Annotated in this window: 59 protein-coding genes (2 of these 59 running past the window's edge); 23 read left to right on the top strand and 36 right to left on the bottom strand. The window is 47.8% G+C overall.

The genetic code is table 11. From position 1 onward, the window contains the following. Nucleotides 1-628, bottom strand: partial view of a TolC family protein gene (locus B2739_RS02060; protein ID WP_331344208.1) — the beginning only. It extends 692 nt beyond the left edge of the window; the window shows 628 of its 1,320 coding nt (coding positions 1-628); it begins with the start codon at nt 626-628; the stop codon falls past the left edge of the window. A gap of 141 nt (nt 629-769) precedes the next feature. Then, the gene (locus B2739_RS02055; protein WP_331344207.1) at nt 770-1,141 is read right to left on the bottom strand and encodes a hypothetical protein; all 372 of its coding nucleotides are present in this window, start codon (nt 1,139-1,141) and stop codon (nt 770-772) included. A 180-nt stretch (nt 1,142-1,321) separates the two neighbouring features. Between B2739_RS02055 and B2739_RS02050 the strand changes: the two genes are divergently transcribed. From B2739_RS02050 to B2739_RS02035, 4 genes are all read left to right on the top strand, one after another. After that, a complete protein-coding gene (locus B2739_RS02050) occupies nt 1,322-2,836 on the top strand; it encodes a methyl-accepting chemotaxis protein (protein WP_331344206.1) in 1,515 nt (504 codons plus the stop codon). A gap of 222 nt (nt 2,837-3,058) precedes the next feature. Further along, nucleotides 3,059-3,469, top strand: coding sequence for an MbcA/ParS/Xre antitoxin family protein (locus B2739_RS02045; RefSeq protein ID WP_049631306.1), 411 nt, complete (start codon nt 3,059-3,061; stop codon nt 3,467-3,469). Further along, nucleotides 3,469-4,140 carry an RES family NAD+ phosphorylase gene (locus tag B2739_RS02040; RefSeq protein WP_331344205.1) on the top strand — a complete coding sequence of 224 codons (672 nt, stop codon included), beginning with the start codon at nt 3,469-3,471 and terminating at the stop codon, nt 4,138-4,140. The genes B2739_RS02045 and B2739_RS02040 overlap by 1 nt, the downstream gene beginning before the upstream one ends. A gap of 310 nt (nt 4,141-4,450) precedes the next feature. Next, nucleotides 4,451-4,834, top strand: coding sequence for a GreA/GreB family elongation factor (locus tag B2739_RS02035; RefSeq protein ID WP_331344204.1), 384 nt, complete (start codon nt 4,451-4,453; stop codon nt 4,832-4,834). Between the two features lie 342 nt (nt 4,835-5,176). Here B2739_RS02035 and B2739_RS02030 read toward each other — a convergent pair whose 3' ends face one another. From B2739_RS02030 to B2739_RS01995, 8 genes are all read right to left on the bottom strand, one after another. Beyond that, nucleotides 5,177-6,445: a hypothetical protein gene (locus B2739_RS02030; protein ID WP_331344203.1), complete on the bottom strand. Its 1,269-nt coding sequence runs from the start codon at nt 6,443-6,445 to the stop codon at nt 5,177-5,179. A gap of 33 nt (nt 6,446-6,478) precedes the next feature. After that, nucleotides 6,479-7,693: an organoarsenical effux MFS transporter ArsJ gene (arsJ, locus tag B2739_RS02025; protein ID WP_331344202.1), complete on the bottom strand. Its 1,215-nt coding sequence runs from the start codon at nt 7,691-7,693 to the stop codon at nt 6,479-6,481. A 103-nt stretch (nt 7,694-7,796) separates the two neighbouring features. Next, complete coding sequence (locus B2739_RS02020; RefSeq protein ID WP_331344201.1) at nt 7,797-8,819, bottom strand: ArsJ-associated glyceraldehyde-3-phosphate dehydrogenase; 1,023 nt, start codon at nt 8,817-8,819, stop codon at nt 7,797-7,799. Between the two features lie 26 nt (nt 8,820-8,845). After that, nucleotides 8,846-9,259 carry an OsmC family protein gene (locus B2739_RS02015; RefSeq protein WP_331344200.1) on the bottom strand — a complete coding sequence of 138 codons (414 nt, stop codon included), beginning with the start codon at nt 9,257-9,259 and terminating at the stop codon, nt 8,846-8,848. Nucleotides 9,260-9,261: 2 nt separating this feature from the next. Further along, nucleotides 9,262-10,293 (bottom strand): ACR3 family arsenite efflux transporter, encoded by a 1,032-nt coding sequence (gene arsB, locus B2739_RS02010; protein WP_331344199.1) that lies wholly within the window; start codon nt 10,291-10,293, stop codon nt 9,262-9,264. Between the two features lie 24 nt (nt 10,294-10,317). Continuing rightward, nucleotides 10,318-11,034: an arsenical resistance protein ArsH gene (arsH, locus tag B2739_RS02005; RefSeq protein WP_331344198.1), complete on the bottom strand. Its 717-nt coding sequence runs from the start codon at nt 11,032-11,034 to the stop codon at nt 10,318-10,320. A gap of 45 nt (nt 11,035-11,079) precedes the next feature. Further along, nucleotides 11,080-11,226 (bottom strand): hypothetical protein, encoded by a 147-nt coding sequence (locus B2739_RS02000; protein ID WP_331344197.1) that lies wholly within the window; start codon nt 11,224-11,226, stop codon nt 11,080-11,082. Between the two features lie 19 nt (nt 11,227-11,245). Beyond that, nucleotides 11,246-11,590 (bottom strand): metalloregulator ArsR/SmtB family transcription factor, encoded by a 345-nt coding sequence (locus tag B2739_RS01995; protein WP_331344196.1) that lies wholly within the window; start codon nt 11,588-11,590, stop codon nt 11,246-11,248. A 163-nt stretch (nt 11,591-11,753) separates the two neighbouring features. Here B2739_RS01995 and B2739_RS01990 point away from each other — a divergent pair, with 163 nt between their 5' ends. From B2739_RS01990 to B2739_RS01980, 3 genes are all read left to right on the top strand, one after another. Next, a complete protein-coding gene (locus B2739_RS01990) occupies nt 11,754-12,080 on the top strand; it encodes a YnfA family protein (protein ID WP_331344195.1) in 327 nt (108 codons plus the stop codon). Nucleotides 12,081-12,125: 45 nt separating this feature from the next. Next, a complete protein-coding gene (locus tag B2739_RS01985; protein WP_331344194.1) occupies nt 12,126-13,613 on the top strand; it encodes a SulP family inorganic anion transporter in 1,488 nt (495 codons plus the stop codon). Nucleotides 13,614-13,713: 100 nt separating this feature from the next. Continuing rightward, complete coding sequence (locus tag B2739_RS01980) at nt 13,714-14,853, top strand: AraC family transcriptional regulator (protein WP_331344193.1); 1,140 nt, start codon at nt 13,714-13,716, stop codon at nt 14,851-14,853. Nucleotides 14,854-14,931: 78 nt separating this feature from the next. Here the strand turns inward: B2739_RS01980 and B2739_RS01975 are convergent, their stop codons facing one another. Further along, nucleotides 14,932-15,924, bottom strand: coding sequence for a family 16 glycosylhydrolase (locus tag B2739_RS01975; RefSeq protein WP_331344192.1), 993 nt, complete (start codon nt 15,922-15,924; stop codon nt 14,932-14,934). A gap of 101 nt (nt 15,925-16,025) precedes the next feature. Beyond that, nucleotides 16,026-17,225 carry a carbohydrate-binding protein gene (locus tag B2739_RS01970; protein ID WP_331344191.1) on the bottom strand — a complete coding sequence of 400 codons (1,200 nt, stop codon included), beginning with the start codon at nt 17,223-17,225 and terminating at the stop codon, nt 16,026-16,028. A gap of 298 nt (nt 17,226-17,523) precedes the next feature. On the opposite strand from B2739_RS01970, the gene B2739_RS01965 reads away from it, so the two are divergent. The 3 genes from B2739_RS01965 to B2739_RS01955 are packed head-to-tail and all read left to right on the top strand — an operon-like array spanning nt 17,524 to nt 19,307. Beyond that, nucleotides 17,524-18,705: a PA0069 family radical SAM protein gene (locus tag B2739_RS01965; protein ID WP_331344190.1), complete on the top strand. Its 1,182-nt coding sequence runs from the start codon at nt 17,524-17,526 to the stop codon at nt 18,703-18,705. Nucleotides 18,706-18,762: 57 nt separating this feature from the next. Beyond that, a complete protein-coding gene (locus B2739_RS01960) occupies nt 18,763-19,032 on the top strand; it encodes a CopG family ribbon-helix-helix protein (RefSeq protein WP_049631292.1) in 270 nt (89 codons plus the stop codon). After that, nucleotides 19,029-19,307: a type II toxin-antitoxin system RelE/ParE family toxin gene (locus B2739_RS01955; protein ID WP_414633201.1), complete on the top strand. Its 279-nt coding sequence runs from the start codon at nt 19,029-19,031 to the stop codon at nt 19,305-19,307. Before B2739_RS01960 ends, B2739_RS01955 begins: the two co-directional genes overlap by 4 nt. A 47-nt stretch (nt 19,308-19,354) precedes the next feature. Here B2739_RS01955 and B2739_RS01950 read toward each other — a convergent pair whose 3' ends face one another. Continuing rightward, on the bottom strand, nt 19,355-20,383 hold the full coding sequence (locus B2739_RS01950; RefSeq protein ID WP_331344189.1) for a hypothetical protein: 1,029 nt from the start codon (nt 20,381-20,383) through the stop codon (nt 19,355-19,357). A gap of 478 nt (nt 20,384-20,861) precedes the next feature. Here B2739_RS01950 and B2739_RS01945 point away from each other — a divergent pair, with 478 nt between their 5' ends. Then, nucleotides 20,862-21,812 (top strand): LysR family transcriptional regulator, encoded by a 951-nt coding sequence (locus B2739_RS01945; protein ID WP_049631289.1) that lies wholly within the window; start codon nt 20,862-20,864, stop codon nt 21,810-21,812. A gap of 90 nt (nt 21,813-21,902) precedes the next feature. Then, nucleotides 21,903-22,595, top strand: a complete 693-nt coding sequence (locus B2739_RS01940; RefSeq protein WP_331344188.1) for a glycosyltransferase family 32 protein — start codon at nt 21,903-21,905, stop codon at nt 22,593-22,595. Between the two features lie 72 nt (nt 22,596-22,667). Here B2739_RS01940 and mapR read toward each other — a convergent pair whose 3' ends face one another. The 3 genes from mapR to B2739_RS01925 form a co-directional block, all read right to left on the bottom strand. Next, nucleotides 22,668-24,077, bottom strand: a complete 1,410-nt coding sequence (gene mapR, locus B2739_RS01935) for a GntR family transcriptional regulator MpaR (protein WP_331344187.1) — start codon at nt 24,075-24,077, stop codon at nt 22,668-22,670. A gap of 5 nt (nt 24,078-24,082) precedes the next feature. Then, complete coding sequence (ccoG, locus tag B2739_RS01930) at nt 24,083-25,465, bottom strand: cytochrome c oxidase accessory protein CcoG (RefSeq protein ID WP_331344186.1); 1,383 nt, start codon at nt 25,463-25,465, stop codon at nt 24,083-24,085. A gap of 89 nt (nt 25,466-25,554) precedes the next feature. Continuing rightward, nucleotides 25,555-26,022 (bottom strand): PACE efflux transporter, encoded by a 468-nt coding sequence (locus tag B2739_RS01925; protein WP_331344185.1) that lies wholly within the window; start codon nt 26,020-26,022, stop codon nt 25,555-25,557. Nucleotides 26,023-26,121: 99 nt separating this feature from the next. Here B2739_RS01925 and B2739_RS01920 point away from each other — a divergent pair, with 99 nt between their 5' ends. After that, nucleotides 26,122-27,051 carry a LysR family transcriptional regulator gene (locus tag B2739_RS01920; protein ID WP_331344184.1) on the top strand — a complete coding sequence of 310 codons (930 nt, stop codon included), beginning with the start codon at nt 26,122-26,124 and terminating at the stop codon, nt 27,049-27,051. Nucleotides 27,052-27,123: 72 nt separating this feature from the next. Here B2739_RS01920 and B2739_RS01915 read toward each other — a convergent pair whose 3' ends face one another. From B2739_RS01915 to B2739_RS01880, 8 genes are all read right to left on the bottom strand, one after another. Continuing rightward, nucleotides 27,124-27,723, bottom strand: a complete 600-nt coding sequence (locus B2739_RS01915; protein ID WP_414633200.1) for a YceI family protein — start codon at nt 27,721-27,723, stop codon at nt 27,124-27,126. Nucleotides 27,724-27,836: 113 nt separating this feature from the next. Further along, a complete protein-coding gene (locus B2739_RS01910) occupies nt 27,837-28,394 on the bottom strand; it encodes a cytochrome b (protein ID WP_331344183.1) in 558 nt (185 codons plus the stop codon). Nucleotides 28,395-28,665: 271 nt separating this feature from the next. After that, a complete protein-coding gene (locus B2739_RS01905) occupies nt 28,666-29,061 on the bottom strand; it encodes an acyl-CoA thioesterase (protein ID WP_331344182.1) in 396 nt (131 codons plus the stop codon). A 115-nt stretch (nt 29,062-29,176) separates the two neighbouring features. Continuing rightward, nucleotides 29,177-30,097, bottom strand: a complete 921-nt coding sequence (locus tag B2739_RS01900; protein WP_331344181.1) for a PD-(D/E)XK nuclease family protein — start codon at nt 30,095-30,097, stop codon at nt 29,177-29,179. A gap of 387 nt (nt 30,098-30,484) precedes the next feature. Continuing rightward, a complete protein-coding gene (locus tag B2739_RS01895; RefSeq protein WP_331344180.1) occupies nt 30,485-30,796 on the bottom strand; it encodes a hypothetical protein in 312 nt (103 codons plus the stop codon). A 3-nt stretch (nt 30,797-30,799) separates the two neighbouring features. Further along, nucleotides 30,800-32,173: a TRAP transporter large permease subunit gene (locus tag B2739_RS01890; protein ID WP_331344179.1), complete on the bottom strand. Its 1,374-nt coding sequence runs from the start codon at nt 32,171-32,173 to the stop codon at nt 30,800-30,802. After that, nucleotides 32,167-32,718 (bottom strand): TRAP transporter small permease subunit, encoded by a 552-nt coding sequence (locus B2739_RS01885; RefSeq protein ID WP_331344178.1) that lies wholly within the window; start codon nt 32,716-32,718, stop codon nt 32,167-32,169. The genes B2739_RS01890 and B2739_RS01885 overlap by 7 nt, the downstream gene beginning before the upstream one ends. A 115-nt stretch (nt 32,719-32,833) precedes the next feature. Further along, the gene (locus B2739_RS01880) at nt 32,834-34,111 is read right to left on the bottom strand and encodes a M48 family metalloprotease (protein WP_414633204.1); all 1,278 of its coding nucleotides are present in this window, start codon (nt 34,109-34,111) and stop codon (nt 32,834-32,836) included. A 100-nt stretch (nt 34,112-34,211) separates the two neighbouring features. Here B2739_RS01880 and B2739_RS01875 point away from each other — a divergent pair, with 100 nt between their 5' ends. Next, nucleotides 34,212-34,694 (top strand): DUF4265 domain-containing protein, encoded by a 483-nt coding sequence (locus B2739_RS01875; protein ID WP_331344176.1) that lies wholly within the window; start codon nt 34,212-34,214, stop codon nt 34,692-34,694. A gap of 169 nt (nt 34,695-34,863) precedes the next feature. Next, nucleotides 34,864-35,649, top strand: a complete 786-nt coding sequence (gene yaaA, locus B2739_RS01870; RefSeq protein WP_331344175.1) for a peroxide stress protein YaaA — start codon at nt 34,864-34,866, stop codon at nt 35,647-35,649. 38 nt (nt 35,650-35,687) lie between these two features. Here yaaA and B2739_RS01865 read toward each other — a convergent pair whose 3' ends face one another. The 10 genes from B2739_RS01865 to B2739_RS01820 form a co-directional block, all read right to left on the bottom strand. Further along, complete coding sequence (locus B2739_RS01865; RefSeq protein WP_331344174.1) at nt 35,688-36,530, bottom strand: hypothetical protein; 843 nt, start codon at nt 36,528-36,530, stop codon at nt 35,688-35,690. A 1-nt stretch (nt 36,531) separates the two neighbouring features. After that, complete coding sequence (locus B2739_RS01860; protein ID WP_331344173.1) at nt 36,532-38,067, bottom strand: hypothetical protein; 1,536 nt, start codon at nt 38,065-38,067, stop codon at nt 36,532-36,534. Nucleotides 38,068-38,090: 23 nt separating this feature from the next. Continuing rightward, nucleotides 38,091-39,665, bottom strand: coding sequence for an OmpA family protein (locus B2739_RS01855; protein ID WP_331344172.1), 1,575 nt, complete (start codon nt 39,663-39,665; stop codon nt 38,091-38,093). 533 nt (nt 39,666-40,198) lie between these two features. Beyond that, complete coding sequence (locus tag B2739_RS01850) at nt 40,199-40,387, bottom strand: DUF4177 domain-containing protein (protein ID WP_331344171.1); 189 nt, start codon at nt 40,385-40,387, stop codon at nt 40,199-40,201. Continuing rightward, entirely contained in the window at nt 40,387-40,617 is a 231-nt protein-coding gene (locus tag B2739_RS01845; RefSeq protein WP_331344170.1) for a hypothetical protein, read from the bottom strand. The genes B2739_RS01850 and B2739_RS01845 overlap by 1 nt, the downstream gene beginning before the upstream one ends. Nucleotides 40,618-40,640: 23 nt before the next feature. After that, nucleotides 40,641-41,501, bottom strand: coding sequence for an SPFH domain-containing protein (locus B2739_RS01840; RefSeq protein WP_331344169.1), 861 nt, complete (start codon nt 41,499-41,501; stop codon nt 40,641-40,643). Nucleotides 41,502-41,777: 276 nt separating this feature from the next. Then, nucleotides 41,778-42,029, bottom strand: coding sequence for a DUF2442 domain-containing protein (locus B2739_RS01835; protein WP_331344168.1), 252 nt, complete (start codon nt 42,027-42,029; stop codon nt 41,778-41,780). Beyond that, nucleotides 42,010-42,327: a DUF4160 domain-containing protein gene (locus tag B2739_RS01830; protein WP_331344167.1), complete on the bottom strand. Its 318-nt coding sequence runs from the start codon at nt 42,325-42,327 to the stop codon at nt 42,010-42,012. The genes B2739_RS01835 and B2739_RS01830 overlap by 20 nt, the downstream gene beginning before the upstream one ends. 274 nt (nt 42,328-42,601) lie before the next feature. Then, nucleotides 42,602-44,680, bottom strand: a complete 2,079-nt coding sequence (gene ppk1 / locus B2739_RS01825; RefSeq protein ID WP_331344166.1) for a polyphosphate kinase 1 — start codon at nt 44,678-44,680, stop codon at nt 42,602-42,604. 342 nt (nt 44,681-45,022) lie between these two features. Next, entirely contained in the window at nt 45,023-45,340 is a 318-nt protein-coding gene (locus tag B2739_RS01820) for a DUF4156 domain-containing protein (protein WP_331344165.1), read from the bottom strand. A 235-nt stretch (nt 45,341-45,575) separates the two neighbouring features. On the opposite strand from B2739_RS01820, the gene B2739_RS01815 reads away from it, so the two are divergent. From B2739_RS01815 to uvrD, 5 genes are all read left to right on the top strand, one after another. Then, nucleotides 45,576-47,759, top strand: coding sequence for a di-heme-cytochrome C peroxidase (locus B2739_RS01815; protein WP_331344164.1), 2,184 nt, complete (start codon nt 45,576-45,578; stop codon nt 47,757-47,759). A 156-nt stretch (nt 47,760-47,915) separates the two neighbouring features. After that, nucleotides 47,916-49,562, top strand: a complete 1,647-nt coding sequence (locus B2739_RS01810) for a serine hydrolase domain-containing protein (protein ID WP_331344163.1) — start codon at nt 47,916-47,918, stop codon at nt 49,560-49,562. A 16-nt stretch (nt 49,563-49,578) separates the two neighbouring features. Further along, nucleotides 49,579-50,418 (top strand): CPBP family intramembrane glutamic endopeptidase, encoded by an 840-nt coding sequence (locus B2739_RS01805; protein WP_331344162.1) that lies wholly within the window; start codon nt 49,579-49,581, stop codon nt 50,416-50,418. Between the two features lie 200 nt (nt 50,419-50,618). Continuing rightward, entirely contained in the window at nt 50,619-50,960 is a 342-nt protein-coding gene (locus tag B2739_RS01800) for a hypothetical protein (protein ID WP_331344161.1), read from the top strand. An 89-nt stretch (nt 50,961-51,049) separates the two neighbouring features. Then, nucleotides 51,050-53,278, top strand: a complete 2,229-nt coding sequence (gene uvrD, locus B2739_RS01795; protein WP_331344160.1) for a DNA helicase II — start codon at nt 51,050-51,052, stop codon at nt 53,276-53,278. A 13-nt stretch (nt 53,279-53,291) separates the two neighbouring features. Here the strand turns inward: uvrD and B2739_RS01790 are convergent, their stop codons facing one another. Then, nucleotides 53,292-54,236, bottom strand: a complete 945-nt coding sequence (locus tag B2739_RS01790) for a hypothetical protein (protein WP_331344159.1) — start codon at nt 54,234-54,236, stop codon at nt 53,292-53,294. Nucleotides 54,237-54,408: 172 nt separating this feature from the next. Between B2739_RS01790 and B2739_RS01785 the strand changes: the two genes are divergently transcribed. Genes B2739_RS01785 through B2739_RS01775 form a run of 3 tightly spaced genes read left to right on the top strand, consistent with a single transcriptional unit; the run spans nt 54,409 to nt 56,595 of the window. Beyond that, a complete protein-coding gene (locus B2739_RS01785; protein ID WP_331344158.1) occupies nt 54,409-55,002 on the top strand; it encodes a nucleotidyltransferase domain-containing protein in 594 nt (197 codons plus the stop codon). After that, complete coding sequence (locus tag B2739_RS01780) at nt 54,999-55,430, top strand: hypothetical protein (RefSeq protein WP_331344157.1); 432 nt, start codon at nt 54,999-55,001, stop codon at nt 55,428-55,430. Before B2739_RS01785 ends, B2739_RS01780 begins: the two co-directional genes overlap by 4 nt. 4 nt (nt 55,431-55,434) lie before the next feature. Beyond that, nucleotides 55,435-56,595: a TRAP transporter substrate-binding protein gene (locus tag B2739_RS01775; protein ID WP_331344156.1), complete on the top strand. Its 1,161-nt coding sequence runs from the start codon at nt 55,435-55,437 to the stop codon at nt 56,593-56,595. 37 nt (nt 56,596-56,632) lie between these two features. On the opposite strand, the gene B2739_RS01770 is transcribed toward B2739_RS01775, so the two are convergent. After that, nucleotides 56,633-57,073, bottom strand: the 3' end of a protein-coding gene (locus B2739_RS01770) for an LTA synthase family protein (RefSeq protein ID WP_331344155.1). It continues 2,337 nt past the right edge of the window; only the last 441 of its 2,778 coding nucleotides appear in the window; its start codon lies off the right edge, out of view — the gene reads right to left on this strand; its stop codon occupies nt 56,633-56,635.

Below are 57,073 nucleotides of genomic sequence, written 5' to 3'. Positions count from 1 at the left end.
ATTTTTCCAGCGCGATCCTGGTGCGTGCCAGTGCCGCGCGGGCGCGCATTAACTTGGCCTGGGGCGTACTGCCTGCCTTGACGCGCTTGGTCAGGCTATCGACTAACTGCTCCGCCAGCCGCTGCGCCTCTTCCTCCAAACGCACCTGTTCCTGCGCGGCGAGCAGGGCGATAAAGCGGTAATTCACTGCTGCGACCAGATCCAGCACCGCCACGCGCTGTTGTGTTGCCAGCTGTTGCTGGCGCGCAGTTACCACGCCAAGGCGCGCATCGCGCTGCTTGCCCAGTTCAATGATGGAGGTGAACGACAGCGTAAATTCAGCGCCATCCATACCCGATAACTCACCCGAACCCGCGACGTTCTCCAGCTCGCCCTGCAGGCGCAGCTCTGGTCGCAAGGCCGCAGTGGTGTGCTCGCCGGCCAGAGCCGCGCGGCGAAATTGATAGCCCGCCAAGTGCGGGTTGTGCTGCAAGCTCGCGCTCAGTGCTTGCTGCAGGCTGAGCGTGTCCTGAGAGCTAATAGTGTTCTGAGCGTTAATAGTGTCCTGAAAACTAATAGGGTCTTGAGCCTGCACAGGTGCACAGACAGCACTGGCGACAAATGCCAGTGCAGATAAACGGATTTTCATTACATTTCCTGCCGTGAGTCGATCACGCAAAACCAAACCGGGAGTCGTCATCCTCGCGAAGCGGGGATCCATAGGTTTAACGAAACATCGAAAAACTGGACTCCCGCAAACGGGAGCGACGGATGAATTTCAGGTTAAAACTCAGGCAGCGAAAGGTGGCGCGCGCAGCGGCGGCCGTGTGTAGAGCGGGAAGGAAAAATGGAATGGTTGATAGAAACCTATCCCAAAACGTGCGGGCAACACCAGCAAGCCCAGTGCCACCGCCGCGAGCAGAATCAAGCCTAAATCGATCTTGCCCAGCTTGGCCAACACCGACGTACCCAGTTCTATATCGGCATCCTGATGGACTTCATCCGGATGATGATCGTGCGCCTCATGGCCATCCAAATGCATATGCACCGAAATCGGTGGCTCCTGCCCATCAAAACAAAAATGCCCATGCGCCCCCGCCCAGCTGCTAAGCAGCCAGAAAGTAAAGGCCAAAAAGGCAAGATGATAGGAGCGTTTGGGCATAGGTTACAGGCGCTATCGGGCTGCTGAACAGATGCGCAAGCATAGCCAAGGCGGCCAGCCCTGACTAGGCTGGATGAACCCTAAACTGGAAGAAGCACTGTTTTGGAGCTAGGGTAAAAGTCTATCTACCATGATAACAATCGACCTGCTATTAGCCGATCGCAAGAATGGAGGCAATCTATGCTAGTAAATATTTCAGTGTCCAAACGTTTAGGTGGCGGTTTTGCCTTGGTGACACTCACCTTTGTGGCACTGCTGGTTTTTGTCGCCTATGCCTTCCATCAGGAACATAGCACTACCAAGCTCATCCTCAGTAATTTCGTGCCGGGTACCAGCACCCTTTACTCATCGGATCGGGATCTCCAGCAAGCCTTGGTGGCTGAGCGCACCCTTATCGCGACAGACCCGGCAAGTGACAAAATCAAAACCTTGCTGGAAGAACACGCGGAAAATAAACAGCAGGCGCGCGACCGTGTCGATCAGTTTTTCAGCCTGATGGATGACGACAAATTACGCGAGCAAATGAAACTCTATGCCAGCCTTCGCGATATATGGGAGACATCTACCGATGAAGTGATTGCGCTGGTAAAACAGGGCGACCAGGCATCGCGTGCGGCGGCCTTGCAGTTGAGCACGGGTAAAGCCGCTGAAGATTTTGAAGCCATGCGTAACCAATTGGATTTAATGCAAGAGCGTCTGGAGCAAATCCTTACCGAGAAACACGAATCCGCAGTCGCCAATTTCCGTAGTACTTCAATCGCGATGATTATTACCGGTGCCATAGGCATTCTCCTGGCCATAGTGCTCTCGGTTGTCTTGTTCCGCAGTATCACTACACCATTACAAACTGTCGCTGCTGCGGTGCGCCAACTGGCGGAGGGCGATCTCAGCTTCCGCAACCAGGATCAGCGCCGCGATGAATTTGGCCAGCTACTGACGGCTATGAATGACTCCATGGAGCGTTTGTCGCAAACCGTGACCGATATTCTCAACACCTCGGATGCACTCTCCAGCGCTTCAGCGCAAGTATCGGCAACCACCCAAAGCTTGAGCCAGTCTACGACGGAACAAGCCAGCAGCGTGGAGCAAATTTCTGCCACGCTTGAGCAAATTTCCAGTTCAGTGGCGCAAAATTCCGACAATTCAAAAGTAACCAATGGCATAGCATCCAAAGCCGCACTACAAGCAAAAGAAGGCGGCACCATAGTGACCCAAACCGTCGAGGCTATGCGCCTGGTCGCTGAAAAAGTAGCGATCATTGATGACATTGCCTACCAGACCAATTTGCTCGCGTTGAACGCGGCTATTGAAGCAGGGCGTGCGGGTGAACATGGGCGTGGTTTTGCCGTAGTGGCGAGCGAAGTGCGCAAGCTGGCCGAACGCAGTCGCGTAGCAGCGCAGGAAATTGACGCACTGACCAACAGTAATGTGGAGCTGGTAGAACACGCAGGCCAACTCTTGGGCGATATGGTTCCGGCAATTACCAAGACCTCGGATTTGGTACAGGAAATTTCCGCCAGCTCAACCGAACAGTCCAGCGGTTTATCGGAGGTAAATGTGGCCATGAGCCAAATCAATGCCGCCACCCAACAAAACGCCGCCGCCGCTGAAGAACTTGCGGCTACTGCCGAACAGACCAATGACCAATCGCAACACCTGCAACAATTAATGTCTTTCTTCAAAGTGGCGAGTTAATCGCTCGCTGCTTTTCGCTTCTTCCTGCAAGCCTTTCTAACCTTCCCAGCGATAAATCCCCAGCGATACATGTGTCGCTGGGGTGGTTATTGTTGTGTATGACGTTCCCGGATGTAGACAACAAGAAGATTTTAAATTGTTCATTTTGAAATCTATTGTTTGATATTGTTCACTTTTGAACATATAGTGAAAGAGGCCGTAGAAAATCAGGAGCTAACAGCAATGAGCAAATCCCAACCGCTACCGGCGGTAGATGAGGCACAGATGAGCCGTGTAGCCGTGAAATTGTTTTTTGGCATTGCCGAAGAATGGAGCCTCACCGACGAGCAACGCTGCACCCTCGCCGGGCTTGGTACCCGCACGACGCTGCACAATTGGCGACAAAAGCTGGCAACGGGCGAGCCTATCAAGCTGGGCAAAGATACCTTGGAACGCCTGTCTTATCTTGCCGGTATCTACAAGGCGGTACAGCTACTCTTTGCTGACCCCGCACAGTGGAAAAACTGGGTGCGCAAACCCAACCGCGATTTCGGCGGTGCCTCAGCACTGGAGCGCATGCTGGCTGGCCGTGTGGTGGATTTGGTTGATGTGCGCCGCTATTTGGATGGCTGGCGCGGTGAGGTTTATGTTTGATGGCAAAATCGACAACCCACAAGGAAGTTCACAGCAATACCTATCGCCTGATCCCCAGCCACTTCCCACCCATCGCCCTGTTTGAAAACCTGCTCGATCCCACCGAGCTTGAAGCGGCTTATGCACTCGAAAGCCTGACCAATGATCGCCTGCAAGATCAAGCGGGCAACATTAGCTTGGTCGTCCCCGAAGACCGGGTGACCGGCCCAGGCACCACCGCGATTATGGCGGCCTTCACCCACACCGGAATTCCCAGCCGTTTTACCGATGGCCGCTTCGGCATTTACTACGCCGGTTTAAATTTGGAAACCGCGCTGGCGGAATCGCGCTTCAGCCGCGCGCGCTTTTTACAAGCGACCAATGAGCCCCCGCAAATGCTCACCCTGCGCTGTTATACCTGCGAAGTGCATACAGAATTAGTCGATCTTCGCGCAGATGCACAGGTGCACAATCCCGATAGTTTTATTTATGCCCAAGCCATAGGGCGACAATTAAAAGCGCAAAACGAAATGGGGATCTTGTATCAATCAGTTCGCCATGCCGGTGGTGAATGCATTGCGGCTTTGCGCCCAAAAGCGTTAACACCACCGGCGATTCAAGCGGGGCATTACCAGTTTTATTGGGATGGGAATTTAATAACGCATGTTTTGGCGGTGGAAGCAATTTTTTAGTTTGAAAAATAAATCCTGGACATTACTTTAATGAACATTATTTGATGTTTTATCAGTCATCAAGCAATGGCTGGAAACGCGGTTGACTTAAATTTTATTGGGGTTATGATTGGGGTTGTCGAATTAATTTTTGCTGATTCAATTATGTTTTCCTTACTGCGTTTTATCCTTAAAAGAGTTTCTCTCGCCTTTCCCCTCTAATCGAGCGGTAAATACGCTCGGCTATTTTTTCGTTTTTATTTCTGGTTGATTAAATCCACTTAAAACAGTTTTGTTTTGAGCCGTTATTTTATTGTGCTGGAGAAATAAATTGTCACCCCAATACTTCAATCGTTTGAAAAAACGACTGGGCGATTGTGCTCGTCAACACTTTTTGCACCTGCCTTGGAGCATGAGTTTGAATGCAGCTGAATTATCAACACTGTTTACTACGTTAGAACAAAGCTCTTCATATACAGGAACGCCTACGAGTCGCATTACTATTGGAAATAAAGTGACATTATTCGATGTGCAGGAAAAAGAGATCATCACCTTGGTGCTCACTAATCCACGCGACAGTGACCCCGACAGAGGCTTTGTTTCTTGTTTTTCACCCTTGGGCCGGCAACTGATTGGCCGCATGCCGGGTGATGTTGTAGAAATAAAAATATTTTGTCGGACGGCATTATTTCGCATCATCCGCATCGAAAGCTAAATCTATTTATTAGTAAAAATGAGCAGAGGAGTAATCGCCCATGCATGTTGAAAACTGCCGCTCGCTGTAGTTAATGCTACGGTGAAATAGCACTCGACTAGCTTCTGTAAATAATCCGGCGGCAATAGGCGCAGAAGTACTATTGATCAGGAGTACACAGTATGTCTAAAGAGAAAACTAAAAAAGAACCACAAAGATCATTGAAAGATAAACGACGCGATAAAAAAGATAAGCGCGCTAACAAATCAGTACTGAGCAATTAACTGATTCTATTTGGTGTTTAAGTCCGTAGCCATTTGCGCACTCATTCCGGAGTGCGCCTTTTTTTATAATCGATAAGCCCTAACCCGCCACAAAAACGGGTGCAAAACCGCCGCCCTGGGTGCGGAAATTTGTCGTTTGTCCCTGATATAAACGTGCGGCTAATAATTGAATGTTGCTGGCGTAAACATAGGCGCGAATATCCATTTTGAGTGAGGTTTTTTCATCGTCCACTAAAATGCCGCGCTCGCTGGGTGGTACTTGTTGTTGGGCGACATAATCGCCCTGCAAAATTTCTTGCCACACCCGCTGGGTAACTTTGTCACCGCGATAAGCCGCTTTACTGCCATAGCCAGTGGCAGGTTTAAAAAATAATTGTTTGCGCTTATTCCACAATTCACTAGCGTTATCGGCGCTGAGTAATTGGGTGTGGGGAATGCCCGCGACCAGTGTGTTTATATCCTCAAGAGTTGCACCAAGGTCACTCAATGTTTTGTCATCGCTCAGCAATACCAAATTGCGTTTATCCGCATAAAGCGCGTGGTGATATGGATTGGGTGTGAGCACTGCGGCATCTTGTTCGTATGCGGCACGCAGCATTTGGTTGTGTGCTTGCGCGAGGGAAAAATCGGTTAGGCGGTTGTACACCAAATCAATGATTTGTTCCTGGAAAAACAATTGCCCATTCTGCAATTGCAATTCACGCGGATCGACAATCAGGGTTTTGATACCGGCGCGCTCAAATAGGCTTTGCGCCAATAAAAATTCCGGATACAAAAATTGCGCGCTGGGGTTTTCATCCACTATGGCAATGCAGCGCAATGGTTGCGTGCCGCGCGCGAGTTGCCACTCCTGTTTAAACATGGCAACAAATTCTGTATCCAACTGTGGTTGCAATAATACTGGCAAGGCACCAGCGGCATTGCAGCAGGCAGTTTGCGCGCTCAGTAGCGCCGCATTTAAAAACGCACCACCGGCGTTGGTATTGATTTCAATAATCTGCGGGCCGGCATCACTCATGTGAAAATCAAAACCCATAAATACACCCGCCGTGGGCGATGGCCGCTGTGCAAGAGCGGGCGCATTGTTTAATACCCGCTGCCGATACGCTGGCAGCGCAGTCACACGCATCACAGCTTGCACCAGATTTTGTAACTGTTGCCATTGCGCGGGTGAAATAAAGGTTGCGGTATTGGAAAACAATTGTGCTTCGTACTGCAGGACCTCCGCGGGTAATGCCTGTGCCTGCAGGCTCGCCAGTAATTGCTCGCGCTTGAGGGTTTTACAAAAACAGGCGCGATTTAATAGATCCGCCGCTGAACTGCAATCACAAGGATTATCACGATTCATAGCGCACCCGAATGAATTGAGAGGAAAAAAGCGTTATTGAGTATTGCGCGGCAGTGCGATGGAAATCAATGTGGTTATGCCGATAAACACTGCTGCTACCCACAAACAGGCAACCAGACCCGCCGCTTGATAGACCCAGCCCGACAAAATTGTGCCGAGTAAACGCCCCAGTGCATTTGCCATGTAATAAAAACCCACATCCAGCGATACACCGTCGCTATTGGCGTAACGCACAATCAAATAAGAATGCACCGAAGAATTAATCGCAAACACAATGCCAAATACAATCAAACCAGCAATTAAAACTGCTGTAACCGAAAAACTCGCTCTGGTAGATAAAGCGTTGCCGAATAACCACGCCAATCCTGCAGTAACCAGGGTAAGTAGAAGCGCCCAGATAAATGCGCTATGCCCAGTGGGTGTAGTGCCGGTTTTAGTGCGCAGTAAAAAAGGCGCGGCGGATTGCACTATGCCGTAACCAATTATCCAACTCGCTAAAAACCCGCCGGTCTGCCAAAAATTCCATTGCAATTGGCTGGATAAAAAAACCGGTAATGCCACCACAAACCAGACATCGCGTGCGCCAAATAAAAACAATCGCGCAGCCGATAAAATATTGATCGCGCGGCTCTTGGAAAAAAGTTCAGAAAATTTCGGCTTGTTTTTGGCTTTACCTAAATCCTGTTTGAGTACGAACACACTGGCGGTCCAGACTAATGCCAGTGCTGCGGCCATCGCTAACACCGCGCCTTTAAAACCCAAGAGTGCAAGCAGCGCGCCGCCCAGAAAAAATCCCACGCCTTTTAACGCATTTTTAGAACCGGTGAGTAGCGCCACCCACTTAAACAATCGCCCCTGTTGCTCGCCCGGCAACAATTGTTTGATTGCACTTTTCGCGCTCATTTTATTTAAATCTTTCGCGATTCCCGATAACGCTTGCGCTGCCATCACCAGCGGCACACTGAGCCACGGTGTTGGTACGGCAAGCATAGCCAAGGCAATCACTTGCAAACCAAGGCCGATATTCATAGTGCGGTTCAAACCAATACGCGCCCCCAAATAACCGCCCAATAAATTCGTTATCACTCCAAATATTTCATAAAACAAAAACAGCGCCGCAATTTGCAGCGGGCTATAACCGAGTTGATGGAAATGCAACACCACCAACATGCGCAGCGCACCGTCGGTAAGGGTAAACGCCCAATAATTGCCGGTGACAATTGTGTATTGGCGAATGGCTGTATTCATAAAATGCCTATAAATTTGTCGCCCAATACGAGCCGTTAATTCCCACTTTGAAAAAGGGGGCTAGGGGGATTATTAAATTAAAATCTCCCCTAACCCCTCTTTGCTAAAGAGGGGGACTTGAAGGTGCTAACCCCACCAACCGCGCCAATTCCGCCGTGCGATTGGCATAACCCCATTCGTTGTCATACCAAGCGTAAATTTTTACCAGTGTGTCATTCACCACCATAGTGGAGAGCGCATCCACAATGGATGACAGCGGATTGCCACAAAAATCGCTCGATACTAATGGCCTCGTTTCATAACCCAAAATATCTTTCAAATAAGTTTCGCTCGCCGTTTTTAATAGCGCATTCACTTCTTCCACGCTGGTTGCACGGCTAACTTCAAATACGCAATCAGTGAGTGAGCCAGTAGCGAGCGGAACACGCACCGCGTGGCCATTTAATTTGCCGCGCAACTCGGGGAATATTTCTGCAATTGCCGTAGCTGAGCCGGTACTGGTGGGAATTAAATTGGAATGGGATGCACGGGCGCGGCGTAAATCTTTATGGGGCTGATCCAAAATCGATTGGGTATTGGTTAAATCGTGAATGGTGGTGATAGCGCCGTGTTTAATACCTAGTTGTTCATGAATCACTTTTACCAGCGGCGCTAAACAATTAGTGGTGCAAGATGCGGCCGTCACTATGCGATGTATCGCCGGGTCAAATAAATGCTGATTCACACCCATCACCACATTTAATACACCCGGTTCTTTTACCGGCGCACTCACCACAACACGTTTTACACCTTGATCAAGATACGCCTGCAGCAATTTTACGTCGCGCATTTTGCCACTGGCTTCAATCACAACATCGCAATCACTCCAGTCGGTTTCAGCGATGCTTTTGTTGCGCGTAAATTGAATTTTTTTACCATCAATATCAATAGTATTTTCATCGCCACTGGTTTCATGAATCCACTGACCTTGCACTGAATCGAATTTTAATAAATGCGCGAACGTAGCAGCATCCCCCGCCGAATCATTAATTTTCACAAATTCAAATTCCGGCCAGTGCCAACTCGCACGCAATGCCAAACGGCCGATGCGACCAAAACCATTAATACCGATTTTGATTTTTTTCATCCTATATGCCCTTCATTAAACCAATGTTATTTACGAACTAACTCGCCAGATAACTCCGTACCAGGAGAAACAGTATTAAATACAGTGCCAAATTTTTTTACATTATCGTGCAACAACGCAAGGCGATGATCGCTCTCATCAGTATCCACGCGAATAATGTAATGAATGGATTCCATTTTGGGCGGCGAGTCTTGTCGGACACCGTTTAATTCGACTTCAACACCACGCAATTGAAATTTTAAAATCGGCGTCACTCGCTCAATACCTTTAATCATGCAGGCCGAAAGCGCAGCAAGTAATAATTCTGCGGGATTAAAAGCATCTATACGGCCTGCCAAATCAGTATCGATTAACAGGCTCGCCTCTTTGCAATAAGCATTGCTGCTGTGTGCATCATTGCGTTTGGCATTTACATGAAAAGTCATTTTGGTTGCTGACATGATTAATCCTTCGAAAAGTAATGTTGGGTGCGATTGCAAAACGCCACAAGCGATAACATCACCGGCACTTCAACCAAAACGCCTACCACGGTTGCCAGTGCTGCGCCGGAATGTAGGCCAAACAGTGAAATTGCTACTGCTACCGCCAATTCAAAAAAATTGGATGTACCGATCATGCACGCAGGTGCGGCAATGTTGTACGGCAGCTTCATCATTTTTGCGGCGATAAAACTGATCGCAAAAATTCCATAGGTTTGAATCAGAAGCGGAATAGCAATCAATAAAATGGCTTGGGGTTTGGTCAGGATAGTTTGCGCTTGAAAGGCAAATAACAGCACAACCGTAGCTAGCAAACCAATCACCGACCAAGGTTTGCAGGCTGCAAGAAATTGTTGCAGTTGTTGGTTAGTGTTTGCGCCCGATTTGGATTCCAGCCAGCGACGGGTAATAACGCCCGCGATCAATGGCAATAACACATAAAGCACAACCGAAATAATCAATGTATTCCAGGGCACATGAATATCGCTAACACCCAATAAAAAAGCACAGATGGGTGCAAATGCAAAAATCATAATCACATCATTAACGGAAACCTGCACCAGTGTGTAGTTAGGGTCGCCTTTGGTGAGTTGGCTCCACACAAATACCATGGCGGTGCAAGGCGCAACGCCGAGTAAAATCATACCGGCGATGTATTCTTGCGCCGTTTGTGGATCAACCCAGTCAACAAATAAGACTTTAAAAAATAGCCAGCCCAGCGCGGCCATGGTGAAAGGTTTTATCAGCCAGTTCACCACCAGTGTGAGTATTAATCCTTGTGGCCGCTGGCCGATATTTTTTATTGCACTGAAATCAATTTGCACCATCATGGGGTAAATCATTACCCAAATTAAAACCGCAACCACCAAGTTGACATGGGCAAATTCCAGTGCGGCAATTTGGGCAAAAGCAGCGGGAAAATAATTTCCCAAAACCACACCCGCAGCAATTGCCAGTGCAACCCAGAGCGATAAATAACGTTCGAAGAAGCCCATTTTTATACCTGCTTGGTTACTACATTAAATAACGGATTGGTTCACACGTTTGCTCAAAGCTTCTGCTGATTCAACCCGCTCTGAATAACGGTCTACCAAATAATCGCTGCTATCGCGTAACAGCAAAGTAAATTTCATTAACTCTTCCATCACATCTACTAGACGGTCGTAATAAGCCGATGGTTTCATACGATCTTGTTCATCAAATTCCTGAAATGCTTTGGCAACAGATGATTGATTGGGGATAGTGAACATCCGCATCCAGCGTCCGAGAACGCGCAATTGATTTACTACATTAAAAGATTGCGATCCCCCGCAAACTTGCATGACCGCTAATGTTTTCCCTTGTGTAGGTCGAACAGCCCCCATATTTAACGGAATCCAATCTATTTGTGCTTTAAATACTGAACTCATTGCGCCGTGACGTTCGGGTGAGCACCAGACTTGTCCTTCTGACCAGAGTACCAGCTCGCGTAATTCCTGGACTTTGGGGTGCGTGTCTGGCTCATCATCCGGCAGTGGTAAACCACTTGGATTAAATATTCGTGTTTCGGCACCAAGGTGTAGTAATAAACGTTCAGCCTCTTCAACTAATAAACGGCTAAATGAGCGCGCGCGGTTAGAACCGTAAAGCAATAAAATACGCGGTTTGTGTGTTGATCTTCTTTCAGTGATTAATACATCTGCATGGGCGCTGGTGAGTAACGCATTGTTGATATTCGGTAGGTTTTGATTGTTCATTTTTTACTTCCCAAAATACGTTATAAGTCATTCAGTTAAGAAAAATTACAAATCGCCAGTCCCGTCTAGTGCAGCTTGTAATTGGTTTTTTTCCAGTGCTAGCGTATCCAGTGGCAAGGTGAGGTGATTAAAGATAGCCTCGTGCAAAATACTGTGGCAGCTATCGTGCGTGCATAAAAATAAAATTTTCATGATATTTAGTCTTTCATCATTAACAGCAGCGGTTCGGCCGGTCTTCCATCGCGCACAAGCGTTGGTGATTTTCCTCAAGCCATTCCTGGTTGGCATCCAGCAGCGTTTTCAAGGTTTTGGTAACCCATGCCGGTAGTTCCGGGTGCAAACGGTAATACACCCATTGCCCTTTACGGCGATCAGCAAGCAAACCGGATTCGCGCAACAGCGCCAGGTGGCGGGAAATTTTTGGTTGGATTTCATCAAGCGCGCAGGTGAGCTCACAAACACACAGCTCTTTTTCGCGCGCAACCAACAACGCAATACGGGCGCGAGTGGGGTCAGCAAGAGTTTTACAGAGCGAATCGGGGGTAAAAAGAGGCATAATCACCAAGTCTGAATATATGTTTAATCGAATATATGAAAAAGCGTATATTTAGGCAAGTGATTGTTTCTGGCAAATAGGTGATTGTGTCCTGATGAGGGTAAAATTCGCTGATAGTGCCGCTGAGATACTTAATGCGCCCACACATGCACAGGAAATAGTCATGCTCAAAACAACCTTGTTATTTGTCGCCACTGCATTGGCTGAAATTATCGGCTGCTTTTTACCTTACCTGTGGTTGCGAAAAGGCGGTTCTATTTTGTTGCTATTGCCTGCCGCAGCAAGCCTCGCGCTATTTGTGTGGCTGCTTACTTTGCACCCCGCCGCAAGTGGCCGCGTTTATGCGGCCTATGGCGGTGTGTATGTCGCCGTCGCATTGTTGTGGTTGTATTTTGTCGATGGGATAAAGCTTTCAGTTTACGACTGGGTAGGTGCCAGTGTTGCACTGCTGGGCATGATGATTATTGTGTTGGGTTGGCGCGGGCAGTAATCGTTATTGTTGTACAAATGATTTTTAATGTGTGGATAAGTAGCTATGTTAACGGCAGTAAAAGACCAGTGGTTTTCCAATATTCGCGGCGATTTTTTATCGGGGTTGGTAGTTGCACTCGCGTTGATACCAGAGGCTATTGCCTTCTCGATCATCGCGGGTGTCGATCCTAAAATTGGATTGTATGCCTCATTTTCTATGGCCGTTGTGATTGCCTTTGCCGGTGGTCGCCCGGCGATGATTTCTGCTGCAACCGGCGCTATGGCACTGCTGATGGTAACGCTGGTAAAAGAACATGGTTTGCAATATTTACTGGCGGCTACTTTATTAACCGGTGTGATTCAAATTATTGCAGGCTATTTACGCTTGGGTGATTTGATGGGATTTGTGTCGCGCTCAGTGGTAACGGGTTTTGTAAATGCGTTAGCGATTTTAATTTTTATGGCGCAATTACCAGAGCTCACCGATGTCACCTGGCATGTGTATGCGATGACTGCTGCTGGCTTGGGTATTATCTATTTATTTCCCTATGTGCCGAAAATAGGAAAAATTATTCCATCGCCACTCGTGTGTATTTTAGTACTCACTGCCATCGCGTTAATTTTTAAGATTGATATTCGCACCGTGGGCGATATGGGTGAACTGCCGGATACCCTGCCGATTTTTCTCTGGCCCGATGTGCCGCTTAATTTGGAAACCCTGTTAATTATTTTGCCCTACTCAATTCCACTGGCCGCCGTCGGTTTATTAGAGTCGATGATGACGGCCACTATTGTGGATGATATGACCGACACCACCAGTGATAAAAACCGTGAGTGTAAAGGTCAGGGTGTTGCCAATATTGCTACCGGTTTACTTGGCGGTATGGCGGGTTGTGCAATGATCGGACAATCGGTGATTAACGTAAAATCCGGTGGCCGCACACGTTTATCCACCTTTCTTGCTGGCGCGCTCCTATTAATTATGGTGGTGTTTTTAAGTGATTGGATTTCCGTTATCCCTATGGCTGCATTAGTGGCTGTGATGATTATGGTTTCCATCGGGACTTTTAGTTGGGCTTCTATCCGCAACCTGAAAAAACACCCGCTCTCTTCCAACATTGTGATGCTCACCACCGTGGGTGTGGTAGTTGCCACCCACAATTTAGCTTACGGTGTATTTATTGGCGTGCTTATGGCAGCGATGTTTTTTGCCAACAAAATTGGGCACTACATGGCAGTGACTTCAGCGTTAAATGAAGATGGCAGTGAGCGCAGGTATCATGTTTTTGGCGAAGTTTTTTTCCGTTCGGCAGATATGTTTGTGCGCGGTTTTGATCTGAAGGAAAAGTTGCCTAAAGTCACCATCGATTTAACGCACGCGCATTTTTGGGATATCACATCGGTCGCAGCACTGGATAAAGTTGTGCTGAAATTCCGCCGCGAAGGTGTTGAGGTAGATGTGATCGGAATGAACGAAGCCACCAAAACCATTGTGGATGATTTTGGTGTGCACCATAAACCGGAAGAAATTACCCAAGTGATGGGGCATTGAGATCGCGTCCAGGTGAAGTTGCTCTATTGGCCACTTCACCTGCTAGACTTGCTACATCGCAATAAAAGCTGCCTCTACTATAAGAAAGACCAAACCAACCATGAAAACCCCTATTTTCAATATCCATGATCTGATCCTCCTGCTCACACTTGCAGTTTGTGTGTTGCTGGTGATTTTCCAGTGGTTGCTCTCCAAACAAAAGGCGATTGCCTCGCGCCTGTTATCGGGATTTTTTGTGTGCGTGGGTGCAAGTGCGCTGTGTAATTTATGGCTGTGGAATGATTACATCGGGTTAGATAGCGGATTGGCAAAGATGATGTTGTCGCTGGGTTTGGTCGCAGCGGTTGTGGGCAAAAGTATTTTTTTATATTTGTATGTGGTGTCTATTACCCGCGCTAATTTTTCCCTGCGCTTAAAAGACAGCATTCATTTGTTGCATTTATTGGTGTTGTTCGGCTGGGTTTTATTGGGTGGTTTGGACAGCGACAGGCTGCGCTATTTACCCAATAGCCACACAGACCATTCTGTAAGGCTTACCAGTTATGTGTGGCACTATCTGAAATTTTTGCCAGTGGTATACGCTTTTGCAGCAGCACTGGAAATTTATCGTTACAAACAACAATTAAAAGAATTTTATTCCAGCTTGAGTTTGCAGGGGCCTTATTGGTTGTTATTGCTGAGCTTGGGTTTTGCATTAAATTGGTTGTGGTCGCTGGTGGTTCATCTGCTGGGGCAAACCGTGAGTTTTTCCATCGCCGATAGCTTTGGCATTTTTGATAATTACATTACCTTTTTGTTGGTTAACGCACTCTTTGTTTACAGCTTATTGTATGCACACCAACTATTAGAGACCAAAGACAAGCCCAAAGAAAAAGAAGTTGCAGTAGCGGTAGAAATATCGCCGGAGGCAATTGCGCGTATCCGCAACACTATGGAAAAGCATCAGCTGTATTTAAAACAGAATTTGAATATTGAAGATTTTGCGCGGCAGGTGGGTATTCATTACCGCGAGGTATCGAACATTATAAATAAAGAGTTCAACACCAATTTCTTTGAATTTGTGAATGAGTACAGGGTAAATAAGGCCAAGCAAATGTTGCTTGACCCCCAATGTTCCACTATGACGATTCTGGATATTTTGTTGGAGTCAGGATTTAACAGTAAATCGTCATTTCACCGGTTTTTTAAACGTTACACAGGAATGTCGGCAGCGGAGTTTAGAAAACAACATCCGCTGTAATCCCCCTTCCGTCGTCAAGACTTTTTAACTCCCTCTCCCCCTCTCTTTTCCGTAAATAGGAGAGGGTTGGGGTGAGGGTTATTTTTTTCCGCGACGAACCAACAACAATCCGCACAGCGCAATTAAGCCGAGCAAGTTAAATGCACCACCGCCACCGCCCGATCCGCCCGAGGTTTTTGATGTGGCGACAGACGATGCAGCGGCTGAAGCTGCAATAGAACTTGCAGTGGAACTGGCAGCTGCAGAGCTTGAAACGGCAATGGAACTTGCAGCGGAGCTGCTGGCGTTTGCAGGTTCATCAGCTGGTGGTGTACCGGTGTAACCTGTTGCGTTTTCTTTGGTGAGTGCGAGCACCAGAATGCCGTCTTTGATCACCACATTTTCTGGTGCGAAATACACGCGGTTGCCTTCAAATGTCCAATTGGCTGTGCCCCAGCGCGCGCTATCCAATGTGGTGAAATCATCGCGCCATCCACCTTCAAATGTTTTGGTGGTGGTGTTGTAAGCTTTGTAGTCGATGTAATTCACAAATTGATACACGGGCAACACACTGTCATCCCACTCGCCTGCCCAGAGTATTGAATCCGATGCCCACAAATTAAAACGTAAACTTTGCGGATTGGTGAGACTGGTGACGGTGCTGGTGCCGGTGATGCGGCGCACTTCTACGCCATCCAAATACCAGGCGACATAATCCGGTGTCCACTCCAGTACATAAGTGTGATACGTATTGGCGAGCGATGTATTGGCATTATGAACTTGTTCGGTGTGAAGTGTGGGGCGGGAGCTGCCGAGAATAATGTTGCTCTGCCATTCGGTTGCGTTATTTTTTCCGAATACTTCGATATCAATTTCTTCCCAAAAAGTATTGCCAACTTCCGAACCATTTTTGTAAGTAAAAAAAGTGGATAACACGCCGCTGGCATTGGCCACACGCATACGGATTTCGTAGCGGCCGTACAAGAAACTGTCGTTGGAATAAATTTCTGCGCCCTTGTAAGCCTTGGCATGAACGAGATGACTAACCAATCCGGTGGTGACGATTAACAACACACACAACAAACGACGCATAACGTTTACCTCATCAACAAACAATTAAAAATCGACAGCAAAAACAGTATTAAAAAATGGGAGTGCGAGCAGAGCCCGACACTCCCAAGGGCTAAAACAAATTATATTTTGGTGAGCTTGAACCAATCGATATTGAAGCCGCCGGTGTTAGCGTAGATCGCCAGACTTTGCACGCCTGCATTCAAATACACATTGTGTGAGATCGTCTGGTAAGTGCCCCAGCCACCGGTGTTGGGCACGCTGATGGTGCCTAAACCTACGCCGTTGCGATCCAAAGTGAATTGCGCGGTGGTGAGTGCCGATGCGACACGGTATTCAACCTTGTAAGTCCCGGTTTGCGGAATATTCACATTGTTGTATTTCATCCACTCGCCTGCATCGATGTAACCCACCGTGCCGCCCGATACAGTCACACTGCCGCCGACTTCGTTAAAGTTTTCCGCCTGAATAGTGATAGCGGTAGCGGGCGCACTGCTACTGCTGCCGCCACTTCCACCGCCGCTGCCAGTATCAGCAGGTGGTGTGCCGGTATAACCGGTTTGGCCTTCACGGGTCAGTGCCAATACCAAAATGCCATTTTTTACGACGACGTTATTGGGGTCGAAATCCGCCAAGTTTTCACCAAAGGTCCAGTTGGCTTTGTTCCAGCGATTGGTATCGAAGCTATTGAAGTCATCGCGCCAACCCGTGCCAAAACTGTTGGTAGAGGCATTCCAGGGTTTGTACTCGATGTAATTTACGAATTGATAAACCGGCAGAATATTGGGGTTAAACGCCCCGACCCACTCGGCGATATTCGCCGCCCACAGATTGAAGCGCAGATCTTGCGGGCTGGTCAGGCTGGTGACGAACTGGCCGCCGTTAATGCGACGCACTTGCGTGCCGTTCACAAACCAGGCGATGTAACTGGGTGTCCACTCCAGCACATAGGTGTTGTAACCATCGCCCAATGAATAAGGCATGGTATGCAAACCTTCGGTTTTGGTGGTCGGGCGATTGGTACCGATAATCACATTGCTCTGCCATTGGGTGGCGTTGTTCTTACCGAAGATCTCGATGTCGATCTCTTCCCAGAAAACACCTGGCTGTTCCGATCCATTTTTGTAGGTGAAGAATGTGGACAACACCCCGCTCCCCTTGGCGACGCGCATACGCATTTCATAGCGGCCATATTTGTAGGTTTGCTTGGAGTAGATTTCCGCTGCCTTATAAGGCTTGGCATTGGCGGCGCTGGTGATGCTAACGCCGATCAGGGTGGCGAGCGCAAAGAGCACGCCGGTATAGCGATTGAGAGTGAACATAGCGAGTACCTTTTATCTTTATTAGAAAACGCTTGAGTTTGTCGTTGGGTGGCAACCACTGAATGCCACAAGCGTATCTTGTGTGTAGGCACAGGGCGCGTCGCACCAGTTTGAGCACTAAACGTAAAATGATGCGCTGCAAACCGGAAATGGTGACTGGCAAACCTACATCGGCATCCAACAAACACAAAATCCTGCTCACAGATAAAAGTCGTACCTTGCCAAGCAGCCGCTATTGAGCGCAAAATACTGTTTTTATATACAGTAAGTTGCACTGCAATAATTCGGGAGTGGTGATATGGCGGCTGATGATCATGACTACAGAGACCCGGAATCGATAGGCTCAGAATCGATAGACCCGGAATTGTGGATCGCCGCCAAACCCCAAGCGCAAAAGGGGCGCGGTGCAGCGAGTAATATTGCCGGCCGTTTTGAAACCCAGCTGATTGAAACCGTGGACGATGGCTGGCAACACCATGAGGATGACACTGACATCCGCCCCGCGTTAAAAACCCATGTCACACCCGAGCTGGCCAAGAGTGTTTTGAGCCGCAACCAGTCGCCGGATATTCCCTTCAGCGTCTCCATCAATCCCTATCGCGGCTGCGAACATGGTTGCGTCTATTGTTTTGCGCGCCCGACCCACGCGTATTTGGGGCTATCGCCGGGGTTGGATTTTGAAACCCGGCTGTACGCCAAAACCAATGCCGCGGATGTGCTGCGCCGCGAACTCGCGCAGCAGAATTACCAGCCGAGCCCTATCGCCTTCGGGGTGAACACCGATGCCTACCAGCCGTGCGAGCGCGAGCTGAATATCACCCGCCAATGTCTGGAGGTGTTTCATGAGTGCGACCATCCGGTGGGGATGATTACCAAATCGGCCTTGATTGAACGGGATATTGATTTGCTGCAACCGATGGCGCAGAAAAATCTCGCGGCAGTCGCAATCACAATTACGACTTTGGATCACAGCATTTCCCGCATTCTGGAGCCGCGCGCCGCATCGCCCACCCGCCGCTTGCAAACTATCGAGCGTTTGGCAAATGCGGGCATTCCCACCATGGTGAGTGTTGCGCCAATTATTCCGTTTATCACCGAGCAGGAAATCGAGCGCGTATTAAAAGCCGCCGCCGATGCAGGCGCGACCGCCGCCGGTTACACCGTGCTGCGCTTGCCGTGGGAGATCAATCCGCTGTTTCAGGAATGGCTGCAAATCCACTTTCCCGAGCGCGCCGCGCGGGTGATGAACCGCATCCGCGATATGCGCGGCGGTAAAGACTACGATGCAAATTTTGCAACGCGCATGCGCGGTGAAGGGCTGTGGGCCGATATGATCCGCCAGCGATTTTTAAAAGGCCTAAAACGCTACGGCCTCGATAAAAGCCGCCGCTACGGCGAACTGGATTGCACCCAATTCCGCAAACCCTTACACATCCCCGCCACCCAAAAGTCCGATGGGCAGATGGATATTTTTGGTTGAATCCAACATTGGTAATCACTATGATTAATTTCTAATCACTGTGATTAAGAGACTGTTATGGCTACCGCAGACACCAAAGTAATAACTGCCCATGTATCCCTGCCAATGGCTGAAAAGATTGATGAATTGGCTACGCGCCTTGAGCGTTCACGTGGTTGGATTATCAAACAGGCGCTAGCAGCCTGGATTGATCAGGAAGAAGAGCGCAGCCGCTTGACCCGGGAGGCACTTGACGATGTAGATCAGGGGCGAGTTATTGATCACCACTCTGTGCAGGCGTGGGCTGAAAGTCTGGGTACAGACAAACCCTTACCGGTACCCAAATGATGCAAATCGAATGGACAAGTAAAGCGCTCATGGATTTGGCGCGGCTCTACGATTTTCTCGCTCCCCTCAATCCACCTGCCGCTGCGCGGGTTATCCAGAACCTCACCCAATCACCTGTCAAATTGCTCGCTAATCCGCGTATTGGTGAAAAGTTGGATGAATTTTTACCGCGCGAAGTTCGTCGTATCCTGATTGGCGCTTATGAGCTGCGCTATGAAATCCATGCTGACACTCTTTATGTATTACGAGTGTGGCATACCCGCGAGCAGCGCTGACTCCCGCGCACAGTTTGTCGCATTTAATGCTGGTAAATTGCCACAGGTCAATCCGGCAACAATTGCGAATCCAATTGTGCTTCAGGTGCGGCAAAACCGGGGAGCGGTGTGAGCAGTAAGACCAGCGCCATCGCAATAATTGGTACATGGCCAAGTAATTCTTCTGGCCCCAGCACAATTCCGGTCAGGGTAAAAATAATCACAATCAATAGCGATGCAATGCGCGGTGCAATATTGGCCACGAGCAATACACCAAAGCACAGCTCGGCCATGCCTGCACCAAAAACAAAATGGGTATTGGTAAAACTGTGCCAGCCAAAATAGTGTGGGAAATTAAACACCGGATATTCATGCAAAAATGCCAGGCCATAACCGGGGTGCAATAATTTGTCATGGAAGGTGAGAATAATTAATTGCAAACCCAACCCAAATTGCACAATGCCGACAGCCAATGAGCGATGTTGAATGCGATATTGTTTGCCGAAAAATTTCGTGTTTAACCGCCCCTCGGCATACCGTGGGCTGGTAAAAAACAGTGCGATGCTCAACGCAATTAATTCCGGTGCGTAATCAATCGCACTGGTGATGGGAAATAATAAAAATAGCGAAAGTGAAAATACAAAGAGCGCCAATGCAAACAGGCTGACATCCACAATTAATAACAATATCAACAGCGCCTGAACCAGTGCGTATTCAAATGATCCGCCATCGCGCACGAAATTGGGTGCAATAAAATGCCCCTGCAGTAAATTCGCGAGTAACAGTATTCCCAGTGAAAATTTTAATAAGGTGTTGATGTGGCGCGATGGATTTTTCATCCAGAGTTTACTGACAGGCGCATAAAGAAAATCATAGCTGCGTATATTTTGCCGTGCGTGCCGTTGCAAGAGGCTGGCGGCTGCCACAAATAAAAATGCACCGGCGAGGATAAATGCAAAAAGACTATCAAAGAAATAACCGGCTTCGGTAAATGCGTGACTGTCATCGACAAACCATTTGACATGCGCGTGCGCCACCAGCGGAAACAGTGTTGGGGCAAGGCATAAGACAAGCCATAAAGAGAGGCGGCATTTCATATCAAGGCTCCTTTTATTCGTTATTCAATAGCAGGGCGAAGATGCTATTCGTCAACAACCTATTTGCAGAGTGAAATTATCGGGACACTGAGTTGCAACTTTGATACGCGCGCGGCGGTTATTTGGGCTGTTATTTGGAGGGAAGCTGTGTTAAATAAGCCGCGGTAGTTTGTAGTCACCGTTTATTGTTCACATCAGCAAACGGTTTAGCGCTATGGAGATAAAAAATAAAACGGAATTGCGCGACCAAACCCAAAAAAGCCTCGCGGGAATACGGTTAACAGAAATAAAAAAGCAATGACGATACATTGCAAACCATACTAAGACCAATACACCTCATCAGGAAATTTGATTGGCCTGAATGATAATTTAAGTGCCACTCAATCCAACCTAGCGATTTGCCCCAGCAAACAGAGGTTCTACAGAACTCAGTAGAGCAGTACCTTTATTTTCTGCGTCAACTTTTGTTGAGGGGTTTATGGTATCCAATGTTAATTTAAACGACATTTATATTTTTCATGCCGTGTCAGAATTAAACAGCATCACCGCCGCGAGCAAGCAATTAAACAGCAGCAAACAAACCATCAGCCGCAAATTGGCACAGTTGGAGGCTGCATTGGGTGTGACGCTGATTGCGCGCAATAGTCGCTATTTCCAATTGACCAGTGCGGGGCAGGCTTACTACCAACACTGCTGCCAGATTATCCAGCAGATTGAATTGGCCAATGCGCAAGTACAGGCGCACCAGACGGCACTGGAGGGCAATATCAAAATCAGTCTGCCGCACGATTGCAACAGCAAAGCCATTTGTAATTACCTGATGACGTTTATGGAAAAACATCCGCGTATCAAATTGGATATCAATGTCTGTGACCGCAACAGTTTTGCATTAGGCGACGGTTTTGATTTGGCGATCCGGTTGGGCGAGTTGGAGGATTCATCGCTGGTCGCGCGTCGTTTGGGCACGATTAATTACGGTTTGGTGGCGAGCCCTTGTTACCTGAAAAAAATCAGCCCGCCGCAAACAGCCGATGATCTCGCGCGTCACACTTACATTATGGTGAGCAAAAGTTCGGGCAATACGGGCCGCGATTCGCCGCTGCAACAGTGTCGGCAATTAGTGGTTAATGAATTTATCCTTGCCAAACAATTTGCCAGCCAAGGCTTCGGATTGGTGCATTTGCCCTTATTTATGTGCTACGACGAACTGCAAAGTGGCGAATTAGCGACGCTGCCGCTCGCGGAATGCCGGGAGACAAAAACCCTCAGTCTGGTGTTTCCCAAAGATAAATACATGCCTGGCTATGTGCGGCGTTTTATCGATTATCTCGTGGATATGTGCCGCGACCGCGAGCTGTGGCTGGTGGATCACGACCAATATCTTTATCAATCACCCACGCTCAAACAGCGAAGAACCGGTCAGGGTTGAGCGGCTCCTTTTTTACTGGCATAGCAATTGCAAATATTAAAACCAAGCGCTGTATTCCGGTTTTAATCGCCAGATGAAAAGGAAAACGCCATGATCCCGAAAATTCTGCACCAATGTTCCAAATCGTACGTTTGGGAAGAGCGTCAGCTGACGCGTCGCGCGCGTGCATTAATGCCCGATTTTGAATATCACGCCTGGACCGATGAAACCAATCTCCAGCTTGTACAAGAGAAAGCACCGCAATTTTTGCAAGATTATTTACGTATTCCGGTGGGAGTGATCCGGGTGGATATTGCGCGCTGCCTGTATTTGTATGTGTACGGTGGAATTTATTTCGATACTGATTATGTTTTTTACAAACCGATTAACCAAAAATTCCTTAATAACAAATGTGTGCTCGCCGTTGAAGAACCGGAATGCAAAAGTATTGGCGGAGGCCCCAAACTGGGCAATGCGTTTATGGCATCGGAGCCGGGGTTTGATATGTGGCTTAAATTTATCGAACAGATTTTTGCCAAGCATCGCGCAGGTGAAACCAATATTGTGTTTCTCAGCGGCCCGCATGCGCTGACATTATTTTTGCAGGAACATCCGCATTATAAAAAGGATATTACCGTGATGCCCAGCCATGTTGTCTATCCGGAATTTACAATGGCCAAACTGACCGCAAAAAAAACTGCGCATACCATCGGTGCGCATTTGTGTTGGGGGTCATGGCGCGGCAAGCCGATGATGCAATATCTGCGCAGCCGTTTGCGGCGCTGGATTTCAGCGGTGGTGTAATGTTTCTGTGAACAATCAATAGCAGTAAAACTGATCCACTGCTAATCCCTTTTATCGAAGGGGCAAGATGGGTTAAAACCCGCTAATTAATTTCCCTAGAGTTGCCAGGGCTTCATCCATTTCTTTATTCCACGCATAACCGTAATTCAAACGGATGCAATTGCGGAATCGCCGCGTTGCGGAAAAAATTGGCCCGGGAGCGATGCTGATTCCCTGTGCCAGTGCCATGGAAAATAATTGCAAGCTGTCCACGTGTTCCGGCAATTCCACCCACAAAAAATAGCCCCCGGTTGGCCGGGTAACGCGTGTGTCTTTAGGAAAATAAGTGGCAATCGCATTCAACATAGATTGTTGCTGCTGTTCCAGAGCGCTGCGCAATTTGCGTAAGTGTCGATCATAACCGCCATGTTGTAAGTAGTCGGCCAAGGCGGCCTGTGCAGGCACCGAGGGCGATATAGTGGTCATTAATTTCAGGCGCTGTATCGGTTCCGTATAGCGGCCGGCAGACACCCAACCTACGCGATACCCGGGTGCAAGATTTTTGGAAAAAGAACCGCAGTGCATCACCAAACCGGAGCGGTCAAATTGTTTGATAGGTTTGGGTGGCGTTACACCAAAATACAATTCAGCGTAAACATCATCCTCAATCAAAGGCACTTGATAACGGTGCAACAATTCACACAGGGTTTGTTTTTTTTCATCGCTCATGGATGCGCCGAGCGGATTGTGAAAATGGCTCATCAGCCAACAGGCTTTAATCGGCAAACGCTGCAAGCTGTCTTCCAGTGTTTGCAAATGAATACCGTCGCGCGGGTGTACAGGAATTTCTACCGCTTTTAATTGCAAGCGCTCAAGAATTTGCAGTGCAGCATAAAAAGTAGGTGTTTCAATTGCGACCAAATCACCCGGTTGGGTAACAACTTGCAAACATAAATTCAATGCTTCCAATGCGCCATTGGTAATCACCAGTTCTTCTGGCGCATGCATCACACCATTCACGCGATAACGCAATGCAATTTGCCTGCGCAATTGCGGATTGCCGCTGGTGATATCGGTGAGGATGCGGTTGGCAGGCATTTGCTGCAGGCTTTTGTTCATGGAGCGCGCCAGGCGCGCCAGTGGAAATAAATCCGGGCTGGGAAAGGCAGAGCCGAGCGGAATAATATCCGGATCTTTTATTGAACCTAACACGGAAAAAACCAGTTCGCTGACATCCACCGGCGTGGTCTCTGCCAATTGCGGACACATCTCCGGCTCGGCTAAATGCTTGTTGGCCTGCACGCACACAAAATATCCGGAACGTGGCCGCGCTTGTATTAACCCGCGGCTCTCCAATAAATAGTAAGCCTCAAAAACGGTTGCAGGGCTCACATCATAGGTGCGACTGGCACTGCGCACCGAGGGCACTTTTTCATTTGCAGTGAGCACGCCGGTGCGAATCAATGCAGCAATTTCATCGGCGAGCTTTTCGTATAATTTCATAAAAATTATTGCGCAGGATACATAAAATTGGCGGCTTCCCGATTGGGCAGATGCGGTGTGGAATCGTTTACCAATTCAAAATCAAAATGAATCATACCGGCTGCTTGATGGAGTGATGACGGCATTTTTACCGTGACAGGAAAATCATAAATTTCACCTGCCTTGAGTGTAAATTGATGCGCGCGCGATAACGATAGGCTCTGCGCATTGTGCAACTGCAATGTGTAACGCGCAGGGTGTTGGGTTTTATTCGTCACTTTTAAACGATACACGTTGAGAATATTGCCATCACTCGTGTGACGATAAATCACACTGCGGTCTTTCACAACGCTCAAATCGACTAATTCACGCGCGTTTAATGACATGAATAACGCCGCAAGCATAACGGCGATGATGGCACCATAACCCAATAACCGCGGGCGCAGGATTTTCTGCGGCTCGCCAGCTAATGCAGCCTCGGATGTGTAGCTAACCAGCCCGCGCTCGTAACCCATTTTATCCATCACATCATCACAGGCATCGATACACGCCGCGCAACCGATGCAATCCATTTGCAAACCATCGCGGATATCAATACCGGTTGGGCACACTTGCACGCACATGTAACAGTCGATGCAATCGCCAAGGCCAAGCGCTTTGTGATCATCGATTTTTTTGCGCGAGCCGCGTGTATCGCCGCGCGCTGCATCGTAAGCAATGACCAAGGTGTTGCGATCAAACATCACACTTTGGAAGCGCGCATAAGGGCACATATGTACACACACTTTTTCGCGCACCCATCCGGCATTCATATAGGTGAGCGCTGCCACTATGCCGACCCAAATTGCACTGTTACTCAACCATTCAAATTGTGCGAGGTTATGCACCAACTCGCGCACCGGAACAAAATAACCTACAAAGGCGATGCCGGTAGCAAGGCTCATGACAATCCACAGCACATGCTTGCTGCTGCGTTTGAATAATTTATTTGCATCCCAAGGTGCTTGTTGCAATTTGATGCGCTGGTTGCGATCGCCCTCGGTAATGTTTTCCGCCCACATAAACGCCCAGGTCCACACGCTCTGCGGGCAGGTATAACCACACCACACCCGGCCGGCGAGCATCGTAACGGCGAATAACAAGAGCGCGCCAATAATCATCGCGAACGACAACAGCATAAAATCCTGCGGCCAAAAGGTGGTGCCAAACACGTGGAATTGGCGCGTATCCAAATCCCACAAGATGGCTTGGTGGCCGTTCCAATTAACCCAGGATGTACCAAAAAACAGCAGTGCTAAAAAACCGGCACCCAACAAACGCAAATTGCGGAAGCGGCCGGTAAAACTGCGCGTGAAAATTTTGCCTTCAGGCAAAGTGCGGGTGGGGATCAACAACGGGGAATCGCTCATAACGGCCTCATGCGCAGATAACTGAACAAGGCCACTATGCGCCCGAATCTGTACTGAAAACAGATTCAGTTTAGGTTAAAAAAACCGGATCAGATGGAGGTAGATTGCAGCCTTGCGGACGATGGCAAGCCGAATACGGCGTCAAACACCCAGGTGAATACGAAGGTGTAGACCAGGAAAAACACCAGTAAGCCAAGGTCTATCAATAGCGCCTGCCAAAGGCTGACGCTGTACCACCAAGCGACCAAAGGTATTAATAGCACCAGCAAACCGCCTTCAAACCCTAGCGCATGCAATACCCGGGTGCCAAAGCTGCGGCCTTTGGTTGCGCGGTGTGATTCCCAGCGCTCAAACAGGCTGTTGAAGATGAGGTTCCAGATGATTGCCAAGGCCGATGCCGCCACCGCCAGCCCCAAGGATTCAGCGGTGCCTGTGTTGCTCATCAACATCAATAGAATGGTGGAAAGCAGTATCGCAATCAGCTCATACAGCGCGACATACACCACACGGCGTCTCGCTCCTTGTAAGGGGCGGATTTGAACAGAAGCACTTTGCATCACAACCTCTTCATCTGGGTAAGATGCTGATATTTTCTAAAGTTTTAACTGACAGAAAAAGTTAGCTAATATCAGTTTTTCTGAAAGATGAGGTTGGCGATGAGCAAAGCATTCAATTCAGACGCGGTGCTGGTATTTCTGGCGGTATTGGATACCGGCTCTTTTTCCGCCGCGGCGCGCCAGCTCGGGCGCGTGCCGTCAGCAGTGAGCATGGCAATTGCCAATCTGGAGGCGGAGCTGGCGCTGGAGTTATTTGAACGCAGCGGTCGCGAGCCAAAACCCACCGCCCATGCGCGCGCGCTGGAGCCGCAAGCGCGCTTGTTGATGGGGCAAATGCAGCAGCTCAATACCCAGGCGTTGGAGCTCAGCCAGGGGTTGGAGCCGCGCCTGACATTGGTGATCGCCCCCGAGCTGCAATCCACCCAGTGGGTGAAACCTTTGCAAGTATTGGCGAAGGAATATCCCTCGCTGGACGTGCGCATCATCACTGCACCGCAAAGCGATGCGCTGGATTTATTGCATCGCGGCGAAGCGCAGCTCGCGCTGGTATTTGAACGCCCCGCCGCCGATGGGCGCGAGCGTTTTCAGGAAGTCGGGCGCGAGACATTAGTCGCCGTGATTGCGCGCAACCATCCCCTGCTGCAATTGTTATCAGACTCCGGCCAGTTGCAGGGCGACCAGTTGCGCCCGGTGCGCCAGATCATCGTCGGCAGCCGCCATGAAGGCACAGGGCTCGCCACCAGCGAGCAGTTTTGCGTGGCATCGGATCACCACTGGCGGGTGGATCACCCCGAGGCGGCACTGCAACTGGCTCTGGCCGGATTGGGTTGGAGCTGGTTGCCACGCGCCTGTGTGCAGCCGTATCTCAATGGTCAATTATTGGTGGAATTACCCATGGGCAATTTCACCAACGGGGAAGAATTATGGGTGGATCTGGTGTGGTCGCGTGAGCGGCCATTGGGTTTGGGCGCGCAGCGGTTTGTGGCGCTGATGGGTGAGCAGTATCGTCAATCACGCACGCAACAGTAATAAAAAATAAATGATAAAAAAACAGCGGCAAGTGTTACCACTGCCACTGTTTTGTAGAGCGCAATCAGGAAATTATTTTTTAATACCTTCAATTTCCAATTCCAGTTTGACCACTTGTGATGCTGGACCCAAATCCATTTTCACGTTGAAATCTTTTAATTTGATTTCAGTCTCACCGGAGAAACCGGCGCGGTAACCGCCCCATGGGTCTTTACCTTCGCCAACTTTTTCTACTTCAATGGTGACGCTTTTGGTTACGCCGTTGAGAGTCAAATCGCCGATGATGTCAAACTCATCTTTGTCATCGTTATCGACTTTAATTGATTTGCTTACAAAAGTCGCTTTCGGGAATTTTTCGACATTCAGGAAATCATCGCTGCGCAAATGCTTGTCGCGCTCGGCGTGGTTGGAGTTAACACTGGCGGTGTCGATAGTGACATTCACGGTGCTCGCTTCTGGTTTGGCAGGGTCGTAGGTAAATTCACCTTCGAATTTATCAAAACGGCCAGTCAGTACGCTGTAGCCCAAATGTTTGATTGCAAAATTGATCGATGCGTGCGCACCTTTGGTATCAATCACATAAGTGTCTGCCATGGTTGGCAAGCTCATTAGGCCAACGCTGCTAACGGCTAACGCAAGAAAAGATTTCTTTAACAAGGATTGTTTTAACATTGTATAAACTCCTTTGAGGTTCATCGAGTTGAGTGAAACGTTTTAAATTAAATGTTGTTTTAAGTTAAGTGTTGAATGAAACAATAAAAAATAGCCGATGCAAAATTCAATCATCAGACATCGGATTTTTTAACAGGTTTAATCATGCGCACCAGGGTTTTGTCGCGCATCACAAAATGATGCATTAGCGCACCCAGTACATGCAGCACCACCAGCGCGATAATTCCCCACGCAAAATATTCATGCAATTCACCGGCAAGATCGACATTGCCCGCTTCCAGTTCAATTAACACGGGAAACTTCAGCAGATTAAACATGCTTGCCGGTTGGCCTTCCGCAGTGGTAATTAAATAGCCACTGATCAGCACCACAAAAATGAAAAGATACAAACCGATTTTAACGAGTTTTGCGGCAAGGTTTTGTGCGCGTTTTGCGGTAAGTTCAACCGGGGTTGGGTTGGCAATGCGCCACACAATACGCACCAGCATCAATAATAAAACGACCAAGCCGAGGCTCACGTGTAATTCGGGGCCTTTGTGATACCAATCGTCGTAGTAACTTAAATCCACCATGTAAGTGCCCAATCCAAATAAAAACAGAATGAGCAGCGCACTTATCCAATGAATCAAAATGGAAACCAAACCGTAACCACTGCGCGAATCTTTTAACATCCCTAGCCTCTGCGGAAAGCCTGTTTGTTTGAATATGCACAAGATGAAAAACAACGTGAAAAGACGATACACGGTAACAGATGACAATAACAAGGTCGTTTAAGTCTAGCGGAGCCCGGCGAGAAAAACACAGGTGCGGGCGTAAAGAAAGGTTTAATTGAATAAGTAGTGAGTAATCAGGGAGTTGGAAAATTTTTAACGATCACAAACGCACAGAATAAGCGCAGACCCATCAGATTTTTCGTTTGTTATCATCCAAAATTCAGGGCATTTATTCAGGGTTTTTCAGCACTGGCCGCTTGCGCCCCTGCTCGTCAATCGCCACATACACATACTCGCCCTGCGTCACCTGGCTAATTTTGTGGGTCAGGAAATCTTTAATCCACACTTCTACCTTTACGCGGATAGAGGTATTTCCAATGCGCAACGTGCTGGTGTAACAACTGATAATCGCCCCCACCGGCACCGGTCGCATAAACACCATACTCCCCACCGCCACCGTCGTCACCCGCCCCTGCGCAACTTCATTCGCATGTATCGCGCCGGCAATATCCATCTGCGCCATCACCCAGCCACCAAAAATATCGCCAAAGGGGTTGGTGTCTCCGGGCATAGTGATAGTTTGCAGCGCGATGGTGCCGGTAGGCGTAGGGTTAAATTCTTGCATGATGGCGTAATCTCCAGAGGGCTGTGGCAAGTATAGCCCTCTGGGGTGGTATGCAAATGGGAGCGTTAATGAACTTAGTCATTTTTGCCAAGTATTTTTAAATAAGACTAACAAATCAGATCTTATCTTTTAAATTTGTACCTATATCCAATAGCCTTCTCGCCGCATTCAGTCCATCAATTGCAATATTCTTTTGTGATTCAAATGAAGCAAACCTATCAATTGAAGCGACTCTTAATCGTACTGCGGCTGATTTTCCTGCTTTTTCAATACTGATCTCGCTATCAGACAATAAACTTTGTAAAAACTCCAGTTTGGTTGCAGCACCTGCAATTTGTAGATCTACAGCACCGCGTTCGAGTTTATGCACAATTGAGAATCTTTTGTCAAAAATCAGAGGACAAAATACTGGCCAGTCTGAATTTGCAGGTTTAATACCTGGCTTTTTCATTTCGAGGTCAGGATAGTATTGACTTGAAAGTTCCCAGTATCTCAACCAAAATTCTGTAACTCTTGCGTCAGGGTTAATTGTGTAACCCCTTCTGTTTTGTTCAATTGCCTCTTTGACTATATAAGATTTGTATATCGATCTTCGATCGTTAGTAGTTGATGTCAAAAACCAATAAGCAATTTCCTCATAACTTACATTAGTCTGGTATACACCGGCATCTTTTTCTTTTTGCATGTAAAGGTTAGGAGCAACCATGCAAGTAATAAAATTGCTCCATAAACCAGTTTTCACACCCTTCTGTCCTCGCGCTTCATATCTTATTCCTTGTTCAGGTTGGGCTAGCGCATCAATCTTGTTCTCAATAAGAATTGCTAATCCATTCTCGTATATCGCAATCAAATCGGATTCACCAAGAGTAGAATCTGAAATCGAATGCCACGCACCTTTACACAATGGTTTTTTGGTATCTTTTGTAACGATTGAGTAAAACCAAGATGAAAATTCATAAGATGTGTTGAATTCTTCAAGCAACAATAAATCAATATCTCGTTCAGTTACAGCTTCAATTTTATTGATATTGTCCATAGATTTCTCAAGTAATCAGGTGATGATGCCTGGTCAATTAAAATGTATCTTAATATTTAACCAATTAATAACAGCACCGATAATAAAATGAAAAAAATTTTTATAAGGGGATTTTTTTGCATAGTGGTTGATCGATATGCGCAGAATAATTTGGCCGAAATGTTTCGGTTACGTAGACGACATCCATCTGCGCCATCACCCAGCCTCCAAAAATGTCACCAAAGGGTTGGTGTCTCCGGGCATAGTGATGGTTTGCAGCGCGATGGTGCCGGTAGGCGTAGGGTTAAATTCTTGCATGATGGCGTAATCTCCAGAGGGCTGTGGCAAGTATAGCCCTCTGGGGCGATTAGCAAGTTGTAGAAGGGAGGCTGGCTTTACTCTGAAGTATTAAAACCCGTCTATTCCGGTTCCAATGACATAACCGTAAATAATCAAGGTATATAAAATTAAACCGCTTAGCAGCAATAGTAAAAATAGTAATGATTTTGCACGAATACCTACTCCTGATGCGTTTTTCCAGAACAGCAATCCTGTAATTATCGCGACAGTTATTTGAAAGAAAAACCATAAATATTCAGGTGTGCCTAGATTGTTGTGAATGCCATTCACTTGCCGCAACAGAAAATCAAAACCAATAATGAACGTTAATCCAAGGGCAAATATACTTGTAGGTAAAAGATAGGTTTTTTTGAAATTCATGATTTACATCTGCTCCGGCAACCAAGTAATAATCCCCGGCCAAATGGCCATTGCGCATAACAGTAATAATTGCAGTGCGATGAAGGGCACAACGCCGCGATAGATTTCGCCGGTTTTGATGTTAGCGGGTGCGACGCCGCGTAAGTAGAAAAGTGCAAAACCGAAGGGTGGTGTGAGGAAAGACGTTTGCAAATTTACGGCGATCATAATGCCGAGCCAAATAGGATCTACGCCCATGGCGAGTAATACGGGTGCGACGATTGGTACGACTACAAAAATAATTTCGATAAAGTCCAGAATAAATCCGAGCACAAACATCACTAGCATTACCAGTAATACAGCAGTGAAGACACCGCCGGGTAATTGGTTGAAAAAGTGATGGACCAATTCTTCGCCACCGAATCCGCGGAACACGAGTGAAAATAATGATGCGCCGATCAGGATCATAAAAATCATGGCGGTAATTTTTATGGTGGATTGTGACACTTCACGCAAACGCTTTAAACATAATTGTTTTTTGCTCAATGCCAATAAACACGCGCCAAGTGCACCTACGCCAGCTGCTTCGGTGGGGGTTGCTGCGCCCATTAAAATGGAGCCGAGCACTAAACCAATTAATAGCAGCACCGGTAATAAGCTGAACAAAATTTTGATGAAGGGAACTTTCTCTGCATTCTGGTCGATCGATGTGCGCGGAATAATCTGTGGGCGGAAAAAGGCAGTAAAGAAAACGTACAATATATACAGCACAACCAGCACCAACCCCGGCACTATGGCGGCAATAAATAAATCACCCACAGAAATAGTTTTGGGGTTGAACACGCCGAGTTTTAATTGCGCCTGTTGGTAAGCACTGGATAACACATCGCCTAATAACACGAGTGCGATTGAAGGCGGAATAATTTGTCCGAGTGTTCCGGTTGCGCAAATAGTACCGCATGCAAAGCTGGGTGCGTAACCGCGTTTAATCATAAGCGGCAGCGACATCAAACCCATAGTCACTACTGTTGCACCTACAATACCGGTGCTGGCGGCGAGCATGGCACCCACAACGATAACCGAAATGCCCAAACCCCCAGGCAAACGGCCACAGGCTTTTGACATGTTTTCCAATAAATCTTCCGCAAGGCGGGATTTTTCCAGCACTGTGCCCATAAACACAAATAATGGCACGGCGACTAATGTGTAATTATTCATAATGCCGTACAGGCGTGTGGGAAAACTTTTTAATAAATTCGGATCAAACACACCGCCTGCAATACCAGCACCGGCGAACATTAATGCAACGCCGCCCAGCGTGAGTGCGACGGGATAGCCGAACATTAAAAAAATGCATATCGCAACAAACATGAATAGCGGGATCAATTCAATTAGCATGATGCTTCCTCCTGTGCCGGAGTCAGATTCATCAGCACTAATAAATTGCGCAGCAATTCAGCAATTGCCTGCAAGCTCACACTGACGGCCATGAATGGCAGTAAACTTTTTAATAAATACACACCGCCTAATCCACCGGAATCGGTTGAGCCTTCACGAATACGCCAACTTTCCTGCACAAAATCCCAACTGCCCCAGCCGATGAAAATCATTAGCGGCAAGGTGAATAGCAAGCTTCCCAACACTTCCACCCATGCACGCGCACGCAGCGATAATTTGCGATACACAATATCCACCCGCACATGTTCACCATTTTTTAAGGTGTAGGCTGCGCCCAACATAAATACCAGTGCATGCATGTAGGTGACGGATTCTTGCAGCGCGACAGAACCAATACCAAACACATGGCGCAAGGTAACGACGGTGCAAGCGACTAACACCATAATGCCGGTAAGCCAGGCGGTAGTGGTGCCGGTGTATTCGGCGATGGAATCGAGCGCGCGCACAAATTGTTGCGCAGGAGAAATATCAGGGGAGTGAATCATGATGAAATTATTATCGTAATAATGTGTGTCGATTATAAACACAGGCGCTATTGGTATTGTGAATTCCAATAGCGCCTGTGAATTTTAAATTAAAACAACGATGGCTAAAAAACCGTTATTGCAATTTACCCAATTTGCCTTTTGCAGCTTCGCCAATTTCACCACCGCCCTGCGCCGCTTGTTGGTAATACTGCGCGGCTTGTGAGCGGTTACCTTTGGCCATATTCACTTCACCCAAATAATAGGCAGCAATTTGCGTGGGCAAATAACGCGTGCTGGTGAGTAAATCTTTTTCAGCCATATCCTGTTTGCCCAATTGGTTGTAGGCAATGCCGCGGAATATATAAGGCTTGAAATATTTCGGGTTGGCATCCACTGCGCGGTTCAATGCCGTGACAGCTTCATTGGTTTTATCCTGTTGCAATAACAGTTGGCCTTTCATTTCCCAGAATAAATTTTCTTTGGGTTGTTGGGCGATAGATTGTTCTACGTAAGTCATTGCATCGATATATTTTTTCTCGCCTGCGAGTTTCTGCGCTTTTTGATAATTCTCGTAGGCTTTTTTGTCTTTATTCACTTGCGCCATGGCGCGTTGGAAAGCGGCTTTGTTGCGTACACCGCCGGGATGTTTGGCGGCTAATGCGCGGTTTTTATTCACGCGTTCTTGTGAAGGTGGGTGGCTGGCAAACAGGCCTTCGATGAAACCGGCGTTTCTGCCCTCCGATAATTTCACAAATATTTCTTGCAGCTCGACGGCGGCTTGCGGGTCATAACCGGCTTTAATCATGTACTTCATACCCACCGCATCGGATTCCAACTCATGGTCGCGGCCGTATTTGGCTTGCCAGGCTTGCGATCCCACCGCCAGCGCACCCATGCCCAGCGCGCCGTACTCGGGTTTTTTCTCGGCAATAGCGACACCGGCAATCAGCACACCGGCACCCATCAATACACTTTGGGTTTGTTGCTGTGCACCGTGGCGCGCGGCTGCGTGGACAATTTCGTGGCCCATCACAGCGGCGAGTTGTGCTTCATCTTCCAGATAGACCAACAAGCCACGGTTAATTGCCAGCTTTCCGCCGGGCATCGCCCAGGCGTTGGGGACATCGTTATTCAGCACGACGAACTCGTAAGGCAGATCCGGGCGGTCACTCACGGCGGCGAGCTTCTTGCCCACTTGTTGCACATAGGTGGTGAGGCCGGGATCGACCACGTATTGGCCACCTTGCGATTGTTGTGCCGGCACATAGTTCTTGGCACCCGTGGCCACTTCCTGCTCGGGCGACATCAGGGAAATCTGGCTTTTGCCAGTCACCGGATTGACCACGCAGCCAATCAGTGATGAGGCGATAGCACCCCACACAAACAAAGGGACAAACACACGTGAAAGCATTTTCATAGTAAGACTCCTTGTAACAGAGATGGGTATAATGCCATAACTCCCTTATCAGACACCGTTAAAGGTGCCTTTTCTCACAAGTGAACGCCCATTTATGAAGTCCTTGCAAGTGATCGAACTTTTTGCCGGTATTGGCGCGAATGGCCAGCCGATTGTTGAACAGCTCCACGTGCGCGAATTGGAAGATGGCAATTTCCAATTGGTGCAATCGCCTGCATTTGCCAAAGGCCTGGCCAGTGGTGATGTGGTGAAAATGCTGGCCGATACACGCGAATTTGATCTGGTACAGCGCAGTGGCAACTTGAGTATCCGTGTATTCAGCCGCAGCGATATCCAAACCCTTGCCGATGCGCTCACGCCCGAGCTGGAAAAGCTCGGCGGTGAACTGGACCGCGAAACGCCGCGTATGTTGGTGTATTCCATCCACGTGAGCTGCGGATTTACCGCAATTGAAAATATCCTCAACGAATTTGTCGGCCGCGATGGTCAAAGCGCGTGGATGTACGGCAATGTGTACGACCCGACCGATGGCCAAACACCGCTCAACTGGTGGCAGGATCTGTTAAAGCCGGAATAAATTTTTAATCGTTCATGATCGTCACTCCCGCGCGGGAGCCCAGCGTTTAAAACCTATGGATTCCCGCTCGGCAATTGCTCCTGCATTGCTCTAATACCTCACATCCGTGTGAGTATGCGCGAGGATGACGACTCCCATTTAAAGCCAGTTTCACTAGTATCTGATTTTTATGCTGCATCTAATCTCCCCCGCTAAAACGCTGGATTTTGAAACGCCCGCAAAAACCGCTGTGCATACGCAACCGCAATTTTTGGATCACTCGCAAGAGCTGATTAAGGATTTGCGCGCGCTCACACCGCCGCAAGTATCCAAGCTAATGTCGATCAGTGAAAAACTCGGCGAATTAAATGCGCAGCGTTTTTTGGAGTGGCAATTACCTTTTACACCGGACAACGCCAAACAAGCAGTGCTCGCGTTTAAAGGCGATGTGTACACCGGCATGGAAGCGGAAAATTTCTCCAAAAGTGATTTCACTTTTGCGCAGCAACATTTGCGTATTTTGTCTGGCCTGTATGGACTGTTGCGCCCGCTCGATTTAATCCAACCCTACCGTTTGGAAATGGGCACCGGCTTTGCCAACGTGCGCGGTAAAAATTTGTATCAGTTTTGGGGTGATATCATCACCGATCAACTCAATCAGGAATTGGATGCGCAAAAAGAACGTGTAGTGGTCAACCTCGCCTCAACCGAATATTGGAGCGCAGTGAACACCAAAAAATTGCACGCAGAAGTGATTACCCCCGTCTTTAAAGATTGCAAAAACGGTCAGTACAAAATCATCAGTTTCTTTGCCAAAAAAGCGCGCGGCATGATGAGCGCCTACATCATCCAAAATAAATTGAAAAAAGTAGAGCAACTTAAACAGTTTGATAGCGCGGGCTATCGCTACGACGAACGTTCGTCTTCACCGAAGGAGTGGGTTTTCTTGAGGGATGAGGTGAGAGAAGATAGGTAAGAGGTTATAGAAAAGTGATATTTGAATTAAATCCCGTCCTATTGAACGGGATTTAAAAGAGCAGGTTGGCCAAATTCGATTAATTCGCCATTGGCATTTTGAAAATAATTTTTCCAGAACTGCTGCAGCACTAACATGGTTTTAGGATCACGATAAACGCCTTTCGCTAGCTTTGCATCATCCGACAATAAGCCAGCCCCCATCACATAAATACGTGCACCACCGAAATCACCTAACAGATTATTACTTTTTACTAGCGAATATTCTTTGGCTGGATCGATTTTTCGTACACCTCGGTTGGCATAAAATGTCGTGATTGATGAGTTCTCCAGCATATCTGAGACCAGTAAAACTACTTTTTCATTCGCATCTGAACGATTTATCATAATTGAAATATCTTTCAAGCTGAACAGAATATCTGATTTAGCCATGTCTGATGTAGTACCTGCATAAGCTTTGCGTAATGCCGCACCAGCTATTTTCGCTGCATTGGCACCTTGTACGCTCATACATTTATCGAACTTGGCCAACTGTACTTTGCCGATAGCATTTCTTTCTTTTTGTTCGATGAGTTGACTGAGTCGTTCAGAGGCTAAAACATCTGTGTAATGCCCTTGGGTAAACGCAGAAAATTGAATAATTGAAAAAGCATTTCCCTGTTTTAAAAAAGGCTTAATAATATCTGCAGCAGCCTGTTGTAAATTTGATCCTAGCGGCGTTGTTTGATCTATCAGTACAAATAATTCAACTGTAGGTGGGGCATTTGGCGCACTCAAATTCGCATAAGTATAACAATTGGGCAACAATCCTTTAGGTGCAGCAATAGCTGCACCCGAAGCCAATAAGCTCAAAAAAATAAAACCTATTTGTTTAGTTGTCATTTTAATCAAACAAACCATCAAATTCTGCCTCCGCTTTGGCTTTTTCTTCAGCAAATTTGCGCTCTTTAATAAAAGTTACCGCACGAGTACGCATATCAACCGTCAGTGATGACAGATAGTCTTTTTTATCCTGAGCATTTTTCAAACTATCTATGCGTGCAATAACCTCATCCAGAGTTTCAGCTTGCGGTTCAGTGTGATTGGATATTGCTGGTGCTACTACGCCTGCTCTACTGGTAGCTGCGCGTGCAGAAGCATGCTCTCGCTGTTCATGATATTCTTTGGTTTGGAGTGCACGCTCCTCTTCCATAAAGTTACGGAAAGTTTTACCTGCGATTTTTTTTGAATTTCCGCTTTTAATCAGTTTTGCCATTAACTTTTGTTGCAAATTTTCCAGCTTCGCCTGGGCTGTATCAGCAATTTCTTGATAGTGTTCACGTACATCTGCATAGGTGGCATAACGACCACGACCAATTGCATTATAAGCGCGAAGGCTTTCTTTGCCGGCGAAACCCCATTTGTAACCGAAGATAACCCCCAACAATTGTAAAAAAATAAAAATAAAAGCTAATACGATAAAAGTTCCCCAACCACCACGACGATGATTATCCGTGCTCTCATCAACAGCCTTTCTTTCTACTTTGGCTTGCTCTTCTACATCATCAGCAGGCAATTGGCTTGCATCAAGCTCAATGGACATATCCAAACCATCGTTGGTATTGATAGACAAACTGATATCTTCAGTTTTATTGGTCACTTCCATTAATAGTTGATCTTCAAGCACCTGACCTCTGACATAAGTTGCTCCAATAGCTACAATCAGTACACAAGCAATGGTTGCGATCGTAATTTTATAACTGGGTTGGGTGCCAACTCTGTTGGCTAGCTGGGTATAGGGAGGAAATTCATCGTCAGTGGATTGAGGCTTATTTAAAGCAACTTCTGCTGTGCGAAATTTAAATCTATCGCCGTTAGCTTGAGTTGATTCGTCTTCTGACCACTCCTGACGAGCTTGTTTAATTTTGCCTGAGACATAAAGTTCATGGCCGGAAAAATGTGTAAATGCGACAAGAATGACAGATACTAAAAAAGCGATACCTATAGCGCCATATTGTTGGGTGTTCTCGCTTGCACCAGGAATTGTGTAACCAGCCAACACATAAGAAAAACCCATTGCTTCTACAAAAACTAGCGCAATAGTTAAAACCCAGATCCATGTGGGTGTGCTTGAGCGGCCGAGGTCTCCTGCTTTGGTGATATAAGTGATCTTTTCATTAAAATCGTGTTCATCATTTATCCGGATAAATTTTTTGTAGTCTGAACAAAGCGTACGCTCTGCCTTAAACCAGCCGGTTGCTGAATCCACATTTAAATCTTTAGATAAGGCAGCAGTACGACCTATTACAGGAAAGCCAAACCAAGTGTTATGCCACCACCATTTCATTTTTTCCCACATCAGCATAATGACAAATCCCGCCATCATCATACTGACCAAACCCCATGCAATAACAGGGGATGATGCAAAGAATTCTTTCATGAAAATCTCCAAAAAATTAACTATTATCGAATCATTTTTGGCTTATATTCTGCCATGTACAAATTACCGTTGTTGCTGTATAGCAATTGTCCCGACTTGGCTTGAATCCCACCCTGTAATGGTAATAAAACATCCATACACTGAATTCCACCAGCACCTTCAGCAAATACGCGATACAAAACACCTTTACTACCGCGATAGGTATTTACAGATGGAGAGGATCGCACATCCGCTTTAGCTGTTTTACTATTTTTCGGATTATAGTTTGCGTAGATTTTTAGTTCTGGCAAATTGGATGGTGATGCTGAATCTCTTAAAACACCAACATGATTCAGCATCACCAGATTACCATTTAGAGTATCGTGCCATGATGTATTGTATAAACCGGGTAGATAAGCTGTCGTCGCGTAGACATTCTCGGTTCCCAAGGACTTAACACCGCCAATTGCGCGCGGTCTATCGTGCTCACAGCTGTTTAATACAACAGAGTCTTCTGCGTAAGCTTGAGAAAATAAGCTAAAACCAGCATCTTCTTTAATAGATAAACCTAAATCAACTTTAGCATTAGCTGTATTTAAAGGCTGACCACCATAGGTATACTGTTTTCCTGTAGCTACTAACTTAACCTGAGTGGTTGTTTTTGGTGTAGGTAATGTTGAATTTTTATTACCTACACCACTGTTGCCTGCATTGGTAACTGACTTTTTAGTTATCAACGAAGGACTGACAGGGCGATAGAATTCATGCCTGGGTTGGCGAGCTTCCAGATACTTTTGAAAATTTTCTTCGCTAGCTATCTCTACAATTTCAACTCGACGATTTTCTGCGCGACCTGCATCTGTGCGATTGTCTGCTCTGGGTAAACTTTCACCGGCACCTTGAAAATACAACATAGATTCCGGCACACCACGATCTTTCAAAAATTTAGCGACTGTACGCGCGCGTCGCTCAGATAAATCCTTATTAAATTGACTGTCACCGGTATCGTCTGTATGACCTACTAACAATATTTTTTTCTCTTGCGCTGATTTTAGATAAGCCGCACGGTCTGCCGTATTCTGAATGCCATCCGCAAATAATTGTGGGTTATAGGTATCTGCAATCGCAGAAAAATATTCTAATGCTTTGGGTGTCAACTTATCTGAGCCCACAGCAAAATGGCTTTGCCCGTTTTTTTCGCCAATATTGACGGTAAGACCTATTGGTTTATCAGATTTAGAATTTGTTTTACTGTCAATCACCATTCCGTTTTCATTTACGGATTTTACTTCCATTTGTAAATTATATTGTTGGGAAATCTTATAAAGATCACAGCGCTTTTTATCCATCTCCGCACCGATTAAATTGCCAACCACCAGCCCCAACACTCCACCTGCGAGCGCAGCTGACGAGTCTTTATCTCCCAATGCATACCCCAATGCTGCACCACTAAGGGCGCCCAACAGCATGCCTTTATTACGAGAATTATTTGAGCAGGGGTTTTCATTAGCAAAGGTTTTTTTTACCGCTTTGCCTGCACTAGACTGCTGCACAGTTGAGCAGCTAATAACGCTTAAGGCCAGTAATACGCCAAGTGATGAGCTTAAATATTTATTCATTTTTTCCCCTTATTAATACATTCCAATCAAAAAAATTTCGATAACAATTATTTTTTATTGTTAATTAATCATTGATAATAAGTAGTTAAAGATTATGTGTGGTTAACACGCATAAGCTGCAATGATCAACCACAGAAGGTAAAAGGCATTTTGGTGAGTGTTGTGAATAAGCGGCTCAATCTGAAAGAGTTATGCGGAACGTGTGCAACGATACGAATCAACAATTGAGCATAAAAGCCAATGAGTAATTTTATAGAAGCTGATGTGTGTGACACAGAAAGGGAGGGCTGGAAATCCATAGCAAATCCTGAAGCCAAATATATCCAAATAAAAGCGTTTCTTTGCTTTTTATTCCTAAAGTCTTGGCTTTTGGCCAAGATCATTACTCACATTTACTCTTGTGATCCGAATTAATCTAGCACATTAATCCATGTCGTCAAATTTAACATCCGAATATTTTGACACTCATGAAGAACTCATGATCACCTTGTGTCCTTGGCAATCAGCGATCATAGTAGATGGGAAGATGGAGATTATCTCTGCCGTTTTAATACCGCAATCACGCCCACCGGCGCACCAAAAAATGATCCGGGGCAAATACTCACTAATTCCCAGCCATCGCGCCCCAAACCATCCAGCTGTTGAGTAAGTGCTTCCGCATCAAGCGCGCCGGAAAAGAAGCTGCGTTTTTTAAAAGTGATGGTTTTATATTCCCAGCGCATTATTGATCTCCTTCTTCGCTAGTATTGTCGTTATCAAATGATTCACTGTCGGTTGGTTCAAGATCAGTGACCACTTTCTGGATTAATTTCACGCGGCCACTTTTTACCAATGCGTCGCGCAATACAAATTCAATTTGGGCATTCAAACTGCGTAAATCATCGTCTGCCCAGCGCTGCATAGCGGCGATGACTTGTTCATTAATGCGCAGTGGAAAGGATTTTTTACTCACCTGAATCACCTGTTAATAGTCACCTATGAGTAGAGTGTTCCGGTATTAATCACGGGTTTAGCTTGTTGGTCGCCACAGAGCACAATTAATAAATTACTGACCATCGCCGCTTTGCGTTCGCCGTCCAATTCCACAACATCCTGCGCTTTTAATTGCTCCAACGCATCGGCCACCATCCCCACTGCGCCTTGCACAATAATTTTGCGCGCCGCTAATACCGCGCTCGCTTGTTGGCGTTGCAACATCGCTTGTGCAATTTCCGGTGCATAAGCCAAGTGGCTCAAGCGCGCTTCCAATACATCCACACCGGCTTTTTGCAAACGGTCTTGCACTTCATTTTTTAATTTCAATGCAATCGCGTTGGAATCGCTGCGCAGTGACAACTGCTCATCATCACCGTTGTACTCATAGGGGTAACTGGTTGCCAAATTGCGCAGCGCGGCTTCGCTCTGGATGGTCACATAATTTTCGTAGTCATCCACTTCAAATACGGCTTCGGCAGTGTCTACCACTTTCCACACAATTACGGCGGCAATTTCAATCGGGTTACCGTTGGCATCGTTCACTTTCAACCGGCCGGATTCAAAATTGCGCACGCGCAAACTCACCGATTTTTTGCTGTACAGCGGGTTAGCCCAACGCAGTCCGTTGTTGCGGTCAGTCCCCGCGTATTGGCCAAACAGCTGCAACACTTTGCCTTGGTTGGGCTGCACCATATAAAACCCGAACCAGCAGATAAACACGATAACCGCCGCCAACCCGGCAACAATTTTGATAGTGCCAGGCATCATCACGACTCCGGCTACCGTCAGCACTTGCAGTGCCAGCAGCACAACTAACAGGAAGTAACCCGAACCGCTACGCGCTTCAACTTCATGAACCATGATCTTGCTCCTTAGGTTTCTGATGGACTTGTTATCTGAAATTAATTGATATCATTTAGATATCAATTTAATACCGCATTTGGATAAAGTAAAGAAAAATGAGGAAAAAATAGCCATTTGTGGCGTCATACCAGTTTTCAGAGAGTGAAAATCAGAGGCTTTGTAAAGGAAAGAGAGGGGGGGGGTAAGCCGTGATACGGGCAAAGATAGTAGATAGGGCCGTGTGACCGCCAAAGTCAGTTGGGCATGACTGCCCAACTGACAAGCTATGGAGTGTTAGCGAGTTAAGTTTCCGGTATACAAATCCTCAACAGGGAAGATCATCGTGTAATCATCCCAATTCAAATTCCCATCTTCTATTTTGAAGCCAAGAAACCCTGATTCAGACTTATAGCGTTCGTAATCGGGGTGTCCGGCTGAAAAGATAAACGGTGCAAAGTCCACAATTTGGTGAGCCCCGTCTGAAAATTCTATCTCGAGTATGTGAGATTTCAGGTGCTTTGCGCTTTTAACGAATAACGCTGACATTTTTCACCTTTTGCGTAATAATTTTTGGCGCGATTGATTTCTTTTTTACAAAGTAATCAACCCACTTTTCAACAATTTCACCGGCATATACATGAACGAATTCTTCAAATTCTTTACGCTTGTTTGGCTCCAGACCTGAGCCTTTATCTTTTAAAGTGATTTTGGTGATTCTACCATTAAATAAATGAATTTCAGTTTTCGATTCTCTTCCCGCATGTTTTCCGTGTACATGAATAGGTTCGTGCTCATTGCTGTAGAAAAACAAGACAATTCCTAAATACTCATAAAGTTTGGGCATGTAATAATCCTTTTAGTTGAATGTGCAATATTGTGCGTAGTTAATCCCTTCGGGAGTTGGTAACGCGCGCTGACTTTGATCTGCCGTAAGCGATATATCAAGAATATCGTGTCACAAAAACTTAAAATTTTAACTAAATACTGCGTTGAACTTTTAGATATGTGTAAACCGTTACTAGGAATTACGGGGAATTATAGTTTTTGAGAAGAAGGATGGAGGGAAGTGAATGTTGGGGTTCGCAAGCTCACCCCAAACTACTTTGTTTATGCGGTGGTTACGCCATATGCGCAGACCAGCGCTCCAGCAAAATGGCTTGTACGTCTATGGCATCTTCGCCGTCTTTGGGTTGTGTGGGCAGGTAGCTGCCATCTTCTTGTAGTAGCCATGCGTGGGTGTTGTCCTGCAGGTATAACTCCATATCTTCAATAATCCGGTCGCGGATTTTTTTGTGTTTGATAGGGAAGCAGGTTTCTACGCGATGGAACATGTTGCGCAGCATCCAGTCGGCGCTGGAGCAAAATAATTCCGGGGTGCCGCCGTTTTCAAAATAAAACACGCGGTGATGTTCCAGAAAGCGGCCGATGATAGAGCGCACGCGAATATTTTCTGACATGCCTGCAACACCTGGGCGCAATTGGCAAACGCCGCGCACGATCAAATCGATTTGCACACCGGTTTGCGATGCCGCGTAAAGTTCATTCACCAATTCTTCATCGTACAGCGAATTCATTTTGGCGATGATGCGCGCGGGCAAGCCTTTTTCAGCATTTTCTTTTTCGGTGCGGATACGTTTCACCATGCCTTTGTGCAGAGTGAATGGCGCGTACAAGAGTGCATCCATTTTTGACGCTTTGCCCATGCTCGATAATTGCAAAAAAATGCGGTAAACATCTTCACCAATTTCTTTATCGGATGTGAGCAAGCCGTAGTCGGTATAAATTTTACTGGTGCGCGGATGATAGTTTCCGGTGCCCAAGTGAACGTAATAACGCAGCTTGCTGCTTTCGCGGCGCGCGACCAAAATCATTTTGGCGTGGGTTTTAAAACCCACGACACCGTAAATCACATGAATACCAAAACGCTGCAAACGTTCAGCCAGTGCCACGTTTTGTTCTTCATCAAAACGCGCGCGCAGTTCTACAATGGCGGTGACTTCTTTGCCTGCTTTTGCCGCGGCAACCAATGCATCCACAATTGGGGAATTGGAACCGGTGCGGTACAGTGTTTGTTTAATTGCCAATACATTCGGATCGGCTGCAGCTTCACGCAAAAAATCCACGACACATTGAAATGAATCGAATGGGTGGTGCAATAAAATATCTTGCTTTTGCAGCACTTCCAAATAGGAGTTGGTGCGCTTGGGCAATTTGGGCATTGCTTGCACAAAGGGAGTGAAATAATGTTGCTGGTCTTTGACCAGATCAAACAAGTCACTGTAGCGATTCAAATTCACCGGGCCATTAATACGGTACAAATCACGCTCTTTGATTTCGCAGCGCTGCAATAAAAATTGTTCCAACTCGGCCGGGCAGGTATCGGTAATTTCCAAACGCACTTCATCGCCGTACTGGCGATAGGCCAGCTCACCTTGAACTGCGCGCAACAGATCGTCGGTCTCTTCTTCATCGAGAAAAATATCCGAGTTGCGTGTAAGCCGGAATTGATAACTTTCCATCACCGTCATGCCGACAAAAATTTCGGCCATAAAAAAATGGATGATGGAAGAAATAAACACAAAATTACGGCCTTTGTGACTGAGTGCTTCCGGCAATTCAATAATGTGCGGCAGTGAGCGCGGCACTTGTACGATGGCGCGGCCGGAATTGCGGCCGAATGCGTCTTTGCCATCGAGCCGCACAATAAAGTTCAAACTTTTGTTGAGAATGCGCGGGAATGGATGCGCCGGGTCAAGCCCGATCGGGCTGAGTACGGGCAGTACATCGGATAAAAAAATGTGTTTCAGGTATTGGGTTTGTTCGTCTGTCCAATCTTCGCGGCGCAAAATCTGGATGCCTTGCTCGCGCATCGCAGGTAATACTTCATTGTTGAGGATGCGGTATTGCTCAGCCACTAACTCGTGCGCACGCAGGGAAATTTCATTCAGCGTTTGTGTTTGCGTCATGCCGTCCGGTCCTTGGGTGGGTGGTGCATTGCGCTCCAGAATCTCCACCAGTCCGCCGACGCGCACTTCAAAAAATTCGTCCAGGTTGGTAGAAAAAATACACAGGAAGCGCAGCCGTTCCAGCAGCGGCAAACTGCGGTTATAGGCTTGATGGAGGACGCGTTTGTTGAATTCGAGCAGGCTAAGCTCGCGGTTGAAATAGGCGTTAGACACCTTATACCTCGTGGACACGATTATTAACCTATAAGTGGTGCAGCCAGATTATGGCAATTTTATGACAGAAATAAGACAGTGCATGACTATTGCTAACACTAGCAAAGTTTTTTGATCCGCGGCGGGAAGGGTGCAAAGAATGGAGCGAAGGAAGATAAAGAGAGAAGTGTGAGTTTGACGTTGACCCGGTTGTTTTTGAAATCGTCAAATCAGGAAAACGTCTGGATGTATTGGGGAGTCGTCATCCCCGCGTGCGGGGATCCATTCGAGATCAAACACTGGATTCCCGCTACGCGAGCATGACGATTCCCTTCTAAATTAACTGCAAGCTCTAAATTAACTGCAAGTTCAGCTAAAGACTTAGTTGCACTTGTACACATCAAAGCTTTGGCGGCCGTCTTGTACCAGCGTTACCGGTACCACGGTATCGCCACCGAATTGGCTGGCTTCGTTGCGCGCCATGTTGGTCAACTCAGTCGCTACTTTGTTTGGATCGCGCTTCATTGAACCAACGAAGTTATCTTTTACTTTTACGCTAACGGTGCGCACTTTGTCGCAGCTGCGCACGTTAGCGGCATTGGCAACGGCAACACTGCTGCCTTGTTCGCTGACTTTAACCCAGGTACATGCACTGGTGAGGCTGGTGATTGCAACAAGCAATAAGGCGGTCTTTTTCATGGGATGTTCCTCGAATGTGGTTAAACAGTAATCAGGGGGCAAAAATGTGTGGCTACACTAATCCGAGCGCGTTCCGGTTGCAAGCCGCTGATCAGCTCCATCTGCAGAAGAGAAGTAATAAGCTGTAGTGTCTATTTTGGCGCAAATCCTTTATTTTTTGGCGGCGGTATACAAGAGGGCTATCTTTACCCTCATCGATAACGAATAGGATAATTATTAAAGAGGAGTTAATCCTATGGGCTCACATTCGTTCAGCCTGGGCAACCTGTTTTCGCGGCGCAACTTTTGGCGCTTGATCAAGCTGCTGATCATCATTGCCATCCCGATGGGCATTGCACTGGCTATCGGCAAACTTTACCAAAGCTGGGACGATGATCCGGAGCGCGGTGCGATTGCCATTGAGAATGGCGCTTTTGGTGAAAGTTATTCCACACCGATTTACCTCGACCAGGGCTGGAGCGCGAACGATAGCCTCTGGTACTACAACACCACCCAGGGCTCGGCACTGATGCCCTACGATTTTTTTATCGCGCTTGAACAGGCCACATCCACTGAATTATTCCGCGCCAACAGTGTGATCGATAAATATCGCTACCTGCCGCAGAAGCCTACCTTTTTTAACCCCGATGGGCTGCCCGTCGGTTTTGTGAAAGAGTCTTACAAAGGTAAGGATTACGTCGGCTTTACCTGTGCTGCCTGCCATACCGGCCAGGTCAATTATCAAAATAAAGCGATCCGTATCGACGGCGGCCCGGCCATGGCGGATATGGTGGGTTTCCTGACTGACTTGCAGAAGAGTCTGGATGTCGCCATGACTGATGGCGAGAAAAACCAGCGTTTTGTATCCAAGGTGCTGGAGCTGAACAACAGCTATTCCAACGCCGAGGATGTGCAAGCCGACCTCAAACGCTGGGCGCGCAAAATTCACCTGTATAACAACATCAACCTATCCAGCGTGGAGTATGGCTACGCGCGTCTGGATGCATTCGGGCGCATCTACAACCGGGTGCTGGAGCACGTTATCAGCCGTAAACAACTGCGCGATGTACTGCTGGGGATGACTAAATCCGATACCGACAGTGACAGCGATCTGCTGACCAAAGCGCAGGTCGATAAAGTGCTTGAGGGCATCAGCGAAACCATTATCGGTGACTTGCAGTTTGCCAAAATCATCGACCGGTTGATGTCTGACAAAGAGGGTTATCCGGCGCTGGGTATGGCGGATATGAACCGCATCAAGCAGCAGATTTTTAATGAACCCAATGCACCGGTGAGCTACCCCTTCTTGTGGGATATCGTCCAATCAGATTATGTGCAGTGGAATGGCCTGGCCAACAATGCGGGAATGGGGCCGCTGGGGCGCAACACCGGTGAGGTCATTGGCGTATTTGGCATACTCGATTGGGAGGCGCACAAACGCGGCTGGCGTTTGTCGTCCTGGCTCACGGGGCAAAGCAGCAAGAGTTACCAAATAGAATTCACGTCCTCTATCGATCTGGTAAATCTCTCGCGTTTGGAATCCCATCTGGCGAGCCTGACTTCGCCCGTCTGGCCGACGCTCGCCAAAGAGGGGCTGGAACAGGATCACGCCAAGGCGATTTTCGGTGAGTTGCCGGAGTGGAAAATCGATAAAGACAAGGTACGCCGCGGCCGCCGTTTGTATGCCGAGTACTGCGAATCCTGCCATGAGGTGATTGACCGCACCGACCGTGACCGCATCGTGGTGGCCAATATGTCGAGTGTGAAGACGGTGGGAACCGACCCGGCTATGGCGCAAAACAGCGTCAGCTACACCGGTTATTCGGGCAACTTCAAAAATACTTACCAGACCGAAAGCGTTGGTGCCCTTGTCATCAAAGATCGTGCGCCGGTGGTGCAGATCCTTACGGCAGCGACCATGGGTGAAGTGGCGACCGAACCTGATCCGGATAAATGGTGGCCGCGCCGCACACTGGATTGGCTGTATATGATGGCGAAATCCCTCTTTGATAATAAAATCAAAGCCAGTGTAAAATTCGGCAATTACGACCCTGACACCACCGCTGAGCCTTATAAATCGCTGCTATCCTACAAAGCGCGTTCACTCAATGGCATCTGGGCGACAGCCCCTTACTTGCACAATGGTTCGGTACCCAGCATCTATGATTTGTTATTGCCGGTGAAGCGCGCCGGTGATCCTGATGATGGGCTTTATCGTCCAATGCAATTCGAGGTTGGCAGCCGCGAGTTTGACCCGCGTAAAGTCGGGTTGCGCACGGAGGGTTATGAGGGTTTCACGTTCAAGGCGGACAAGCTGGGTGATTTCAACAGTGGCCATGAATACGGCACTGCGCATGCTCCGGCGGTCAATGGCCAGCAACAAAAACCGCTGACCGACGACGAGCGTTGGGACTTGGTGGAATATATTAAAACCCTGTAAAGGGCGGATAGGGAAAGGCCACGCCACGGGTGGAGCTGTTCCGGAGTTGTTCCGGGCAGCTTCATCCGTGGCGTTTGTGTATTCAGCGCCGTATTTTTAGACGCCATTTTGATGGCCATCTGCCGTAATGGCCTTTAGCGAGTTATCTGCCCGTTTATGCGATCAACAATAAGTAGTAAACCCTATTCCCTGGCGCGCCAGGTCACCAGCCTTGCCCTGATCTTGTTATGCGGGCTGCAAGGTGCGCAGGCATCGGGTGAAAAGCGCGTGACTGTACCTATCGCACTGCCTTTTCAACTAAAGTCCAGTGCCAGCAGTGCTGGGTCTTCAGTGGCGACCGCCCCTATCCAGACGCTGCAAACCACAGCGTTTACCCAAACGGTTGCTGCATCGTCAGCATCGTCAGCACCGGGGCAAGCGACAGCGCCTGTGGCGTCATTGTCTGACAGTTCGCCAGCCAGTTCGCTTGCCATCGCCACGACGATACCTGTTGCTTCTCTGGCGGCCAGCTCTGTATCTGCCAAACCGGCAGCCCAGCCCGCAAAAACCCAAGTGGCTGCTACGGCCAAAACGCAAGCCTCCGCGGCGGCCAAACCTGCGCCCAAAGCGGAGGTGGCCAAACCAAAGCCCGCTGTAGCAGAGCCGGCGGAACTGGCTCGCACCATTCCCATCATTACCACTGCACCGATCAAAGCACCGCGCTTTCCAGCCGGGCACCCCGAGGCCTTCATTGCTGAATTTGAAGATTATGTCGCCAAGAAAGTCGCGCCTTTTGTGCCGGGTGTGGCCATAGTGGTGGTGTCGGGCGGGCAAATAAAATCCCTGCAAGGCTATGGCGTGCGCCGCGCAGGTACGCGTGAAAAGGTTACGCCGGATACCGTATTCCGCCTCGCCTCTCTCTCCAAACCTTTTGCGGCCACCGCCGCCAGCGCGCTGGTCAATGAGGGCAAAATCACCTGGGATACCACGGTCACCTCGGTGTTGCCGGATGTCGCTTTTAAAAATGCGCGCTATGGCAAGCAGCTGACGTTACGCCATGTGTTGTCCCAGGCATCGGGGTTGCCGCGCCATACCTATACCCACTTTATCGACGAGAACATGAGCTACGCCGATACCGTGCGGCGCTTGCGCTACGTAAATTTCGTCTGCCCGCCGGGCAAATGTTTCGCCTACCAGAATGTCAGTTACAGCCTTGCGGGCGATATGATCAAAAAGAAATCCGGCGTCAGCTTTGAAAAGTATGTCGGCCAACATGTATTTGATCCGCTCGGGATGACCACGGCCTCCTATGGATTGGCCAATTACAATGCCTCGCCTAACCGTGCATCGCCCCACATCAATAACGGCAGCCGCTGGATTCCCACCTCAGTGACAGGCAATTGGTATCGCGTTGCGCCGGCGGCGGGGGTGAATGCCAGTATTGTCGATATGTCGCGCTTTTTGCTCGGGCAAATGGGCAAGCGGCAGGATGCTCTGCCGCTGTCGGTACTCAACCCCATCCAATCACGTGTGACCAAAAATACGCCGGCACAGAATTATTACGGCGTGCGCAAAGCCGTGGGTAATACCGCCTACGGCATGGGTTGGCGCGTGTTTGATTATGGCCGTTACAAGAATTTCGTCCATCACGGCGGCCACGTAAAAGGCTTCCGCACCGAGATGGTGTTCAACCGCGATCTGCAAATCGGCATGGTGTTCCTGAGCAATTCGGAAACCCGCCTCGCGCGCGATATTATTTTCCGCTTTATCGATAGCTATGAGCGTGCGCAGGTTGCCGCGCGCGCTGCGGCTAAAAAGAAATGACCGGGACGCGCGGAGCATGAATCCTGTCGCCGCGCTGGTAGCGCAACTGCATCCGCGCCAGATTCTGCGCGCGCTCGATGACATAGATGCAGTAGCACCCTCCTACACTCTGGATCGCCCCGCTGCCTTGCGGCGGGTGGTTTGGGTGCTGGCCTGTGTATCGGTCAGTTTGTTGGTGCTGCACTACGCCAAGTTTTCCACCCATCTTCATGCACTGCTGGTGTGGTTGGGCGATGGACATCGCTATCTGGATGCGTTGCAAGCCAGCGGCTGGTTGGAGCTGTGCGGCTATCTCTGGTGGACCGCTTGCCATCTACTCACCTTTATCATCCTGCCGTGGCTGGTGATCCGTATCGGTTTCAAACAGCGCATGCGCGATTTTGGCTGGCGTTGGAACCAGGTCGGCGAACACTGGCGCGGCTATCTGTTACTGCTCAGCCCGATTCTGGTGTTTGTGGTGCTGGTGAGTTTTGGTGAGGATTTCGTCAATCATTATCCTTTCTACAACCATGCAGGGCGCAGCTGGCTGGATTTCCTGCTGTGGGAGATGCTCTACATGAGCCAGTTTGTGTTCCTCGAATTTTTCTTTCGCGGTTTTATGCTCAATGCCTTGCGCCCGGCCATGGGCGCAAACGCGATTTGGGTGATGTGTGTTCCCTATATGATGATCCACTTACCCAAGCTGCCACTGGAGGCAACCGGTGCCATTTTATTTGGCTTGTTTCTGGGTATCCTCGCCCTGCAATCCCGTTCTATTTGGGGTGGTGTTCTGGTGCATGCCGGGGTCGCTTTGAGCATGGATGTCGCTGCACTACTGCGTAAACAGGAAATTCCTGGATCATTTTTTCCCTTCTAAAACCCTGCTTATAACCCATCGCTAGATTCGCTTTTTCTCCCCTTTTGCGAGCCCCAGTGAAATCAAAGGCTTGTCGTTTAAACACGCTTTTTTGCGCAAAATACAGTCAGTATCAGCCGAAAAAGCGTGACTTGAATCACGAAGTTTTGCTGCTAGAGTCTCAGATACCCAATCAAGCCAAGGCATGGGAGGAAGACAAAATGGCTCACCATTCTCATAGGGCAACGCTTAAAATCCTGTTCATTCTGGGTGCAGTGATGGTGGCTTTATCGGCCAATGCGGCGCTGCTGGATTGCACCCGCGCGCAAGTTGTTTTCACCAATGAGGATTGTCTGGCGGCAGGCAATTTGTCTCGCGCCAATAATGCCTATGGTGTAGTCGAAGTGCCGGTTGGAATGCCGGTTGCTGTCGCCAAACCCACCGATTTTCAGGTAAACCGGAACGCGGACAGCAATCTTCCCGGTTCGGTACCCTTGATCGTCTTAACATCTGCGCTGCTGATTATATCGCTGGTTAAAGCGCGAGCGTTTAACACCAAGTGACGGGGCTCTGCCATCGCTAAAAACAATGATGGCCATATGTATATCTAGCCAGTAAAATCGCCAGATCCTTTATTTGATTGGCTCTGGTTATGGATGTTTCCCTGCTCTTAGATTCCCTCAACGATGCCCAGCGCGAGGCAGTGTCTGCCCCTGCGGTTAACCAGCTCATCCTCGCGGGTGCGGGTAGCGGCAAGACGCGCGTGCTGGTGCATCGCATCGCCTGGTTGATCCAGGTGGAGCAGGTATCGCCCTATTCGATCATGGCGGTGACTTTTACCAACAAAGCTGCGCGCGAAATGCGCAGCCGATTGGATGAACTGTTTCACCAGTCGCTACCAACCGGCAGCAATCATCACCACATCAATAGCCGTACCATGTGGGTCGGCACGTTCCACGGTCTTGCGCACCGCCTGCTAAAAGCCCACTGGCAAGATGCCAACCTGCCGCAAAATTTCCAGATCCTCGACAGTGACGATCAACTGCGGCTGATCAAGCGCGTGTATCAGGCGCTCAATATCGATGAAAATAAATGGCCGCATAAACAGGCGCAGTGGTACATCAACGAACAAAAAGACGAAGGCCGCCGCCCGCAACATATCCAGGAAACCGGCGATCCATTCGTGCGCACCATGCTGCAAATTTATCGCGCCTATGAAGAAGACTGCCAACGCGGCGGCATGGTGGACTTCGCTGAAATTTTATTGCGCGCGCACGAGCTGTGGCTCAACAAACCGCACATCCTCGAACACTATCGCAATCGTTTCCCGTTTATTTTGGTTGACGAATTTCAGGATACTAACGCCGTGCAATACGCGTGGTTGCGTGTGCTCGCCGATAAAACTTCGTGCGTAACCGCAGTGGGCGATGACGACCAATCCATTTACGGTTGGCGCGGCGCAAAAATTGAAAACATCCAGCGCTTCGCGCAGGATTTTGCGGGCACGCAAGTGTATCGCCTCGAACAAAATTACCGTTCTACCGGCAATATTTTGCAAGCCGCTAACGCGGTGATCAAACACAACGCCGGTCGTTTGGGCAAAGAGCTGTGGACCGAAGGCGAAAAAGGCGAACCGATTTCGCTTTACGCCGCCTACAACGAACAAGATGAAGCGCGCTTTATTGTGGAGCGCATCCAAAGCTGGTTAAAGCAAGGCAACAAACGCGACTCGGTAGCGATTTTATATCGCTCCAACGCCCAGTCGCGGGTGCTGGAAGAAGCGCTCTTGCGCGAGGCAATTCCCTATCGCATTTATGGCGGTTTGCGTTTTTATGATCGCCTCGAAATTAAAAATGCGATTGCGTACATGCGCCTCATTAGCAATCGCCATGACGATGCTGCATTTGAACGCGTCATCAACACACCCACACGCGGCATTGGCGGCAAAACCGTAGACGACATCCGCCTGTTTGCGCGCGACCAAGGCTGTTCACTTTGGGCGGCGACAGAGCAAATGCTTGCGCACAAAGTATTTGCGGCGCGCGCCGGTAATGCAGTGCAAACATTTTTAAATTTGATTATCAAACTCGCGAACGATGCTTACGCATTTGACGATCACGGCGAATTGCCGCCGCTCGATGAAATCGCGCGCATGGTGATTGAAGACACCGGCTTGCTGGTATTCCATCAAAATGAAAAAGGCGAAAAAGGCCAGGCGCGCGGTGAAAACTTGCAGGAATTAATCACCGCCTGCCGCGCGTTTGATGCGGATGAAAACAACGATGACATCACTCCGCTGCAACAATTTCTGGATACCGCCGCGCTCGATGCAGGCGAAACCCAAGCGGATGAATTTGAAGAAGCCGTGCAATTAATGACGCTGCACTCAGCTAAAGGTTTGGAATTCCCCTTGGTATTTCTTGCCGGTGTAGAAGAGGGATTATTCCCGCACAAAATGTCGGCGGATGATCCCGAACGTTTGGAAGAAGAGCGCCGCCTCTGCTACGTGGGTATCACCCGCGCCATGCAAAAATTATTTATCAGCTACGCCGAAACCCGTCGCTTATACGGCAATGAAACCTTTAATGCCGTATCGCGCTTTGTCAAAGAAATCCCACCGGCATGCATTGAAGAAGTCCGCCTGAAAACCGCTGTCACCCGCCCGGTCAGCTTCCAGCGCAATGCGGTACGCGAAAACCTGAGCGACAGCGGCGATGATACCGGCTTCAAACTCGGCCAACGCGTCACCCACGCTATTTTCGGTGAAGGTGTTATTTTGCAATTCGAAGGCAAAGGCCCCAACGCCGTCGTACAAGTCAAATTCGAAAAAATCGGCACCAAACGCTTGGTAATGCAATACGCGAAATTGCAGGGGTTGTAATTTAATTGAGCTTTCATCGTATTGCTTTGCCAAATGCATATGGGATAGTAATTTTTTTATCTGCAATTTTACCCCAATCCTTTTTCTTTGCTTTAAAAAGATAATTTTGCATTTCTTGACACAAATCTTTATTTGGAGAGATGGTTTTTGAGTCGTGCTCGATATCAAACTGAATTGCTTTTTCGCAACAGGTAAGTAACTGAACTTTTAGTATTATGTGTTCAGGAATATTGTCAGCCAAAAGTGGATAATGTCCCTTTTTCTTTACGATATGGCTTGGTGTGTCAAACGGATCACTGTGAACCAAAGGCGAAACAAGGCCATTTCTGACATAAAAATTATTGGTTTCGTTATCAATTTGCTCAATAATTCCAACTAAATCATCGTGTTGCTTGCCATCAATATTTATAAAATTACGCCATACATTATTTCGGCAATTTTCAAAATCACTAATAAAGTCATCTGATAACGAGTAATCGCCATTCAAACAGTTTGGAAACATTCTTTTGTGCATTCTTGTTAGATTAACTTTTTCTGATCCTGAAGTATCACGAGTGTGTTCTTTAAATGCTTCCAAATGAACAAAATAATTTGAAAAATTATTTTGTGATCTGGTCTCATCAATTTGCGTTTGTAGTTTGTTTTCATTACGTTCTTGAGCTGATCTGCTCTCCCTAAGCTCTGTGACCAGTAAATAAACAGTTAGTAAACCCAAAAATGGATTCACCATTCCACCCATAAAATCACCAAACTGCCCCCATGCGGCTCGGTAATCTGCCCATTCGTTGTTTTCACATGTGTTTTCTAATTCGTTTATGCATTCATTGAATGACGAAACTGAAAAATGAATAGCGGCTAGTAAAAAACATAATCCGAAAACAAAAATTGCAGTCCAAATAAACCTATCCAAGCTAGGTGTATTGCTTTGTTGGTCTTTAGTGGTGTCTTTATCTGGCATTTATAACTCCGTGTTAATCTCCTGTATTCAACCGGGGCTAGGTTAGCATTTCACTTGCTTAGATACATTTCGCGTTATAACAAGGGTGGTGCGTTTTGCTGGGTATTGGGTGTAGCCAAAAAAGCTACAAATGTAGCAAAATAGGCTACATCTAAGTCTTGAGGGCGCTTGTATGGCCTCCCCTATTGCCGAACTTCTTTTTAGTGACTATCGCCGCCGTGTACTGGGGTTGCTGTTGATGCAGCCTGAGCAGGCTTACCATGTGCGCGAGATAGCGCGCCTTACCCAAACCCAACCGGGCACCTTGCATAAGGAGCTGAGCCGTTTGGCAGAGGTAGGGATTCTGGAAAAGATGACCCAAGGAAATCAGGTCAGCTACCGGGCTAACCGGCAGTCGTTGGTATTTGAAGAGCTGGCCAGTATAGTGCGCAAAACCTCAGGGCTGGCGGATGTGCTGGCGCAGGCCTTGTTGCCTTTAGCGAGTCAGATTGAGCTGGCTTGGGTATTTGGTTCTGTGGCCAGTGGTAAGGCGGGGCTGCACAGCGATATTGATTTACTGGTGGTTGGAAGTCTGGGTTTTAGTGAACTGGTCAGTTCAATCTACCCTTGCCAGTCCATATTAGGACGGGAAATAAATCCCAAGCTTTATTCTCCCGATGAGTGGAGTAAGGCACTCAGTGAAAATTCGGTGTTCATTCGGGAATTGTTTGAAAAGCCAGTTATTGAAATTATTGGAACAAGGAATCTAGTCAGGAGACACGCATGACATTGGACAATTTGGTAGGGATGAGCCTGGAAATAATAGCACCAGACCCGTTAACGATTCGTCGGTTGCTGGAAGCGGCACAACGTAATTTGCAGGATGCAAAGTTGATCCAACTGAGTAATGAAAATCGGTTCGATGTGGCTTATAAATCAATAATGCAAATGGCCAATGCGGTTCTTCAAAGTCGAGGTTATCGCACCCTGACCAGTAAGTCGGGGCATCATCAAACCATGATTCAGACTTTACCAAAGACGCTGAACATCTCTCACACTCAGATAATTGTTTTGGACGCTTTGCGTAAGCAGCGAAATGTTGCGGATTATTCCGGTGATTTGGTAACGGATGCTGCAGTGAATGAATGCATTATTCAAGCTGAAGCATTGTGGAAAATAATAGAAACAAAAACTTCTTTGTTAATCGAAAAATAACACTATGAACAATAAATCTATTAATTGGTACCCGCTGGTTATTGTTGTGTTGATCGCGGCTTTTGCGGCGACATTTGCGGCGTTGGTGTTGGAGAAATCCAAACCAAAAAGTATATCCCCACAAGCGGTGAATAGTGAACAAAATTCATCGACAGTGTCTGCGCAAACCTATCACTGGAAAATGGTGACTTCCTGGCCGAAAAATACGCCGGGTCTTGGTGTGGGCGCGGAGAATGTTGCGCGTGTAATTAATGAAATGTCGGGCGGGCGTTTACAAATCCATGTGTACGGTGCAAATGAATTGGTGCCTGCGATGGGGGTGTTTGACGCGGTGTCCGCAGGCAGTGTGGAGATGGGGCATTCCGGCAGCTATTTTTGGCGCGGTAAAGTTCCGGCGGCGCAATTTTTTACCTCTGTGCCTTTTGGTATGAACGCGCAGGAATTGTATGGCTGGATTAATCACGGCGGCGGTCTGGAATTGTGGCGCGAGCTTTATGCACCGTTTAACTTGGTTCCCTTTCCTGCGGGCAATACCGGCGTGCAAATGGCGGGCTGGTTTAACCGCGAAATAAATTCAGTGAACGATTTGCGCGGATTAAAAATGCGCATCCCCGGCTTGGCGGGCGAGGTGTTTAATCTCGCTGGCGGCACTTCAGTCAATATTCCTGGCGGTGAACTTTATACGGCGCTGCAAACCGGTGTGATCGATGCGGCGGAATGGGTCGGGCCGGAAAATGATTTGGCGTTTGGTTTCCAACAAATTGCTAAATATTATTACTACCCGGGCTGGCATGAGCCGGGGCCATCGATGGAGTTGATTATCAACAAAACCGCCTACGAAAGTTTGCCCAAGGATTTGCAAGCAATTGTGACCTATGCTGCGCGCGCGATGAGTCAGGATATGCTTGATAGCTACACCGCTCACAACAGCCGTGCATTAAAAGAGTTGGTTGATAAGCAAGGTGTGCAACTACGTAAATTGCCGGATGAAGTTTTGAAACACTTTTATGAAGCTTCGCAGCAGGTGTATGAACAGCAAGCTGCAAAAGACCCGCAATTTAAAAAGGTTTATGAATCTTATAAAAGTTTTATGAGCGATTCAGCTGCGTATCAGAAAATATCCGAGCAGACCTATTACGAGATAAGAGATTCATTATCCAAGTAACCATCGGATAAAAACGTCATAAAAATTTGTTCTGCGCTTATGGATGCGCATCTGCCACCGGCTTTATGGTGGCAGGTGGCATCAAACCAAAAAATGCCGGCGTAGATTGATCGAATAGTGCATCGAAATTAGCGTGTTTATAGAGTTGCCGCGCTATTTTTTGTTGCTCGGTCAAAGGCATCTGTTGTTCTTTCGTTAAAACCTGTGCGCGCGTTGGCCTGCGTAAAAAGCGGGAATCTTGCAGTTGGTTAACCACTTGTTGCAAACCGCTTTGGTTCAATCCTGCCAGAGTTATGACTTCTTGACCCAATAATGAAACTGTCATTGAGCTGGCCAGCGGCGTGGACAGAGGTTGGTTGCTCCATACAATATAAGGAGTTGAAAAAAACTCCTGAAATTGATCGTGCATAGTTTCTGTTTTAAAACCCGCCTTGTGATAGATAGAATAATTTTCTCCCAGGATAGGCAAGTGATCGCC

Origin of the sequence: Cellvibrio sp. UBA7661 (genome assembly GCA_002483365.1) — a bacterium.
Taxonomy (GTDB): domain Bacteria; phylum Pseudomonadota; class Gammaproteobacteria; order Pseudomonadales; family Cellvibrionaceae; genus Cellvibrio.
This window is presented reverse-complemented; position numbering and strand designations above follow the sequence as displayed.

Excerpts from the sequence above, each read along its gene's own strand:
- B2739_RS01910 (WP_331344183.1), bottom strand. The coding sequence starts at position 28,394 with ATGTTAAAAGATTCGCGCAGTGGTTACGGTTTGGTTTCCATTTTGATT.
- B2739_RS01940 (WP_331344188.1), top strand. The coding sequence starts at position 21,903 with ATGATCCCGAAAATTCTGCACCAATGTTCCAAATCGTACGTTTGGGAA.
- B2739_RS01815 (WP_331344164.1), top strand. The coding sequence starts at position 45,576 with ATGGGCTCACATTCGTTCAGCCTGGGCAACCTGTTTTCGCGGCGCAAC.
- arsJ (WP_331344202.1), bottom strand. The coding sequence starts at position 7,693 with ATGAATACAGCCATTCGCCAATACACAATTGTCACCGGCAATTATTGG.
- B2739_RS01840 (WP_331344169.1), bottom strand. The coding sequence starts at position 41,501 with ATGGTTCATGAAGTTGAAGCGCGTAGCGGTTCGGGTTACTTCCTGTTA.
- B2739_RS01850 (WP_331344171.1), bottom strand. The coding sequence starts at position 40,387 with ATGCGCTGGGAATATAAAACCATCACTTTTAAAAAACGCAGCTTCTTT.
- B2739_RS02045 (WP_049631306.1), top strand. The coding sequence starts at position 3,059 with ATGAGCAAATCCCAACCGCTACCGGCGGTAGATGAGGCACAGATGAGC.
- B2739_RS02020 (WP_331344201.1), bottom strand. The coding sequence starts at position 8,819 with ATGAAAAAAATCAAAATCGGTATTAATGGTTTTGGTCGCATCGGCCGT.
- B2739_RS01885 (WP_331344178.1), bottom strand. The coding sequence starts at position 32,718 with ATGATTCACTCCCCTGATATTTCTCCTGCGCAACAATTTGTGCGCGCG.
- B2739_RS02015 (WP_331344200.1), bottom strand. The coding sequence starts at position 9,259 with ATGTCAGCAACCAAAATGACTTTTCATGTAAATGCCAAACGCAATGAT.
- B2739_RS01865 (WP_331344174.1), bottom strand. The coding sequence starts at position 36,530 with ATGACAACTAAACAAATAGGTTTTATTTTTTTGAGCTTATTGGCTTCG.
- B2739_RS01820 (WP_331344165.1), bottom strand. The coding sequence starts at position 45,340 with ATGAAAAAGACCGCCTTATTGCTTGTTGCAATCACCAGCCTCACCAGT.
- B2739_RS01970 (WP_331344191.1), bottom strand. The coding sequence starts at position 17,225 with ATGTTCACTCTCAATCGCTATACCGGCGTGCTCTTTGCGCTCGCCACC.
- B2739_RS01780 (WP_331344157.1), top strand. The coding sequence starts at position 54,999 with ATGACATTGGACAATTTGGTAGGGATGAGCCTGGAAATAATAGCACCA.
- B2739_RS01805 (WP_331344162.1), top strand. The coding sequence starts at position 49,579 with ATGAATCCTGTCGCCGCGCTGGTAGCGCAACTGCATCCGCGCCAGATT.
- B2739_RS02050 (WP_331344206.1), top strand. The coding sequence starts at position 1,322 with ATGCTAGTAAATATTTCAGTGTCCAAACGTTTAGGTGGCGGTTTTGCC.
- B2739_RS01775 (WP_331344156.1), top strand. The coding sequence starts at position 55,435 with ATGAACAATAAATCTATTAATTGGTACCCGCTGGTTATTGTTGTGTTG.
- B2739_RS01830 (WP_331344167.1), bottom strand. The coding sequence starts at position 42,327 with ATGCCCAAACTTTATGAGTATTTAGGAATTGTCTTGTTTTTCTACAGC.
- arsH (WP_331344198.1), bottom strand. The coding sequence starts at position 11,034 with ATGAACAATCAAAACCTACCGAATATCAACAATGCGTTACTCACCAGC.
- B2739_RS01880 (WP_414633204.1), bottom strand. The coding sequence starts at position 34,111 with ATGCTTTCACGTGTGTTTGTCCCTTTGTTTGTGTGGGGTGCTATCGCC.
- uvrD (WP_331344160.1), top strand. The coding sequence starts at position 51,050 with ATGGATGTTTCCCTGCTCTTAGATTCCCTCAACGATGCCCAGCGCGAG.
- ccoG (WP_331344186.1), bottom strand. The coding sequence starts at position 25,465 with ATGAGCGATTCCCCGTTGTTGATCCCCACCCGCACTTTGCCTGAAGGC.
- B2739_RS01955 (WP_414633201.1), top strand. The coding sequence starts at position 19,029 with ATGATGCAAATCGAATGGACAAGTAAAGCGCTCATGGATTTGGCGCGG.
- B2739_RS01965 (WP_331344190.1), top strand. The coding sequence starts at position 17,524 with ATGGCGGCTGATGATCATGACTACAGAGACCCGGAATCGATAGGCTCA.
- B2739_RS01785 (WP_331344158.1), top strand. The coding sequence starts at position 54,409 with ATGGCCTCCCCTATTGCCGAACTTCTTTTTAGTGACTATCGCCGCCGT.
- yaaA (WP_331344175.1), top strand. The coding sequence starts at position 34,864 with ATGCTGCATCTAATCTCCCCCGCTAAAACGCTGGATTTTGAAACGCCC.
- B2739_RS01960 (WP_049631292.1), top strand. The coding sequence starts at position 18,763 with ATGGCTACCGCAGACACCAAAGTAATAACTGCCCATGTATCCCTGCCA.
- B2739_RS01995 (WP_331344196.1), bottom strand. The coding sequence starts at position 11,590 with ATGCCTCTTTTTACCCCCGATTCGCTCTGTAAAACTCTTGCTGACCCC.
- B2739_RS01875 (WP_331344176.1), top strand. The coding sequence starts at position 34,212 with ATGAAGTCCTTGCAAGTGATCGAACTTTTTGCCGGTATTGGCGCGAAT.
- B2739_RS01905 (WP_331344182.1), bottom strand. The coding sequence starts at position 29,061 with ATGCAAGAATTTAACCCTACGCCTACCGGCACCATCGCGCTGCAAACT.
- B2739_RS01980 (WP_331344193.1), top strand. The coding sequence starts at position 13,714 with ATGAAAACCCCTATTTTCAATATCCATGATCTGATCCTCCTGCTCACA.
- B2739_RS01915 (WP_414633200.1), bottom strand. The coding sequence starts at position 27,723 with ATGTTAAAACAATCCTTGTTAAAGAAATCTTTTCTTGCGTTAGCCGTT.
- B2739_RS01920 (WP_331344184.1), top strand. The coding sequence starts at position 26,122 with ATGAGCAAAGCATTCAATTCAGACGCGGTGCTGGTATTTCTGGCGGTA.
- B2739_RS02040 (WP_331344205.1), top strand. The coding sequence starts at position 3,469 with ATGGCAAAATCGACAACCCACAAGGAAGTTCACAGCAATACCTATCGC.
- B2739_RS01895 (WP_331344180.1), bottom strand. The coding sequence starts at position 30,796 with ATGAATTTCAAAAAAACCTATCTTTTACCTACAAGTATATTTGCCCTT.
- mapR (WP_331344187.1), bottom strand. The coding sequence starts at position 24,077 with ATGAAATTATACGAAAAGCTCGCCGATGAAATTGCTGCATTGATTCGC.
- B2739_RS01950 (WP_331344189.1), bottom strand. The coding sequence starts at position 20,383 with ATGAAATGCCGCCTCTCTTTATGGCTTGTCTTATGCCTTGCCCCAACA.
- B2739_RS01890 (WP_331344179.1), bottom strand. The coding sequence starts at position 32,173 with ATGCTAATTGAATTGATCCCGCTATTCATGTTTGTTGCGATATGCATT.
- B2739_RS01860 (WP_331344173.1), bottom strand. The coding sequence starts at position 38,067 with ATGAAAGAATTCTTTGCATCATCCCCTGTTATTGCATGGGGTTTGGTC.
- B2739_RS02030 (WP_331344203.1), bottom strand. The coding sequence starts at position 6,445 with ATGAATCGTGATAATCCTTGTGATTGCAGTTCAGCGGCGGATCTATTA.
- B2739_RS02055 (WP_331344207.1), bottom strand. The coding sequence starts at position 1,141 with ATGCCCAAACGCTCCTATCATCTTGCCTTTTTGGCCTTTACTTTCTGG.
- B2739_RS01900 (WP_331344181.1), bottom strand. The coding sequence starts at position 30,097 with ATGGACAATATCAATAAAATTGAAGCTGTAACTGAACGAGATATTGAT.
- B2739_RS01985 (WP_331344194.1), top strand. The coding sequence starts at position 12,126 with ATGTTAACGGCAGTAAAAGACCAGTGGTTTTCCAATATTCGCGGCGAT.
- B2739_RS01790 (WP_331344159.1), bottom strand. The coding sequence starts at position 54,236 with ATGCCAGATAAAGACACCACTAAAGACCAACAAAGCAATACACCTAGC.
- B2739_RS01975 (WP_331344192.1), bottom strand. The coding sequence starts at position 15,924 with ATGCGTCGTTTGTTGTGTGTGTTGTTAATCGTCACCACCGGATTGGTT.
- B2739_RS01925 (WP_331344185.1), bottom strand. The coding sequence starts at position 26,022 with ATGCAAAGTGCTTCTGTTCAAATCCGCCCCTTACAAGGAGCGAGACGC.
- B2739_RS01990 (WP_331344195.1), top strand. The coding sequence starts at position 11,754 with ATGCTCAAAACAACCTTGTTATTTGTCGCCACTGCATTGGCTGAAATT.
- B2739_RS01800 (WP_331344161.1), top strand. The coding sequence starts at position 50,619 with ATGGCTCACCATTCTCATAGGGCAACGCTTAAAATCCTGTTCATTCTG.
- B2739_RS01945 (WP_049631289.1), top strand. The coding sequence starts at position 20,862 with ATGGTATCCAATGTTAATTTAAACGACATTTATATTTTTCATGCCGTG.
- B2739_RS01810 (WP_331344163.1), top strand. The coding sequence starts at position 47,916 with ATGCGATCAACAATAAGTAGTAAACCCTATTCCCTGGCGCGCCAGGTC.
- B2739_RS01855 (WP_331344172.1), bottom strand. The coding sequence starts at position 39,665 with ATGAATAAATATTTAAGCTCATCACTTGGCGTATTACTGGCCTTAAGC.
- B2739_RS02000 (WP_331344197.1), bottom strand. The coding sequence starts at position 11,226 with ATGAAAATTTTATTTTTATGCACGCACGATAGCTGCCACAGTATTTTG.
- B2739_RS01835 (WP_331344168.1), bottom strand. The coding sequence starts at position 42,029 with ATGTCAGCGTTATTCGTTAAAAGCGCAAAGCACCTGAAATCTCACATA.
- arsB (WP_331344199.1), bottom strand. The coding sequence starts at position 10,293 with ATGGGCTTCTTCGAACGTTATTTATCGCTCTGGGTTGCACTGGCAATT.